At 63.9% G+C, this 57175-nt stretch carries 50 protein-coding genes, 3 tRNA genes, 3 rRNA genes and 2 pseudogenes (1 of these 58 cut by a window edge); 19 read left to right on the top strand and 39 right to left on the bottom strand.

Annotated features, from left to right (window positions below):
- From FOZ76_RS18905 to FOZ76_RS18890, 4 genes are all read right to left on the bottom strand, one after another.
- Positions 1-172, bottom strand: partial view of a maleylacetate reductase gene (locus FOZ76_RS18905; RefSeq protein WP_143949888.1) — the beginning only. 911 nt of this gene lie to the left of the window's left edge; 172 of the gene's 1083 nt are visible here — the first part of the coding sequence; it begins with the start codon at positions 170-172; its stop codon lies off the left edge, out of view.
- 16 nt (positions 173-188) lie between these two features.
- Complete coding sequence (locus tag FOZ76_RS18900) at positions 189-560, bottom strand: Dabb family protein (protein WP_143949842.1); 372 nt, start codon at positions 558-560, stop codon at positions 189-191.
- A 4-nt stretch (positions 561-564) separates the two neighbouring features.
- Entirely contained in the window at positions 565-867 is a 303-nt protein-coding gene (locus tag FOZ76_RS18895; protein ID WP_143949841.1) for a YciI family protein, read from the bottom strand.
- A gap of 123 nt (positions 868-990) precedes the next feature.
- Positions 991-1857 (bottom strand): intradiol ring-cleavage dioxygenase, encoded by an 867-nt coding sequence (locus FOZ76_RS18890; RefSeq protein ID WP_143949840.1) that lies wholly within the window; start codon positions 1855-1857, stop codon positions 991-993.
- Between the two features lie 293 nt (positions 1858-2150).
- Between FOZ76_RS18890 and FOZ76_RS18885 the strand changes: the two genes are divergently transcribed.
- Complete coding sequence (locus FOZ76_RS18885; protein WP_143949839.1) at positions 2151-3173, top strand: LysR family transcriptional regulator; 1023 nt, start codon at positions 2151-2153, stop codon at positions 3171-3173.
- Positions 3174-3453: 280 nt separating this feature from the next.
- On the opposite strand, the pseudogene FOZ76_RS28005 reads toward FOZ76_RS18885, so the two are convergent.
- Positions 3454-3576: pseudogene (locus FOZ76_RS28005) on the bottom strand (VapC toxin family PIN domain ribonuclease); the annotation flags it as partial.
- Between the two features lie 2 nt (positions 3577-3578).
- Entirely contained in the window at positions 3579-4655 is a 1077-nt protein-coding gene (locus FOZ76_RS18875; protein ID WP_143949887.1) for a DUF72 domain-containing protein, read from the bottom strand.
- Between the two features lie 65 nt (positions 4656-4720).
- Here FOZ76_RS18875 and FOZ76_RS18870 point away from each other — a divergent pair, with 65 nt between their 5' ends.
- Positions 4721-5626, top strand: a complete 906-nt coding sequence (locus FOZ76_RS18870; protein WP_170235537.1) for a DUF2242 domain-containing protein — start codon at positions 4721-4723, stop codon at positions 5624-5626.
- 386 nt (positions 5627-6012) lie between these two features.
- On the opposite strand, the gene FOZ76_RS18865 is transcribed toward FOZ76_RS18870, so the two are convergent.
- From FOZ76_RS18865 to FOZ76_RS18825, 9 genes are all read right to left on the bottom strand, one after another.
- Positions 6013-7446 (bottom strand): FAD/NAD(P)-dependent oxidoreductase, encoded by a 1434-nt coding sequence (locus FOZ76_RS18865; protein WP_143949837.1) that lies wholly within the window; start codon positions 7444-7446, stop codon positions 6013-6015.
- Positions 7443-7751: a (2Fe-2S)-binding protein gene (locus FOZ76_RS18860; protein WP_143949836.1), complete on the bottom strand. Its 309-nt coding sequence runs from the start codon at positions 7749-7751 to the stop codon at positions 7443-7445. Before FOZ76_RS18860 ends, FOZ76_RS18865 begins: the two co-directional genes overlap by 4 nt.
- The gene (locus tag FOZ76_RS18855) at positions 7735-8904 is read right to left on the bottom strand and encodes an NAD(P)/FAD-dependent oxidoreductase (protein ID WP_143949835.1); all 1170 of its coding nucleotides are present in this window, start codon (positions 8902-8904) and stop codon (positions 7735-7737) included. Before FOZ76_RS18855 ends, FOZ76_RS18860 begins: the two co-directional genes overlap by 17 nt.
- A gap of 30 nt (positions 8905-8934) precedes the next feature.
- Positions 8935-9984, bottom strand: a complete 1050-nt coding sequence (locus FOZ76_RS18850) for a dipeptidase (RefSeq protein WP_143949834.1) — start codon at positions 9982-9984, stop codon at positions 8935-8937.
- A gap of 62 nt (positions 9985-10046) precedes the next feature.
- Positions 10047-11162: an ABC transporter ATP-binding protein gene (locus FOZ76_RS18845; RefSeq protein ID WP_143949833.1), complete on the bottom strand. Its 1116-nt coding sequence runs from the start codon at positions 11160-11162 to the stop codon at positions 10047-10049.
- Positions 11159-11932: an ABC transporter permease gene (locus FOZ76_RS18840; protein ID WP_143949832.1), complete on the bottom strand. Its 774-nt coding sequence runs from the start codon at positions 11930-11932 to the stop codon at positions 11159-11161. The genes FOZ76_RS18845 and FOZ76_RS18840 overlap by 4 nt, the downstream gene beginning before the upstream one ends.
- Positions 11929-12795, bottom strand: a complete 867-nt coding sequence (locus FOZ76_RS18835; protein WP_143949831.1) for an ABC transporter permease — start codon at positions 12793-12795, stop codon at positions 11929-11931. The genes FOZ76_RS18840 and FOZ76_RS18835 overlap by 4 nt, the downstream gene beginning before the upstream one ends.
- Positions 12796-12920: 125 nt before the next feature.
- Positions 12921-13955 carry an ABC transporter substrate-binding protein gene (locus FOZ76_RS18830; RefSeq protein ID WP_246129634.1) on the bottom strand — a complete coding sequence of 345 codons (1035 nt, stop codon included), beginning with the start codon at positions 13953-13955 and terminating at the stop codon, positions 12921-12923.
- A gap of 271 nt (positions 13956-14226) precedes the next feature.
- Entirely contained in the window at positions 14227-15147 is a 921-nt protein-coding gene (locus FOZ76_RS18825) for a LysR substrate-binding domain-containing protein (protein ID WP_143949829.1), read from the bottom strand.
- A 205-nt stretch (positions 15148-15352) separates the two neighbouring features.
- On the opposite strand from FOZ76_RS18825, the pseudogene FOZ76_RS28395 reads away from it, so the two are divergent.
- A pseudogene (locus FOZ76_RS28395) lies at positions 15353-15871 on the top strand (aldolase/citrate lyase family protein); the annotation flags it as partial.
- Positions 15872-16087: 216 nt separating this feature from the next.
- Here FOZ76_RS28395 and FOZ76_RS18815 read toward each other — a convergent pair.
- From FOZ76_RS18815 to FOZ76_RS18805, 3 genes are all read right to left on the bottom strand, one after another.
- Positions 16088-16846 carry an SDR family NAD(P)-dependent oxidoreductase gene (locus FOZ76_RS18815; RefSeq protein ID WP_143949828.1) on the bottom strand — a complete coding sequence of 253 codons (759 nt, stop codon included), beginning with the start codon at positions 16844-16846 and terminating at the stop codon, positions 16088-16090.
- Entirely contained in the window at positions 16813-17865 is a 1053-nt protein-coding gene (locus tag FOZ76_RS18810) for a ketopantoate reductase family protein (protein ID WP_211366321.1), read from the bottom strand. The genes FOZ76_RS18815 and FOZ76_RS18810 overlap by 34 nt, the downstream gene beginning before the upstream one ends.
- A 78-nt stretch (positions 17866-17943) precedes the next feature.
- Positions 17944-18849: a TauD/TfdA dioxygenase family protein gene (locus FOZ76_RS18805; protein ID WP_143949827.1), complete on the bottom strand. Its 906-nt coding sequence runs from the start codon at positions 18847-18849 to the stop codon at positions 17944-17946.
- A gap of 221 nt (positions 18850-19070) precedes the next feature.
- Between FOZ76_RS18805 and FOZ76_RS18800 the strand changes: the two genes are divergently transcribed.
- Positions 19071-19955, top strand: a complete 885-nt coding sequence (locus FOZ76_RS18800) for a LysR family transcriptional regulator (protein ID WP_143949826.1) — start codon at positions 19071-19073, stop codon at positions 19953-19955.
- A gap of 81 nt (positions 19956-20036) precedes the next feature.
- On the opposite strand, the gene FOZ76_RS18795 is transcribed toward FOZ76_RS18800, so the two are convergent.
- The 4 genes from FOZ76_RS18795 to FOZ76_RS18780 are packed head-to-tail and all read right to left on the bottom strand — an operon-like array spanning position 20037 to position 23773.
- Positions 20037-20960 (bottom strand): allantoinase PuuE, encoded by a 924-nt coding sequence (locus tag FOZ76_RS18795; RefSeq protein WP_143949825.1) that lies wholly within the window; start codon positions 20958-20960, stop codon positions 20037-20039.
- Positions 20961-21006: 46 nt separating this feature from the next.
- The gene (locus FOZ76_RS18790; protein ID WP_143949824.1) at positions 21007-21873 is read right to left on the bottom strand and encodes an HpcH/HpaI aldolase/citrate lyase family protein; all 867 of its coding nucleotides are present in this window, start codon (positions 21871-21873) and stop codon (positions 21007-21009) included.
- On the bottom strand, positions 21870-22562 hold the full coding sequence (locus FOZ76_RS18785; RefSeq protein WP_143949823.1) for a cysteine hydrolase family protein: 693 nt from the start codon (positions 22560-22562) through the stop codon (positions 21870-21872). The genes FOZ76_RS18790 and FOZ76_RS18785 overlap by 4 nt, the downstream gene beginning before the upstream one ends.
- Positions 22563-22597: 35 nt before the next feature.
- Positions 22598-23773, bottom strand: a complete 1176-nt coding sequence (locus FOZ76_RS18780; protein WP_246129631.1) for a CaiB/BaiF CoA transferase family protein — start codon at positions 23771-23773, stop codon at positions 22598-22600.
- 449 nt (positions 23774-24222) lie between these two features.
- Here FOZ76_RS18780 and FOZ76_RS18775 point away from each other — a divergent pair, with 449 nt between their 5' ends.
- The 9 genes from FOZ76_RS18775 (at position 24223) to FOZ76_RS18740 (ending at position 33044) form a co-directional block, all read left to right on the top strand.
- Entirely contained in the window at positions 24223-25152 is a 930-nt protein-coding gene (locus FOZ76_RS18775; RefSeq protein ID WP_143949821.1) for a LysR family transcriptional regulator, read from the top strand.
- A 145-nt stretch (positions 25153-25297) separates the two neighbouring features.
- A complete protein-coding gene (locus tag FOZ76_RS18770) occupies positions 25298-26296 on the top strand; it encodes an isopenicillin N synthase family dioxygenase (protein ID WP_170235536.1) in 999 nt (332 codons plus the stop codon).
- Positions 26297-26440: 144 nt separating this feature from the next.
- Entirely contained in the window at positions 26441-27451 is a 1011-nt protein-coding gene (locus FOZ76_RS18765) for a Bug family tripartite tricarboxylate transporter substrate binding protein (protein ID WP_143949819.1), read from the top strand.
- Positions 27452-27463: 12 nt separating this feature from the next.
- Positions 27464-28369, top strand: a complete 906-nt coding sequence (locus FOZ76_RS27570) for a polysaccharide deacetylase family protein (protein ID WP_170235535.1) — start codon at positions 27464-27466, stop codon at positions 28367-28369.
- Positions 28366-29736 carry an MmgE/PrpD family protein gene (locus FOZ76_RS18760; protein WP_170235534.1) on the top strand — a complete coding sequence of 457 codons (1371 nt, stop codon included), beginning with the start codon at positions 28366-28368 and terminating at the stop codon, positions 29734-29736. The genes FOZ76_RS27570 and FOZ76_RS18760 overlap by 4 nt, the downstream gene beginning before the upstream one ends.
- 10 nt (positions 29737-29746) lie before the next feature.
- Entirely contained in the window at positions 29747-30637 is an 891-nt protein-coding gene (locus tag FOZ76_RS18755; RefSeq protein WP_143949817.1) for a polysaccharide deacetylase family protein, read from the top strand.
- Positions 30638-30661: 24 nt separating this feature from the next.
- A complete protein-coding gene (locus tag FOZ76_RS18750; protein WP_170235533.1) occupies positions 30662-31345 on the top strand; it encodes a cysteine hydrolase family protein in 684 nt (227 codons plus the stop codon).
- 5 nt (positions 31346-31350) lie between these two features.
- Positions 31351-31653: a DUF4387 domain-containing protein gene (locus FOZ76_RS18745; RefSeq protein ID WP_143949815.1), complete on the top strand. Its 303-nt coding sequence runs from the start codon at positions 31351-31353 to the stop codon at positions 31651-31653.
- Positions 31650-33044 carry an acyclic terpene utilization AtuA family protein gene (locus tag FOZ76_RS18740; RefSeq protein WP_143949814.1) on the top strand — a complete coding sequence of 465 codons (1395 nt, stop codon included), beginning with the start codon at positions 31650-31652 and terminating at the stop codon, positions 33042-33044. Before FOZ76_RS18745 ends, FOZ76_RS18740 begins: the two co-directional genes overlap by 4 nt.
- A 41-nt stretch (positions 33045-33085) precedes the next feature.
- Here FOZ76_RS18740 and FOZ76_RS18735 read toward each other — a convergent pair whose 3' ends face one another.
- From FOZ76_RS18735 to FOZ76_RS18715, 5 genes are all read right to left on the bottom strand, one after another.
- A complete protein-coding gene (locus FOZ76_RS18735; protein WP_143949813.1) occupies positions 33086-34249 on the bottom strand; it encodes a CaiB/BaiF CoA transferase family protein in 1164 nt (387 codons plus the stop codon).
- A gap of 57 nt (positions 34250-34306) precedes the next feature.
- Positions 34307-35872 carry an AMP-binding protein gene (locus FOZ76_RS18730; protein WP_246129629.1) on the bottom strand — a complete coding sequence of 522 codons (1566 nt, stop codon included), beginning with the start codon at positions 35870-35872 and terminating at the stop codon, positions 34307-34309.
- 96 nt (positions 35873-35968) lie between these two features.
- Entirely contained in the window at positions 35969-36940 is a 972-nt protein-coding gene (locus FOZ76_RS18725) for a Bug family tripartite tricarboxylate transporter substrate binding protein (RefSeq protein WP_143949811.1), read from the bottom strand.
- A gap of 353 nt (positions 36941-37293) precedes the next feature.
- The gene (locus tag FOZ76_RS18720) at positions 37294-38394 is read right to left on the bottom strand and encodes an extracellular catalytic domain type 1 short-chain-length polyhydroxyalkanoate depolymerase (RefSeq protein ID WP_143949810.1); all 1101 of its coding nucleotides are present in this window, start codon (positions 38392-38394) and stop codon (positions 37294-37296) included.
- Positions 38395-38421: 27 nt separating this feature from the next.
- Positions 38422-38844, bottom strand: coding sequence for a CopG family transcriptional regulator (locus FOZ76_RS18715; RefSeq protein ID WP_143949809.1), 423 nt, complete (start codon positions 38842-38844; stop codon positions 38422-38424).
- A gap of 373 nt (positions 38845-39217) precedes the next feature.
- On the opposite strand from FOZ76_RS18715, the gene FOZ76_RS18710 reads away from it, so the two are divergent.
- A complete protein-coding gene (locus tag FOZ76_RS18710) occupies positions 39218-39526 on the top strand; it encodes a helix-turn-helix domain-containing protein (RefSeq protein WP_281283019.1) in 309 nt (102 codons plus the stop codon).
- Between the two features lie 200 nt (positions 39527-39726).
- Positions 39727-40746: a PD-(D/E)XK nuclease domain-containing protein gene (locus FOZ76_RS18705; protein WP_143949807.1), complete on the top strand. Its 1020-nt coding sequence runs from the start codon at positions 39727-39729 to the stop codon at positions 40744-40746.
- A gap of 625 nt (positions 40747-41371) precedes the next feature.
- On the opposite strand, the gene FOZ76_RS18695 is transcribed toward FOZ76_RS18705, so the two are convergent.
- Positions 41372-41442: transfer RNA gene (locus FOZ76_RS18695), tRNA-Gly, on the bottom strand.
- A gap of 277 nt (positions 41443-41719) precedes the next feature.
- On the opposite strand from FOZ76_RS18695, the gene FOZ76_RS18690 reads away from it, so the two are divergent.
- The 3 genes from FOZ76_RS18690 to trmB all read left to right on the top strand — a co-directional run bounded on the left by FOZ76_RS18690 (position 41720) and on the right by trmB (position 44255).
- Positions 41720-43171 (top strand): catalase, encoded by a 1452-nt coding sequence (locus FOZ76_RS18690; RefSeq protein ID WP_143949806.1) that lies wholly within the window; start codon positions 41720-41722, stop codon positions 43169-43171.
- A gap of 128 nt (positions 43172-43299) precedes the next feature.
- Positions 43300-43500, top strand: coding sequence for a sulfur carrier protein ThiS (thiS, locus tag FOZ76_RS18685; RefSeq protein WP_143949805.1), 201 nt, complete (start codon positions 43300-43302; stop codon positions 43498-43500).
- 2 nt (positions 43501-43502) lie between these two features.
- Positions 43503-44255 (top strand): tRNA (guanosine(46)-N7)-methyltransferase TrmB, encoded by a 753-nt coding sequence (trmB, locus tag FOZ76_RS18680; protein WP_425473314.1) that lies wholly within the window; start codon positions 43503-43505, stop codon positions 44253-44255.
- 82 nt (positions 44256-44337) lie between these two features.
- Here the strand turns inward: trmB and pyrC are convergent, their stop codons facing one another.
- Positions 44338-45399, bottom strand: a complete 1062-nt coding sequence (gene pyrC / locus FOZ76_RS18675) for a dihydroorotase (protein ID WP_143949803.1) — start codon at positions 45397-45399, stop codon at positions 44338-44340.
- 75 nt (positions 45400-45474) lie between these two features.
- Entirely contained in the window at positions 45475-46674 is a 1200-nt protein-coding gene (locus FOZ76_RS18670) for a M20 aminoacylase family protein (RefSeq protein WP_143949802.1), read from the bottom strand.
- A 259-nt stretch (positions 46675-46933) separates the two neighbouring features.
- Here FOZ76_RS18670 and FOZ76_RS18665 point away from each other — a divergent pair, with 259 nt between their 5' ends.
- Positions 46934-47206 (top strand): SWIB/MDM2 domain-containing protein, encoded by a 273-nt coding sequence (locus FOZ76_RS18665; protein WP_143949801.1) that lies wholly within the window; start codon positions 46934-46936, stop codon positions 47204-47206.
- Positions 47207-47353: 147 nt separating this feature from the next.
- Here FOZ76_RS18665 and FOZ76_RS28210 read toward each other — a convergent pair whose 3' ends face one another.
- The 9 genes from FOZ76_RS28210 to FOZ76_RS18625 form a co-directional block, all read right to left on the bottom strand.
- Positions 47354-47482, bottom strand: coding sequence for a hypothetical protein (locus FOZ76_RS28210; RefSeq protein WP_281283018.1), 129 nt, complete (start codon positions 47480-47482; stop codon positions 47354-47356).
- 638 nt (positions 47483-48120) lie between these two features.
- Positions 48121-48507 carry a DUF4870 family protein gene (locus FOZ76_RS18660; protein ID WP_170235532.1) on the bottom strand — a complete coding sequence of 129 codons (387 nt, stop codon included), beginning with the start codon at positions 48505-48507 and terminating at the stop codon, positions 48121-48123.
- 124 nt (positions 48508-48631) lie between these two features.
- Entirely contained in the window at positions 48632-49681 is a 1050-nt protein-coding gene (locus FOZ76_RS18655) for a serine hydrolase (protein WP_143949800.1), read from the bottom strand.
- Entirely contained in the window at positions 49681-50664 is a 984-nt protein-coding gene (locus tag FOZ76_RS18650) for a serine hydrolase (RefSeq protein ID WP_170235531.1), read from the bottom strand. The genes FOZ76_RS18655 and FOZ76_RS18650 overlap by 1 nt, the downstream gene beginning before the upstream one ends.
- 297 nt (positions 50665-50961) lie before the next feature.
- A 5S ribosomal RNA gene (rrf, locus tag FOZ76_RS18645) occupies positions 50962-51074 on the bottom strand.
- Between the two features lie 148 nt (positions 51075-51222).
- Positions 51223-54103: ribosomal RNA gene (locus FOZ76_RS18640) — 23S ribosomal RNA — on the bottom strand.
- Positions 54104-54414: 311 nt separating this feature from the next.
- A tRNA-Ala gene (locus FOZ76_RS18635) sits at positions 54415-54490 on the bottom strand.
- 40 nt (positions 54491-54530) lie between these two features.
- Positions 54531-54607: transfer RNA gene (locus tag FOZ76_RS18630), tRNA-Ile, on the bottom strand.
- A 135-nt stretch (positions 54608-54742) separates the two neighbouring features.
- A 16S ribosomal RNA gene (locus tag FOZ76_RS18625) occupies positions 54743-56273 on the bottom strand.
- The 16S, 23S and 5S rRNA genes sit together here with 2 tRNA genes alongside, the layout of an rRNA operon.
- Positions 56274-57175: the final 902 nt, after the last annotated feature.

Below are 57175 nucleotides of genomic sequence, written 5' to 3'. Positions count from 1 at the left end.
TGGCCGGGCCGAGTAGATCCGAAGCGGCCTGTGCCACGTCCGCCTGCTGGGGCGTGCACAGCACCAGCGCGCGCCGCGCTCCGATGGCCTCGACCTCCCGCGCGAGCCGGCGCAGGCTGCCTACGGCGAAAACCACCCGCGCCGGCTGGCCGACGAAGACGAACTCGCGCATCGCAGAGCGCGGGCACTCAGGCAGATCGATGGTGTCGGACATGTGCGTTCGGGCCTTGTGATGCTGTTGCGTGAAGCGGCGCGGCGTCCGCGACGTAGTCCACCTGATGGCGGCTGATGCGAAGGTTCCCGAGTTCGTCGCGCACCTGCAGGTGCGCGGGATGCGTGGCATACGAGGCCAGCGACTCCTCGCTGTCGAAGACGCTGTAGAGCACCACGTCGCAGGCGTAGGCCGCGCCGCTCGAATCCACGCCCACCTCCAGGTGCAACAGGCCCGGAATCCGGCCGCGCAGGCTCTCGAACCGGCTGCGCAGCAACTCGATGGCGCTCGCCTTCTCCCGCGCTGACTCGCCGCGCAGGTTCCACATGACGATGTGCTTGATCGCCATGGCCTCAGGCCGCAGGAAAGCCGGCCTTCTGCGGCCACAGGTTGGTGAAGGGCAATATCGACACTGTCTGGTACAAGCCTGCCTTGGTGAAGGGCTCCTCGGCGATCCACTGCATGGCCGCGGCGCGGTCTTCGAAATCGATGACCAGCAGACTGCCGAGCATGGTCTGCCCATCGTCCGCGGTCAGCGGCCCGGCAAAGGCGATGCGCTCGGCCACGAGCGCGAGGTAGGCCTTGTGCTCGGGGCGCACGCACAGGCGCAGGTCGCCGGCATCGGGACGGTCGATCAGGTGGAATGCAAATATCACGGGTTCTCCTGGATCAGGTCGAGGTTCGAGGGCGTCGTCCCGGATTGGGCGACAGCCGGATTCCGGCGGCGGGCCTACGAATGGACCCGGGCCGCGGCACTGCGGACGGGGCCTGCGCCACGCTCAGGCCCCGTCCGGGTTCAGCACGAAGCGGAACGCGAGCGTGTAGAACGGCACCTCGCTGTGCGTACCGTCGGGCGCGGCGCCGCGGGGGTGCTCGACCCAGTCGGCGATCAGCGAGGAGCGCACGCCGAAGACCGCGTCCGAATCGAGGTAGCGGTCGCCGTTGCGGAACACATGCGTGATCAGCCGCTCGTAGCCCGGCGCCGTGATCATGAAATGCAGGTGGGCCGGACGCCACGGATGGCGGCCGAGCGCCTCCAGCATCCTGCCAACCGGCCCGTCGTGAGGGATCGGGTAGGCCTCGGCGCGGATGGTCTTGAAGTGGAAATTCCCTTCGGCGTCGGCGTTCAGGGTGGCGCGCGCGCGATGCGGAACATCCTCGCCATACTGCACGTCGTAGTAGCCCGCCTCGTCGGCCTGCCACACTTGCAGTTCGGCATGCGGCACAGGACGACCGTCCAGGCCCGCGACAGTCCCGCACACGAAACAGGGCTCGCCCTGGGCGCCATTGGCGACATCGCCGCCCAGCTCGACGCGCGGCGAGTCCTCGACGTGGAACGGGCCGAACACAGTGGATTCGGTGCAGCCCTCGGGTTTCTTGTGGTTGAGCGCCGTCACCAGCATCGACAGGCCCAGCGTGTCCGACAACAGGATGAATTCCTGCCGCGTACCGGTGGTAATGTGCCCGACTTCGGTGAGAAAGCGGATGCCCTGGAACCACTCTTCCTCGGTCAACGCCGTCTCGCGGGCAAACGCGTGCAGATGCTGGACCAGGCTGGTCATGAGTTCGCGCAGCCGGACGTTCCCGGCCTGCGCATGCATGCCGATGACGGCGCGCGTGATGTTGTCTTCGTCGAGGTTTCGCATCGCTGTCTCAATCTCTGCCGATCGAGCTACTTTATACGTTTGATAAAATTAAGACAGCCATACGGACGGAAACCCGATTTCCAGACACCGGAAAAGCCAGGGTTTTCCCGAGGCGCGCAGCCAGACGCGCCACGAGCACGGGCCAAAGCGCAAGCGTCGTTCACCGCAGCCTGCATGCCGCCGGCCGTGGAACCGTGCGCAGGGGCGGTTCCACGGCCGGCGCCCGACCACGAGGACGAGGCTGCCGACAGCCGCTCGAAGCCAGTGCTGCAGAGCAGGAGACAGGAGACAGAATGGATCGCTGGACGCAGATGGAACTGCTGGTGCAGACCGCTGAACTGGGAAGCATGTCGCGCGCCGCCGACGCGCTGGGCGTGTCGAACGCGGCGGCGAGCCGTCACCTGGCCTCGCTGGAAAAGCGGATCGGCGCCCGACTGATCCAGCGCAGCACGCGCGGCCTGACCCTGACCGAGGTCGGGCAGAGCTTCTATCAAAGCTGCAAGAGCGCGCTGGCCGACGTGAGGGACGCCGAAGCCGCGGCCAGCGCGACGACGCTCAACCCGACCGGCACCTTGCGCCTGACCGCCTCGCTCTCGTTCTCGGTGCATCACATCGCACCCTTGCTGCAGGAGTACACGAACCGATACCCCAACGTGAAGATACACATCGAGGTCGCCAACCGGTACTACGACCTGATCGACAACAACATCGACGTGGCCATCCGCACACGCGAATTCGAGAACGACTCCAGCATCACCGTGCGCCGCCTCGCGGCCACGCGCCGCATCCTGGCGGCGTCGCCGGGCTACCTCGCTGCCTTCGGCGCACCCCGCAGCGTCGAGGAACTGGCGAGCCGGCCGCTCCTGCTCTACACCTACAGCAACAAACCCCACGAATTCACGTTCCGCCGCGGCGACGACGTGCGCAGCGTCCACGTCAACGGCCCGCTGGAGTCCAACGACGGCCAAGTGCTGCGCGCAGCCGCGCTCGACGGCATGGGCATCCTCGTACAGCCCAAGTACATCGTCTACGACGACCTGGTGGCCGGGCGGCTCGTCTCGGTGCTCGACGACTGGGACCTGCCGCGGCTGACGATCAACATCGCGTTCCAGAGCCGGCGCCACATATCCGCCAAGGTACGGACGTTCGTCGACTTCCTGGTCGAGCATTTCGAGCGGATGGACCACGACCGGAAGTGGACCAGCTTCGACCATGCCTCCAGGCATGCCCCGATCGCCGCAGCGCTACGGACGGGCCGGCCGGCCTGCGCCGCCCCTGCGCTCGACCAGAAAGTCCACCTCGCGCGGACCCCGTAGCTGGCCGCGGAATCGGTTCGCCATTCATTTCCCAGGCCAGCAGCGCATCCTGCATGGCTTCCTTGAGCACCGACCGCTCGAGCATCACCGTCTTGGGGCCCAGGCCGTCGGGCAGCGTTTCCCCGCCCGTGCCCGCGCAGCCCCGGGCGCGCAACCCGCTGGCAGCGCAGGCAGAACGCCAGGGCCTCGCAGCCACCGTCAGGTGAGCGCGCTTCATGCCGGATCAAGGAATATGGCGATATCCGATGCAACGACCGCGATGCAGAACAATGAACGGCAGTCACCAGACAGTCTGTACGTGCGGATAACCGCGAATCTTCAAGTCAGCCGTCACCAGTGGCGCGCCATAGTGCCGCGCAGCGGCGACGATAAGACGGTCGGCAGGGTCTTTGTGGAACGCTCCTGCTACGCCGCGATGGCCTCGGCGAGCTTCTGGATGGAGAGCGGCGCGCAGCCCTCGGCATCGTTGCTGACGGTCACGTAGGCCGGCTGGCCTGCGCCCGTGATGCCCCGGATGGTGCGCGCAAGCACGGCGCGTGTGTGGAGGTCTTCGCTGAGGATGGCGTTGAACGGATCGTGCTTCTTCTGCGCATCGGCGTAGCCATACGCGCCGAAGATGCGATTCAGGTTCCATCGACAGACCAGCGGGCCCGGCCACAGCGCGCGCAGCATGGGCAATTGCTCCTCGATCGGCGGCATCTTGGCATGCAGGCCCAGGCAGAAGGTGGCGCCATGCGCCTTGAGCGTGTCGGCCAGCGCCTGGCCCAGCAGCTCGGGATCCCGGACTTCCACGGCGACGATGACGGGGGCGTGTGCGGGCAGGGCTTGCCGGACGGCAGCCAGCATGCGGCCCAACCGGTCCAGCAGCAGTGTGGGACGGCCGAGCCAACCCAAGGGCAAGGGACTCAACTGGAAGACGAGAACGCCGAGCTTGGCCCCCAGGCCTTCGAGCGTGGGTTGCACGAAGTGCTCGATGGCCAGGCGCGGATCGAGAAAGTCCGGATTGGGCTCGCGCGCCTTGCCTTCGGCACCGCGCACCTGAGCATCGGTGACGTTGGCGGGACATTTGACGACGAAGCGAAAGCCATCATCGACCTGGGCTGCATAAGCGGCATACTGGCTTGCCGTCAACGGGCGCCAGAAGGTGCGGTCCACGCAGACCGTGCGCAGCAGCGGATGCCGATGGTAGGCTTCGAGGCCGTTCTTCGACAGGGCGCTCGGATCGTAGGCACCGTCCCATACCAGGCCGTCCCAACCCGGGTAGGACCAGGTAGACACGCCGAACCGCAATTGCGCCGGAAGCCGCTGCGCCAGCTCGCGCCAGGCCTCCACCGCAGGGGCGGGACGCACCTCGGCCGCGTCTTCGCCGCGCTTGCTGCCTTTCCTGGCAGAGGCCGACACGGAATTCGCATGGGATGCTGTAGCTGTCTGGGGTTGGAGTGAAGGCGGGGGAACAGCGTTTCCAAAGAGATCGTCTTGCATGCTTGTCATGCTGGCATTGTGATGAGCCAAAGCGTACCGCAATGCCGACTTGGCTTGCAGCGCGCATGGTCGCGGCCGATCCCATCGGCCACGCGCGAAGCGTCCGGCGCAGAAAATACGTCGTCAGCTCGGTAACAAACATAGCGACCTGTATACGCTTGGATTCAGACCCGCGCCCGCCGATCGGAAATAATGGATCCTTACTTCTGCCAGGGGTGTGCCCCATGCGTTTTGCGCCTATCCGATTCACGCCCGCCCGGTATTCGCTGCTCGCAACACGCGTCGGCCTGTTGGCCTCGATAACGCTGCTGACTGCCTGCACGGCCACGCCGACCATAGATGAACGCGATTCCTTTACACAGGAGAGCACGTATTCCCGCAGTTTCGCGGGCTCCAGCCAGGCGGCTTGCGAAGCCGGGCGGCGCGTGCTTCTAGGCCAGGGATACATCATCGACAAGGCCGAGCCCAACCGGGTCAGCGGACACAAGAACTATCAGGACAAGGAAAACGACAACCAGCATGCGCAGATCGTGTTCAACGTGGACTGCGCAGCCAGCGGCGACGGCAACGCCCTTGTCTATGCCAGCGCGCTGCGCGAGCTGTACACGATGAAGAAGTCCAGCAATTCGGCCAGCGTGGGCCTTAGTGTGCTGGGCACGGTGTCCATGCCGGTGGGGTCCAGCGACGATTCGCTGGTCAAGACATCCAGCGAAACGATATCGCGCGGCGCATTCTACGAAGGCTTCTTTGAACAAGTGACGCAGAACCTGGCATCGGCAAAGGCCGCGATCGACTCGGGCACGGCGCCGGCGCAGAATCCGCAGGCGGCCGATCCGGCCGCGGCAGAACAGGAACCGGGCGGATCGAGCACGCAACCCGCGCAGCCGTCATCCCCGGACTCGTCGGCCGCGCCGGCCGAGGGCAGCGACAGCGCAACGCCAACCCCCGCCGACACAGGTACGCCGCCCTGATTGCTGCCTGGATCGGAACGTGCGGTCAGGACATGAACGGCTGCGTCGCTGACCGACATGAGAGTCTCCGATGATGCTTGACGCGCGACCGGGTGGCCCTGGCGCTACTATGCCCGGCCTGGGCGGAGGGCGACCCGATCCTACAAGCCGCCCAGGCGGTGGAAAGCCAACTCAAGGCGCGGGTCGGCTTCGCGATCCATGACACAGGCAGCGGCCAGGCCTGGCACTACCGGGCCGACGAGCGCTTTCCGATGGCCGGCGGGGAACCCGACCCGCGCTTGAGGTGGCGGCGCAGGTGCGCCCGCTGGCATTGATGCGCACGCCGAACCCATGCGAGCGCCGGGGCCACATGGGCAAGACCGCTGGCCTGCCCGTTCTTGCCCACGCTACTTCTTCAAGCGCACCACCGCCTGGCGCGACGCGTCGGTCTGCGGCAGCAAGGCCAGTTCGCCCAGCGTCAGCGGCTTGGTGGGAAAGCGCAGGCGGTAATAGCCGACTTCGTCCTGCGGCACGCCGCGCTCTTCGGCGATCAGTTCGCTGACAGTCAGGCCGCACAAGCGGCCCTGGCAGGGGCCCATGCCACAGCGCAGGAACGCCTTCATCTGGTTCGGCCCGGAACAGCCCAACTTGACCGTCTCGCGCACCTGGCGGGCAGTGACTTCTTCGCAGCGGCACACGATGGTGTCGTCGGTCGGTCGGCGATAGGCGTCGGACGGCTGGTACAGCACGTCGAAGAAAGCGCGGCCGCGCACCGCCCGCGCCAGGGCCCGGCTTGGCGCGCGGGCATCACGATCACGCCGGGCGGCATCGACGCGGCCCAGCGCGACGGCGGCCTGCAATGCCGCCAGGCGGCCCCGATGCTCGGCGGCCACGGCCCCCCCGATGCCCGCTCCGTCGCCGGCAATGCTGATGCCAGCCATCGACGTGGCCCCCCATTCGTCGACATGCGGCTGCCAGCAAGCCATGGCCTCGTTCCACACATGGTCCACACCCAGCGCGCGCGACAGGTTGACGTTGGGAACAACGCCCTGGTGCAGCATCAGATGCGTAGCCGGTATCTCATGCGCCCGCCCGCCGGCGCGGTAGCCGACGGATTCCAGCCGGTCGCGCCCGCGCGCCTGCAGGGCCTGTACACCCCGCACGATGGGCACGCCGGCCCGCACGGCCCGCATCAGTTTCAGCCCCTTGCCCAGATACGGCGAGCGCAGGAAATCCAGGGCATGCGGCAGGGCCCGCACCAGCCGGCCCGGCGGCGTCGTCTCGAGCAGGCGCTCGAGCTGCACGCCGGCATTCAGGTACTGCCACGCCACCAGGTACAGCAGCGGCCCGCTGCCGGCCAGCACGGCGCGTTCGCCCGGCACGACTCCGGCCGTTTTCAACAGGATCTGCGCCGCGCCGGCGGTGACCACACCGGGAAGTGTCCAGCCCGGGATGGGAAACGGCCGTTCCAGTGCGCCGGTGGCCAGCAGGATGTGGCGCGCATGCAGGATGTCGGCCTTTCCGCCGGTGGAAAAAGCGACCTCGAAGCCACCACCGGGCTCGGCTTGGCCTGCGTGTGATACGGCCCAGACCGTGGCGCTGGGCAGGTAGGCCGCGCCGCTGGCGCGAAACGGCTCGAGCAGGCTGGCGCCGTGCCAGTAGTCGGACCCGAGGATGCCCGGATCGGTCGGCGTCGTCGTGATGGCGCGATAGATCTGCCCGCCCGGCGTCGCCTGTTCGTCCAGCAGCAGAGTATCCACGCCCAGGCTGGCGGCCTGCGTCGCCGCCGCGATGCCGGCGGGGCCGGCCCCAACGATCAGCAACTCGCAGCGTCGCGTCATGACGAGATCTCCCGCGCACGCTGCTGGCGCTCCACCCGCATTCCGTCGCGCACCGGCGTCATGCATGCCTGGCGATTGGCCTGTCCATCGATGGTGACCAGGCAGTCGTAGCAGACACCCATCATGCAGTATGGCCCGCGCGGCACCCCGCCGACCACCGTTGTCCGGCATACCTCATGACCGCTGGCCAGCAGGGCGACGGCAACGCTGTCACCGGCCCGGCACGGGACCGTCACGCCGGTGAAGTCGATATGGACGACCGGCCGTGCCGGCTGTCCGGGCATCGCCTCAAGCCTCTTGAACATGCAACCTCCGCGGGGAAAAGGGCGCCATGTCGTCGGCCAAGGCGCCGTCGGCGATCATGGGGGCCAGCACCAGCGCATGGGCGCCGGCCAGCGTGACGCCGCTGTGGCACGTGGCCACGAAGGCGCCCGGACACGTGTCGGACTGCGCGTAGATGGGATAGCCGTCCGGAGACATCACACGCAACGCGGACCATGAGCGCACCACGTTGACGTCGCGCAAGGCCGGTAGCGTGCGTACCGCGCGGTCTGCCAGCGTGCCCAGTATCGGCAGGCTGACTTCATAGTCCGCATAACCGGCTTCTTCCTGCGAATCGCCGATCAGCCAGCTACCCTCGTCCATCTGCCGCAGGGTGCTGATCGGCGTGTGCAGCACCCGGCGCGTGCGTTCCAGCACGATGATCTGGCCGCGTTGTGGCCGCACCGGAACGTCCAGCCCGACCTGCTCGCCCATGGCCTTGTTGCCAAGCCCGCACGCCAGCACCAGCCGCTGTGCGTGCAGCGGACCGCGCGGGGTATCGACCACGAATATGCCGTCGGATTGGCGCTTGACCGCAAGCGCCGGGCAGCGCGGCAGGTAATCCACGCCATTGCGCTCGAACGTGGCGTGCAAGGCGCGCAGCAGCTTCAGCGGATTGGCCACGCCGTCGACCGGCGTCCAGCTTGCGCCCCGCACCTCCGGCCCGATGCCCGGCACCAGCTCGGCCACTTCGTGGCGATCGAGCAGTTTCCACTCGTACTCGCTCATCCCCGGCTGCGCCAGCAAGGCCGTCATGAACTCGATGCGCGCCTGGACCTCTTCGTCCGACAGCAGCACGTGCAGCCCGCCGTTCTGCTCCAGGTGTACGTCGATGCCCGATTCCTCGAGCAACTGCGCCGCCAGATCCGGCCACACCCGCTGCGAGGTCATGGTCCATGCGCCATAGCGCGGCATGCCCATGCCCTTGCTCTGCACCCAGACCAGGCCGAAATTGCCGCGCGAGGCCCGGTAGGCGATATCGCCCTCGTCCAGCACCGCCACGCGCCCCAGGCAGCGGCGCAGGCCATAGGCCAGCGCAGAGCCCACCAGGCCTCCACCCACCACGATGGCATCGTAGGACGAGGACCTTGGCGCCGCGCCCCGTGCCGGCGACAAATCCGCAGCTTCCGTTGTCATTGCTGTCTCCACCTTCCAGCGTGCGTAGCATCAATCCCGGAAGACGGCCTTGACCACGCGGTTGGCGTTCTCGCCCAGCACCATGCGAATCTCGTCGTCCTTGAAGTCGCGCTTGACCAGGTAGGCAATGATGTAGTGCAGCGTGCCGGGGCCGACATCCTTGGGGTGCATGAGGTCGGTGCGCAGCTCCGGGCCGATGATCGCCACCTCGGGGTGGCGGGCGTGGAACTCGGCCATTCTGTCGTGGCTGTACTTGCGCAGGTCGCCCACGTCGGTGCCGATGCCCACGTGCTCGATGCCGACCAGGTCGGCGATGTAGACGACGTGGTCGATCATGTCGTTGATGGTGCTGCCGGTGGCCAGTCCGTCCTTCTTCAGAAAACCGGACTTCCCCGCGATTCCGATCACACCGCCCTTGGCGGCGATGGCCTTGATCTCGTCGTCGGTCTTGTTGCGCGGCGTATCGACGATGGCCCGTGCCGCCGTATGCGTCGCCATGATGGGGTTGCCAGACATGTTGGCGCAGTCGATGGTGGTGCCGATGCCGACGTGGGAGGTATCGATGACGATGCCCAGCTCGTCGAGCTTCTTGATGAACTTGATGCCCAGATTGCTGAGGCCCGACTGGAACCGTTCGCCGCAGCCATCGCCGAACAGGTTGCGATTCTGGTAGGTGGGCTGCACGAAGCGGATGCCCAGGTTGTAGAAGACCTCCATCCTGCCGATGTCGCCCTCCAGCGCGGTAACGTCCTGGAAGCCCATGAAGATAGCGGTTCTGCGCTCTTTCCGGGCGCGGGCGATGTCGGCGTACGACTTGGCGATGAACCCCGCTTCCGGATGGGTATCGTACAGCCTGGTCCAATGCGCGATGTTCTTCACGCCTTCGGCAAAATCCACCGTGTAGCACACCGTGTGATTGATGGCCGTGACGTTCGACGCCTTGACCTGCTCGATGTAGGTTACGTCGCCGCACTCGCGCGTAGTGGAATCACAAAGATTCCAGTAGACGGATTCGTTGCGGAGGCGGGCCACTCGTTCCTGCTCGGCCTCGGTAAGTTCCAATCCAAATGCGTTGCTCATCTTGCTTGCCCTGTGGTTGGTGAAATGACTTCACGCACGGCGGCGTGATCGCTGCAGGCTCATCACGACAGCACCAGGCTCTCGTCCTCGGGCCAATAGAGGTAGATCGTGGCGCCCGCGGCCAGGTCCGGCGCCACGCTGGCCGACGAACGCAGCACCGTCATGGTCTGGTTGCCGGCCTGGCATTCGATCTTGGTAACGTGCCCCAGGAAGTGAATGTCCACGACGCGGCATTCCATCGTGGATGTGCCCGCCTGGCCCCGAAGCGCAAGAAACTCCTCGCGAGACAAGGTGTAGTCGACTCTGTCGTGCTTGACGGACAAATAGACCGGCTGCTCCGCCGCGAAGCTCAGCGCCGAGCGCCCCTTCAGCACCTGCCCGGTTTCCACCGCGCTGACTTCGCAACCCGTGCTGTCCGGCGTCTGACGCAGCCACTTGGCCGAGATGAAATTCGTGTTCCCCAGAAACGCCGCTGCGAACGCACTGGCGGGGCTGTTGTAGATCTCGCGGGGCGACGAGAACTGGGCGATCTCCCCGTCTTTCATCAGTACGATCCGGTCGGACAGGAACATTGCCTCTTCCTGATCGTGCGTCACGAAGACGGACGTGATGGACAGGTCACGCAATATCCGCTTCAGGTCACCGCGGATTTCCTGCCGCAGCTTTGCATCCAGGTTCGACAAAGGCTCGTCCAGCAGCAGCACGCGCGGCTCCATCACCATGGTGCGGGCAATGGCCACCCGCTGCTGCTGGCCGCCTGAAAGCTCCTTGGGCTTGCGGTGCGCGAACTTGTCCATCCCGACCAGCGTCAGAGCGCGCGCCACCCGTTCGCGAATCTGATCCTTGGGCAGCGACTTGATGCGCAGCCCGTACGAAACGTTGTTGAAGACCGTCATGTGGGGAAACAGCGCATACCCCTGGAACACCATGCCGACATTACGCCGGTTGATGGGCACGTCGGTCTGGTCCACGCCGTCGATGATGACCGAGCCCTGCCGGGGCGCGATCAGTCCCGCGATGGCATGCAGCGTAGTCGTCTTGCCGCAGCCGCTGGGCCCCAGCAGCGACAGGATCTCGCCGCGGCGAACGTTCAGGTTCAGCCCCGAGATGATGTCGCGCTCGCCGTAACCCAGTGTCAGATTCTTGAGTTCGATGGAATAGTCTTCGCTTGCCGTCATTTCTTCAGTCCCCCGTTGTCCAGGCCGGATACTCTGCTGACCACCGATACCACCACGCAGGACAACAGGATCAGGATGGTCGACAGCGCGGCGATCGCCGGATCCAGGTTGAATTCGACATAGTTGTAGATGGTGATGGGCAACGTCATGGTCGAGGCGTCGACCAGGAACAGGGAAATAACGGTGTTGTCGAAGCTCGTCAGGAAAGCGAACAGCGCCGCCGCCACGATCGAGTTCTTCATCAGCGGCAGGGTCACCCGCACGATCGTGCCGCCCCGGCTGGCCCCCAGCAGCAGCGAGGCGTTTTCCAGGCTCTCGCTGATGGCGTTGACGCCGTTGAACAGCAGCCGCACCGTATAAGGCAGGCAGATCACGGTGTGCGCCAGAACCAGGGTGGTCAAGTCGGTGGCGATATCCATCAATATCAGCATCTGCAGCAGCGCCAGGCCGATCACCAGTTCCGGAATGACCAGCGGGGACAGCAGCAGGCCCAGGATGGTCTCGCGATAACGGCTGCTGCCCCGGGCCAGCGCATACGCCGCCAGCAAGCCCAGCAGCACCGACAGCACCATGGCCAGCAGCCCGACCACCAGGCTGTTGGCGGCCGCGTCCAGGAACGCCGGAGTCTGCAGGACCCGCTCGAACCAGGTCAGCGAGATGCCATGCGGAGGAAATCTCAGGATTTCCTGCGGCTCGAACGCCGCGCCGATCACGATCAGCAGGGGGCTGCACATGAAGAGGATGTACAGAACGCTCAGCGTCTTCTTCATCGTGCCCGCCCTTCTTCCAGAGGACTGGCATCGAAATTCAGACGATTCCGGATGGCGCCTATCAGCCCGAAGACCAGCATGGTGAAGGTGAACAGCACGACCGCCAGCGCCGCCCCCGCCGGCACATTGCCCGCGATCATCACCTGCTGGTAGATCATCGTCGCGATCATCTTGATGTTGATCGAACCGAGCATCGCGGGCAGCACGAACGTCGCCAGCACATGCAGGAACACCAGCAGCGAACCGACGACGAACCCGGGCGTACAGAGCGGAATGATCACATGCAGGAACACATCCCGGCGCCGCGACCCGAGCACCATGGCGGCATCGATGATGCGCTTGTCTATGTCACGCAGGCTGGCGAGCACCGGCAGGATCATGAATGGCAGCAGCAGGTGCGTCAGGGCGATGACCACAGCCGCCTCGGTGTACAGCACCTGTATGGGCTCGTCGATCAGGCCGGACCATAGCAGCAGCGAATTGAGCGGCCCTTCCCTGCCGAACACGATGATCCAGCCGAAGCCGCGAACCACCACGCTGACGAACAGCGGCAGCACGGTGACGACCGTCAGCACGGTGGCCAGCGCCTTGCCCGACACGGAAATGATGTAGGCAACCGGAAAGCCGATAACCAGCGTCGCCACAGTCACGGTAATGCCGATGCGAAAGGTGTTGACGATGCTTTCCCGGTAGACCGGGTTGCTGAACGCCTCGACGTAGTTGTCGAAACTCGGCAGCGCGGGCCCGCCGTACAGGTAGTCCTGATCCATGAAGCTCAGGTACAACAGATACACGAACGGCACGAACAACAGCAGGGTAATGAACAGCAGTGCCGGCGACAGGAACAACACGCGTTGCTTCATGGATCAAACACCCCGCGGTCGGCGCGCGCGCCAGGCGCGCGGCAGACGAATACGTAGTTCGCGATGAAAACGGACGGCGGCCCTGGCCGGCGCGCAGCCGCGGCACCCGACCCGGAGGGCCGATATCAGGTGGCGATGCGCTTGTTCCAGGCGTCCAGCAGGGCACTCATGTTCTTGACCAACAGTTCGGTGTCGACCAGTTGGACGGAATCGATATCGGGCAGGCGATCCTTCAGCTTGTCGCTGTACTGCACCTTGCGGTTCACCGCGCCGTACAGCATGGCTTCGCAGAAGGCCTTCTGCGCCTCTTCGCCCAGGGCATAGTTCATGAAGGCCTTGGCCAGATCTTCTTTGCCGCCCTTCACCACGGCCATCACCGGGCCGCTGGAAACCGCGCCCTCGGCCGGGTTCACCCACTTGACCAGGCCGTTGGTGGAGTCCTCGGCAATGAAGGTACGGCCATCCCAGCCGGGGCCGATGGCGCCTTCACCGCTGGTCAGCAGCACGACCGGATCGTTGAACGCCGTGAAGAACTTGAAGATATGCGGCTTCATTTTCTCGAGCGTCGAGATGGACGCCTCGATGTCGTCGAACCCGCTGCCATAGATCCTTCCGAACATGGACAGCACTTCGGCACCGCGCACGTTCGAGCTCAGGTTGTTGAAGAACACCTGCTTGCCGAAGTCGCCCGCGGCGGTTCGCTCGATGAATTCCTTCCAGGACGTGATGCCGCCCTGGATCTTGTCCGGCCGGTATGCGATGCCGACGCTGCTGTAGTCGTACATCGAACCACAGCCTTGCCAGTCGGCCTTGAACTTTTCGGGCACATCGGCCAGGCTCGGAACGCTTTTCTCATCGACCTGGGCGAGTTTGTCGGCCCGGATCAGGCGAAGGATGTCCATGCCGCCGAAGGCCGCCACGTCGTAGGGAGGCGTACCCCGGCTGGACAGTATCTTCATCGCGTGGGCCGGGTTGGTGCCGGGAACGAGGGTCACTTTCACGCCCGACTGCTTCTCGAACGGCTCGGCCATGTATTTGCGCACGTTCTCCATGAACGATCCGCCCGAACTGGTGACGTAGATGTGATCCTCCGCTGCGTGCCCAATGCGCAGGTAGCTGCCGCCGACGGCTACCAGACCGATGCCGGCCGATCGTTTCAAGAAAGTGCGCCGAGTCGCCATATCCATGATGTTTGTCCTGTCCAGTGTGCGGCCCGCGCCATGCAGGTAAGTGGCCTGGATGACTGCCGGGAACTTCCTGTAAGTCGGCTACCACGTCTATTTCCGGCGCCTGTTGATCGCGGGCGCCGGGCCATCTGCTCTGCGTTGTATGTTGTTGCACGCCCCGGGGGCCGTCAAATCAAAAAAAACGCAGTTCCCATGCATTTTTTATATGCAGGCGACGAGCCGCACGCCAGGCGTGCGGCCCCCGTCAATCGCAGATGGCAAGCTGGGATTCGGCGAAGCGGGACCTCAGCACCGTGACCAGACAATCGATGAACGCCGTCACGAGCAGGCTGCGGGGCCGGTGGCTGGAGCGCAGCAGCGTGATCGGGAAATGAATGGCCGGACGGAACTCCTTGACGACCAGCCCGTGGCACAGGAAATCATCGGTGATGACCGCGCTCAGCACGCTGACCCCCAGCCCCTGCGCCACCAGGTGGCAGATCGTGGACGCGTTCTCGACCTCGACCTCGATTTTGCGCGTTACCTTGGCCTTCTCGAACAGGCTGTCCACATGTTCGCGGCTGCCATTCTGACGAGCGATCGAGATGAACGGCTCGCCTTCCAGGTCGCGCGCGTGGATCACGTCGCGCGAGGCCAGCCGGTGGTCACGATGCAATATGCACCTCCCCCGGATGCTGGCGATGCGTTCGGACTCCAGGCCGGGCTCAGTGACGTGCCCGACGAACGTGGCCAGCCCCAGGTCGCAACGCTGCGAGTTCACGAGCTGTTCCACCATGTTCGAATTACAGGTGCGTATGGACAAGGTGACGCGCGGGTGGTGCTTGGTGAACTCGGCAACGACGCTGGTCAGGAACCCGTGGCTCAGCGCCGGGGCGACGGCAATGTGCAACCTGCCGCCACCCAGTTGCTTGATGGTCCGGGCGGCATCCTTGAGCGCCCGCAGCCCGGCGTAGTGCTGCTCGACCTCCTTGAAGAAGGCCGCGCCTTCGTCGGTGACGTGCAGCTTGTTGCCTTCCCGGGCGAACAGCTTCAGGTCCAGTTCAGCTTCCAGGGTGGACACCAGGCGGCTGACATTGGGTTGGGTCGTATGGATGATGCGCGCAGCGCTGGTCATCGAGCCCGTGCGCATGACTGCGCGAAAGGCCTCGAGTGCCCGAACATTCATTGGCCCCTTCTCAGCGCCCACGAACCATTCCCCTGATCTTTTCCATGACGCTGGCCCGACGACCGGATATTCGCGCTATGCCTGGCTTGCCCGGAGGCTGGCCCGCGTAGGCGCGACCGTGCCTCGGAAGTCGAATCGCGCTTAGCTTACTGAGGCCACGGGAGCCGGTCAAAGACGACCTCGGTCGCTCGGACGGCCTTCTGAGATGCTCAGGTGGAACGTACGGGGCGGTCACACCGCCCACTCGATCGCAGGCAGCGTCGCGAAGCATGCTTTCGTAATGCAAAAAGCGTGCCAAAACAGGGTCGTAACGCTTGAATCGGATGCAGACACGCCAACTGTCGAACCGTTTCTGGCGAAAAGCGGAGGGCGGCATGCTGCACGCCGGGCGGCCGCGCGAATGAACGGTGCGTCACGCACCGTTGCCGTTGCAGGGACTGATGGAAACGGGTTTAAGCCGAGGGAGCGAGGGAGCGAGGGAGGAGGCGGTGATGGGGACACAACCTGGCCGAGTGGGGAATGGACGCCGCCGAACATTGAAGCAATCGCTGAGGTTCACGGCCTGACCGGGATCTACTTGGGCACCATGGACTTGGCGATGTCCCTTGGCCGACCGACGGCAAAGCTGTTTGACGACGAGATTCTGGATGCCGCCGTATCGGCCATCGTGAGCCAGGCGAAGCATCGCGGCTTGATTGTCGGCCTGCTGGCATCGGGCGCCGAATCCATCAGGAAGAGCATCGATTTCGGATTCAACTTCATCACAGCATCTACCGATATCGGTGCCATGCGTTCGGAGGCAGAACGTTCAGTCAAGGATTACAAAAAAGGCGTTGGAAAAGTAAGCGCTAGGCCATCCGATCTTGACGATAGTGCTGGCCAGCCGGCCGGTGTCCACTGGACGTCCCCCACTGTCTACCGTACCGGGAGAAATCCATCATCAGGAACGCCCCCCGTCGGCGGACAAGATCTGGCCGGTGATCCAGCGGCTGTCTTCGGCAGCGAAGAACATCGTCGCGTGGGCAATGTCCTCGGCCTCGCCGAGTTGCCGGGTGTGCAGGGATTCGAGTACGCGCTTCTGGCCTTCGGCACCGTAGCTGTCCCACTGGTAACGCGCCCAGGGGCCGGACAATACGATGCCCGGCGCGACCGCGTTGACCGTGATACCGAAAGGCCCCAGCTCGAACGACATCTGCTTGGTCATGCCTACGATCGCATGCTTGGCCGCGCAGTAGGCCTGGTTGCCGTTCAGTGCCGGGCGCAGGCCGGCGCCCGACGCGATGTTGACGATGCGCCCGTATGCGGCCTCCTTCATACGCGGTGCGACCGCCTGGCACAGCCAGAAAGCGCCGTTCGCGTTGGCGTCGAAGATCGCATGCCAGTCGGCCTCGGTGACGTTCTCGATCGGGCCGCGGCCCTTGCCGAGCGATCCTCCCGCCGCGTTGACGAGGATGTCGAGGCGGTCCTCCGCCTGGATTATTCCGCGCACCGTCTCATGGCAGGCTTCCCGGTCGCCGATGTCGAGGTGGTGCGCAAGCGCGCCTACCTCTGCGGCCGCGTCCAAGCCTTCGAAGTTGATGTCGGCGACGTGCACGCGAGCACCGCCCTTCATGAGACCGAGCGCGATGGCGCGCCCTATGCCCTGGGCCGCGCCGGTGACCAGCGCTATGCGGCCGTGGAAGTCGTAGGTGGTGGACATGTGGATGCCAGGGCCTGAAAAGTTTCCGACGATTGGGTGCGGCGATCTTCTTCGATGTCGTGGATCAGTTGCGTCAGCGCGTGCAGCATCGGCGTGGCTACGCCGGCCTCGGATCCCATGCGGGCCATGAGCCCGATCTGCGAATCCACTTCGGTGCGGCGCTTGCGCACCGAGAGGTCGCGCCAGATGCCCGAATGCGTCTTGGCGCTCTTGTGCCGGTAGTCGCAAAGCGCGGCCATCGATTCGCGGGCGTCGGCATCGGAGGCGCCGGGCATGAATGCCGAGGGCTCGAAGCCCGCGAAGCCGACCGGCGTGACACCGTGCGCCCGTGCCACAGCCACCGCCTCCCGGCCCAGCGCCACGAAGGTCGCGCGACGGTCCGGATTCTCGAAATTGGCGAGCATCGAGTCGTTGTTGAGCGCGGTCGCATAGACCATCGACAGGTAGCCGAGCTTTCCCCAGAGGTTGCCCCAGATGTTGGTGGAAAGCTCCGCGTTCGGCTCGAACACCTTCAGCAGCTCGTGCATGCGCCGGGTGCGGCCGTGCACGGCGCCATCGAGCTCGCCGAGCACGAGCGTGCCGCGGCTTCCAAATAGAATGCGCCCAGGCGCAAGCCAATCGGCCGCGAAGTTGACGAAGCATCCGAGCGTGCGTGCTTCGCCGATGCGCCTGGCGATCGCAACTTCGTTGAGTCCGTTCTGTGCGGACAGGACCACGCCGTCGGCCGCGAGGTGGGGCTCGATCGCCTCGACGGCGGCGTCGGTCGCCAGCGCCTTCACCGCGAGCACCACCTGCGAATAGGTGCGCGGCGACATCGCGGCGAACTCCTCGGGCGTGACCGAGGGAATCACCTGCGTGAACGCGTCCACCGGTCCCTCGATCTGCAAGCCTGTCGAGCGGCACGCCGCCACATGTCGCGCCTCGATGTCGACCATCAGAACGGGAATTCCCGCGCGCGCCCACCACGCGGCCATCGTGCCGCCGATTGCGCCTGCGCCCCAGACCAGAACCGGCTCCACGTCAGGCCTCTTTCGTCCAGGAAGCGCAGGCCCGGCACCGGGCCGAGGCCATGACAGCAGGCATAGTCGAGAGCGGTCTCATTTTTGCCTGTGGAAGTCGTTGGTATTGTGGAAAGCGCCTGGGTACTCGTCCTTCACCACATACGCGCCGCTCGGCTCGCCCACGAGTGAAGTGCGCATCAGCTCGCGCTCACCCAAATCCGTGTAGTCGCCCAACGCGAGGTGGATGGTGCAGCGGTTGTCCCAGATCAGCAGATCGTCGGGCCGCCAGTGCTGGCGGAACTGGAACTGCGGCTGCGTCGAATGGAGGAACAGCATCTCGAGGATGGGCTGGCTTTCCTCCCGAGTCATGCCGACGAATTGCGGGCAGGCCCACTCGCTCACGAACAGGGCCTTGCGGCCGGTCTCGGGATTGACGCGCACCGCGGGCTGCTTCACCGCGGGATTGCGCGCGCGGCTCTCGGCCAGCAGATCGAAGGGGCGGTCCCGGTGCGTCTTACCGAAGTTGATGTCATGCACGACCTCCAGCCCGTCGAGGAAGCGCTGCATCGGCCTGGAGAGCGTTTCGTAGGCCAAATACATGTTGGCCCAGCAGGTGTCGCCGCCGACCGGCGGCATCTTTCGCGCATAGAGCACCGAAGCCAGCGCCGGACGCGTGGTGAAGGACATGTCGCTGTGCCACTGCTCGCCGAAGCGCGTCTCGCGCCCGGCGACCCGGCGCGACTTCACGAGCAGGATCTCGGGATGCTCCGGATGGCGCAGTTCGGCTTCGTAGTTTTCGTGCGTGTGCGGCGTCGCGAAGCGCTTGCTGAACGCAATCAGATCCTCGGGCCCGAGATGCTGCTCGCGGAACAGCAACACCAAATGCTGCAGCCAGGCCTGGCGCAGCCGCGCCTGCGTGTCCTCGTCGACCGGCTGCGACATGTCGAGTCCGACCACTTCGGCCCCGAGGGCACTCGCCAATGGCTTGACTTGGAAATCCATGATACTTACCTTCGACGTAGATTGCTCTACTGCAGTATCTGGCCTGCATTGACATGCATCGTAGGCGTCGCACCGCGCTTTGTCGCCTCACATTTCGTCGGGAAGGACCAACGCTGTGTTATGGCGTGCCGCGCGCGGCCGAACCTGGTCGGCGCGGCTCGGAGTTCCGATAGGTCCGGTCGTGGGCTCTTCGCACAGGCATTGTTTTTTATGGTTGAGTCATGAAAATCGAAACGCTGCGCAGCTTCCAGGCCGTGCTGTCCTCGGGCACGTTCGCGGCGGCGTCCCAGGCGCTGAACCTCACGCCGAGTGCCGTCAGCCTGCAGATGAAGCAGCTCGAAGAGTTCTTCGGCCGCGTGCTCTTCGATCGCTCCTCGCGCATGGCAATGCCCACGCCGTTCGCGCTCGAGGCCGCGCCGGTGCTGGCCCAGGCGATCGCGCTGCTCGAAGGGCTGCGCAGTCCGCGGCCACTCTCCGCCACTGGGCTGCTGCGCCTGGGCGTGATTGCCAATATCGAGAAGAGCGCGCTGCCGACAACGCTGCGTATCCTGCAGGCCGAGCACCCGGGACTCACGATCCGGTTGAGCCAGGACGTATCGGCCGCGCTGATCAACGCGGTGAAGTCGGGGCGCATAGACGCGGCGCTCGCGGTGCGACCGCAGGCAGGCGGTTCGAGGCGGCTGCACTGGGTCAATCTGGTGCGCGAGGATTTCGTTCTGTTGGCGCCCGCAAACCTGCCTCGCGCCAAACCAGCGGCGATGCTGCAGCAACTGCCCTGGATTCGGTATTCCACTTCGCTCACCGGAGGCCGTATCGCCGCTACTTACGTGCGGCAGGTCTGCCCGAGCGCACGCGCAGGCATGGAGATCGTTTCAACCGATGCAGTCGTCGCCATGGTGGCCGAGGGGCTGGGTGTTTCCGTGGTGCCGCGCCCCAGGCAAGCCCTGATCCGATCCTATCCGGTGCAGGTCATCGAACTCGGACCGCAGGCGCCATGGCGCCAGATCGCGCTTCTGTCACGCCGCCCGCAGGCCGAGGATCGGCGCCTGCTGGCCCTCGAAGACACGCTTCGGCGCGCCTACGCTGCGCTCGCGCCGGGCCGCTAGTTCCGGGCTGCCCCGCCTGACCTGGAAGCAAGCCCTCGACGTGCTCCCGCTGCGCATCACCCGGGCCATATCCTGCATCCATCACCTGCGCACGGGAGGGTGACGGGCGTGCCAATGCCGTGCAACGTCCACGCGCCGGCACAGCCATACCTTGTCGTGCCTGCGTACGTGGTCGAGAAAGGCGGCAAGCGCATGGGCACGCGCCGGCCGGCCTCCGATGCGCGGATGCAGACCGATGGACATCAGCGTGGGCGTGCGTTCGCCCTCGACATATAGGCGGTCGAAAGTGGCGCTCAGATAGTTCTCGAAATCGAAAGGCGTGGAAAACCCGCCAGGCGCGGCGAACTTGCCGTCGTTCGCATCCATGGTGTAAGGCACGACCAGGTGCGGCTTGCCCTCGACCTCGACCCAGTACGGCAGCTCGTCGTTGTACGCATCGGAATCGTAGAGAAAGCCGCCCTCCTGCGCCAGGAGGCGGCGCGTATTCTCGCTGGCCCCGTAGCGGCAATACCAGCCCAGCGGCCGTGTGCCGGTGGTGCGGACCAGCGATTCGATCGCCAGCCCGATGCGTTCGCGTTCCTGTTCGGCCGAAAGACGGAAAGACTCCTCCCACCGGTAACCGTGGCAGCATACGTCCCAGCCGGCCTCGACGATGGCTTCGGCCGCCTGCGGATTGCGTTCCAGCGCCACCGCGCAGCCGAATACGGTCGCCGGCACGTCGCGCTCGCGCAGGATGCGCAGCAAGCGCCAGAAGCCGATACGGCTACCATATTCGTACATGCTTTCGAAGGCCATGTCGCGCTGGCCGGCCGGTACGCGTCCGCCCGGCGCCTCGGCCAGGCCGAGTTCGGTCCGTCCGTCGCCGTCGACACGGTTGTATTCGGAACCTTCCTCGTAGTTGATGGCGATCTGCACCGCCACCCGCGCGTCGCCCGGCCAACCTGGATTCGGCGGCCGTGCGCCATAGCCGATGAAATCGCGAGTCGGGGTCCAGAGCGGGGGCATCAGGTCACCTGTGGAGGTTCAAGGTTCAACGGTGTTGTACCGCCTATCATTGGATCATGCCGAGGCGGCGTGCCAACCCGACCAGACGCTGCGCCTGCGTGATGAACGGGCCGTCCACCAATCGGCCGTCGACCGTAAAGGCCCCGACGCCGCGCGCCAGGTGTTCCGTTGCGGCCGTCACCACGCGCAACGCGTGCGCGACCTCCACGTCGCCGGGCCGGAAGATGTCGTTGGCGGTCGCGATCTGCGAGGGATGGATACAACTGCGGCCCGCGAAACCGAGCTTCTGGGCCGCCTGCGAATCGCGCCGGAAGCCTTCGCGGTCGCTGAAGTCGACATAGGCGCCGTCGTAGGCATCGATGCCCGCTTCGCCGGCCGCCATCCGCACCGCCATGCGCACGGCCTGGATGGCCGACGGTTCGCCGGACCGGATCCCCAGAGGGGCGAACAAATCCCCGTAGCCGATCTGCAGCCCCGTCACGCGCGGATGCGCCGTCGCGATCTTCGCGGCCAGCCGCAGTCCGCGCGGCGACTCGATATTGGCCAGGATGCCGATCGCGCGCGGTATGCCGCGCGCGCGCTCCAGCGATTCGAGCGCTGCCGCGGCCTGCCGCACCGTGTCGGGCGCATCGACCATCGGCAGGTTGATCATGTGCAGGGCGGGGCAGACGATCGCGTCCAGGTCGGCCGCGAAGTGCGGCGTGTCGATCGCGTTCACACGCACGATCAGCGTCTTGCCGCTATCGGGGGGCGGACCGGCCCGCAGCCATTGCAGCAGTTCGGCGCGAGCCTGCGGCTTGCGGTTCTCGGCAACCGCGTCCTCGAGGTCGAAAGAGATCGCGTCGGCCTCGCCGGCCCACGCCTTGGCGAAAAGCTCGGGGCGGGACGCCGGAACGAACAGCTTGCTTCTCATGATGTCTGCGGCAGCGTCCGGAAGTGTTCGAGCACCTGCTCGACGCCCACCACGTCCGCGAACTGCCGGTCCATGTCGAACAGCGAGATCGCATGCGAGATCGGGATGCGGTCGAACACCGCCTCCTGGACGACGATCGCCCGGAAGTTGTACGAGGCCGCGTCGAAGACGGTCGCGCGGATGCAATTGCTGGTGGCGCCGCCCACGATCACCACGGTGTCGATCTGCCGCTCGACCAGGTAGCCCAGCAGCGGCGTGCCGTGGAAACCACTCGGTTTCTTCTTGACGAAAACCACGTCGCGCACGGCAGGCTGGAGCTGCGGTACCAGCTCGGCGCCGATGGAGCCGGCTAGGCACCAGTGCTCGTTCTCCAGCAGGTCGCGCTTGCGCCGGTAGACGCCCATGTCGTTGCCGCTCGGATCGATCTCGAAACGCGTGAAAAAGCAGGGTACGCCGGCGGTCTGCGCAGCGCCGACCACGCGCGCGATCTCGCCCACCGCGTGCCGGCCGATGTCGCCGCAGCTCGAAGGCCATGCCGCATCGTTGCCCGATTCGCCTACCATGTATTTCTGTGCGTCGATCACCAGCACCGCCGTACGCTGGCCAAAGCCCATGCGGCGGCTGAAGCGCCCGCGTGCAACGACGGCGCGGTCCTGGTCGGTGAGGAAGACGTCCCAAGGTGTCGTCATCTGCTGTGCTCCTGGTTCTTTCGATGCCGTCGCCATCAGCATACGGCGCCGGCCGCGCGCAAGGTGGCGATTTCGTCGGCGCCGTAGCCGGCTGCGGCGAGCACCTCGTCCGAATGCTGCCCAAACGTAGGCGCCGGCCGAGGCAAAGACGGCGCGGCATCGCCGAACTTGAAGGCGCTCGAAAGCCCGCGGTAGTGTCCAGCGGTCGGATGTTCGAAGGTGTGGACCATGCTTTCGGTCAGCACCTGCGAGTGGTCGAACATATCCTCGATCTCGAGCACCCGTGCGCACGGGACGCGGTCGCCGAAAAGCGTTTCCCATTCGAGCGCGGAGCGCGCTGCCAGCGCCTCGCGCAGTTGCGGCACCAGCTCGTCCGCATGCTCGGCGCGCAGGCGCACGGTCTCGTAGCGCGGATCGGTCTTGAGGCGGGGCAGCCCCACCAGCTCGCATAGTGCGGCCCAGAAATGCGGCGTGTTGGCCGAAATGTACAGAATGCCCTGACGCGTCGGATACAAGCCCGTGATGCCGCCGGATCGCATGTCGCGATACATCTGGCGCGGCTCATTGTCGGCCCATACGAAGCGCGCCGACTGCATGGCCAGCGCACTGCGCAGCAGGGAGATGCCAACGTATTGCCCCCGCCCGGTACGCTCGCGCTGGAACAATGCCGAACTCACCGTGCCGGCCAGCAGCGCGGCGGCGTAGTAGTCGACCACCGAGCCGTAGACGATCTTGGGATCCTGCGCGGTACCTTGCATCGCGCAGACGCCGGTCATTGCCTGCAGCACCTGGTCATAGCCGGCCTTGTCCTTGAGCGGGCCCGTTTCTCCGTAGCCGGAGACAGTGCAGTAGATCAGGCGCGGATTGTGTTGCTTCAGCGCTTCATGGTCGATGCCCAGCCGTTCAGGAACGCCCGGCCGGAAGTTATGGACCAGCACGTCCGCAGCGCGCACCAGCCGCAGCAGGACTTCGAGCCCCTGCGGCTGCTTGAGATTGAGCACCATCCCGATTTTGCCGCGATTGATACCGAGAAAGGCGCGCCCCTCGGCCTGCAGAGTCGAGGGATATTTGCGCAGATTGTCGCCTTGCGGCGGTTCGATCTTGATCACTTCCGCGCCCTGATCGGCGAGCAGGGTGCAGCCGTAAGGCGCAGCGATGTAGCTGCTGAGATCGAGGACGCGGATGCCTGAAAGGGGACCTGGGCTCGTCACTTTGCTGTTCCGGGGAGTTGCATGGATAGGCTAAAGGGCCGGTGGGGCCGCGCGCACGAAACCCAGAGAGTACGTCCGGACTTCACAGTTGCCTCCTTATCGATGTTGTCAAGAAAATACGGAGCGTTGTCCATGCGGTTCGCGATTGCAGCGCAGGCCGCGTGCTTGCGCCTGCTGCCGCGGAATCCGTGCGCGCCCCGGCTGCGTATCGGCCTCTATGTGCCCCCCTTTGTGCCGGACTCGCCTGCCCACAGGAACGGATGCCGTCATCCTCCGAATTATGGGTCGCCGGACTCATGAGTAAAACAATGATTTTTTAGTTGAGAGTAAAAATTACTCATGATCCAACCGTGAAAGAACCCTGAAAATCGACACACTTGCAGCTTTCATATCGAGCGGGACCTACCCGCTCGGCCCGGCTGCCGTTCCATCCCTCGGTTGGCGAAGACATGTCCCTGAATCTGCGACAGATCGAAATCTTCCATGCCGTCATGGTCACCGGCTCGATCAGTGGCGCGGCACAACTGTTGTATATCTCTCAGCCCGCCGTGAGCCGGCTGCTTTCGCAGACCGAGTACCGCATCGGTTTCGCGTTGTTCGAGCGCATCAAGGGCCGGCTCCATGCAACGCCGGAGGCGAAAAAACTCTTTCGCGAAGTGCAGAGCGTCTACAACGGTATCCAGCGCGTGAATGCGATTGCGCAGGAGCTCGCCGACAACCGGCAGGGTTCGCTCAACATTGTCAGCAGTACGAATGGGGGGCAAATGTTCATCCCGAACGCGATCGCGGCCTTCCGCCAATCGCACCCGGGCGTAAAGATCAATTTCATGATCTTGAGCTATGCCCATCTGCTGGAGCGGCTGCTCGATCATCAGGCCGACCTTGGCCTGATCACCTCTCCGATGGAGCATCCCAATCTCACGGTCGAGCGGCTCGGCACGAACCGGCTCGTTGCGCTGTTTCCGCGCGGGCATCCGCTCGAGGCGCTGGAAGACGTGCGGCTGCAGGACCTTCAACCTCATGCGTTGATCACCTATGACCGCAGCACGCCCTTTGGTGCGCTGACCGAGCAGTTCTACGAAGCCCAGGGACTGGCGCTGGATCCATTCACTGAGGTCGGTTCGCCATACAGCGCAAGTGCTCTCGTGCAGCTTGGAGCGGGCGTTGCGCTGGTCGACGAGTTTTCGGTAAAGAGCGTCACCGACGGGCTGGCGATGCGGCCGCTGGCCGACTCACCCGTGGCGCAGATCAACCTCGTCTACTACGGGCTCGAGCCGGTGTCGCAGACGGCGCGCGCATTCATCGAGGTGCTGCGCGAACGCGTGCGCAAGGTCGGGAGCGACGCGCTTGCGCCCTGTCGGATCGCGGCCGCGGCATGAACGATCCGGGAGCGGGAAGCGCGGGTTCGGCCGAACGAAGCACGCCATAACGCAGCGTTGTTCCCTTCCGACGAAATTTGAAGCGACAAAGTGGGATGCGGCTTCTAGGATGAGCGGCTGCATACACCTGCAAGGAGAACGTGTGATGAACGAAGTGGTGAAGACGACCGACGAGGCGCTGGATGTGGACATTCCCAACCTGGATGTGGGGCCTTATCTGCGGGCCGAGGCCGGCGCGCTGGAGCGCCTGGCGGCACAATGGCGGCAGGTTTGCGAGGAGGTCGGATTCTTCTCGATCCAGAACCATGGCATCGACCCGGATCTGATCGAGCGCGCGTTCGCGGCGAGCCGGCGCTTTCACTCGCTGCCGCTCGAGCGCAAAATGGAAATCCCGCTCGACAGCAACAACGTCGGCTACATGCCGGTCAATGCGAGCATGCAGCGGCACTCGCAGGTGGAGAAGGCGCGCAAGCCGAACTACAACGCCTCCTTCTTCTGCAAACTCGATCGCGGGCCGGACGATCCCGCCGTCAAGGCCGGCCTGCCTTTCATGGGCATGAACCAGTGGCCGCGCGACCTGCCGGGCTTTCGCGAGGACGTGATGGCCTACCAGAACGCCGTGCGCGCACTCGGCCAGAAAATGCTGCCCGTGGTGGCCCGCTCGCTCGATCTGCCGCAGGACTTCTTCGCACCCTACTTCGACCCGCCGCAGATCGCGCACCGGCTGCTGCACTATCCCATCCGCAACGAGGCCGAGCCCGAACAATTCGGCACCGGCGCGCACACCGACTCGGGCTTTCTCACCTTCCTGATGCAACACGGCGTGAGCGGGCTGCAGATCCGCCGCCGCGACGGCACCTGGTTCGACGTGCCGGTGCTGCCCGGCAGGTTCGTGATCAACACCGGCGACATGCTCAGGCGCTGGAGCAACGACCGCTTTCTTTCCACGCCCCACCGCGTGCTCAACGTCTCGGCCGTGGAGCGCTATTCCATCGCGCTCTTCTTCGACCCCAACCTCGATCAGCTCATCGAGTGCCTGCCGAGCTGCCAAGGCCCGGACAACCCGCCCAAGTATCCGCCCATCACCTACCGCGAATACTTTACCAATTTCGTGAATGCCAACTACTTCCACAGGCAAAAATGAGAGCAACCGGACACCGTGAATTCCGGCTCTTGGGCGCGCCAGGCGCTACCCGAGGGGCAGCGACGGTGTCGAGGTGACGGAGTGAAGAGGTGACGAGGCGACGGCGGTCGGATTTTTCTTTACTCCACTTCTGAAAGGTAGATCATGATGAAACCTCTGGGCCAATCGCTTTCTCGTCGCGACGTACTCGCACTCGGCCTCGGCAGCGCACTGGGGGGCGCTGGCATCCTCGCACGGGCCGCCGAATCCGCCGATGCCTACCCGAGCAAGCCCATCAAGCTCGTGATGCCCTTCGCGGCCGGCGGCGGTACCGACCTGATCGGGCGCGTGGTGGCGCACGCGATCGACGCCATCCTCGGTCAGCCGATCATCGTCGACAATCGCCCGGGCGCCGGCGGCAGCATCGGTACCTCGGTGGTGGCCAAGTCGGCGCCCGACGGGTACACGCTCGCGGTCGGGACCACCGCCACCCATGCGATGAACGAATTTCTCTATGGCAAGCTACCCTACGATCCGGCCAACGACTTCACGCCGGTCACCCGGCTGGTCAAGATCACCAACGTTCTGGCCGTGCCGGTCGACTCACCGATCAAGTCCTTCCAGGACCTTCTGAGCGCAGCCAAGTCCAACCCCGGCAAGTTGAGCTACGGCATCGTGGCCATCGGCAGCTCCGCACACCTGGCCAGCGAACAGTTCAGGATCGGCGCAGACATCGACGCCGTAGGCATTCCCTACAACAACCAGGTCACCGCCATAACCGACCTGATCACGACGCGGCTCGATTTCATGTTCGACTCCATCGGCAATGTGCGTCCGAACCTGCTCGCGGGCAAGCTGCGGGCGCTGGCCGTCACCTCGCTCGAACGCTCCCCCTTCCTGCCCGATGTGCCGACCGTCGCCGAATTGGGGCTGCCCGGTTTCACGGCGCTCGGCTGGGTCGGTCTGTTCGCTCCGGCGGGCACGGATCCGGCCATTGTCAACAAGTTGGCCAGCGTGGTCTCGCAGGCCTACGAGAGCAACAAGGACATCAAGGAGTTCAGCACGAACACCAGCTTCGACTTCGAGACGATGCCACCCGCGCAGTTTGCGGAGTTCGTAGTGGCTGAGCGGATCAAGTGGGGCGGCGTCATCAAGCAGGCCGGCATCAAACTCTGAGCCCAGACAGCTATGCAGATTCCAGCCGGCATGGATCACGGCCACTACACCTATTCCGCGCTGCCCGCGCGGACCGGCAGGCGCTGGTCGCACGGCGGGTGGGTCTCGGCTTACGTGGTGCTGTTCCTCGAACATTGGGAGTTCCTGCCGCCCGACGGCGCGCTGCGCGATCCGCGCCTGGTGGGAGAGTTCGGCAGTTTCCATCCCGACTTTCGCAACTGGACGCAACGCGAATACGGCCTGCGCATCGGCATCTTCCGCGTCATCGAGGCGCTGCGCGAGGCCGGCATCCGCCCCTGTATCGCGGCCAATGCGATGGCCGTCGAACGCCTGCCACAGATGGTGCGTCTGTTCGAGGACTGGGGCTGTGAGTGGCTCGGACACGGCATCGCGGCCACCCGCATGATGCATTCGAAGATGTCGCGCGACGAACAGGCCGCTCACATCGCGCAGTCGCTGGACGTGATCGCGCGCGCGACCGGGCGCTGGCCGCAGGGCTGGGTCGGACAGGACTGGGGCACCACGCCGGACACCTTCGATCTGCTCGCGCAGGCCGGGGTGCGCTACTGCCTCGACTTGCCGAACGACGAGCAGCCGTATGCGCTCAGAACATCGCCGGTGCTGGTATCGATTCCGTTCTTCCCGGAATGGGATGACGTGCAATGCCAATGGCTGCGTTTCGTCGAGCCGCGCATGCATGCACAGATCACGTGCGATGCGCTCACGCGGATGGCGCAGGACTGCGAACGCCATGCGCGTCACTCGGTTTTCAGCGTGTCGATCCACCCTTGGGTGAGCGGCATGTCGAGCCGCGTGCGCGCATTGCGCGAGATGCTGGGCCGGTTGCGGGAAGTACCCGGCGTCGGATGGACGTCGCCGGGCGCTCTCGCTCAGGAATGGAAGGAGCAGCACCTATGAGTACACTCGAAGCGCTCAGCGCGCTGGCCTGCAACCTGCGCTGGCAGGACTGCGATGCCCAGGTGCAGCAGCGTGTGCGCTGGATCGTCGCCGACACGGTCGCTGCCATGGTCGGAGGCTCCGCGGAGCCCGAAATGCGTGCGCTTTCGGCCGCTCGTGCGGTCACCGGGCGCTGCATGATGCTGGGCATCGGGACGGGCGCGGACGCCGAATCGGCAGCGATGGTCAACGGCAGCGCCGGCACCTTCCTCGAGCTGGACGAGGGGAATCGTTTCGCGCGCGGCCATGCGGGGGTGCATGTGATTCCGGCCGCGCTGGCGGCCTGCGAGACCTCCGGCGCCGATGCGGACACCTTTCTCGTGGCGGTGCTCGCCGGCTACGAGGTGTGTTCGCGTATCGCGGCACACAGCCGGTTGCGTGACGGCGTTCATCCGCATGGCACCTGGGGCACCCTCGGTGCGGCCGTGGCCGCGGGCAGGATTGCGGGCATCGGGCCGCAGCCCATGGCCAGGCTGATCGGTATCGCCTCCTCGCTCATGACCGCGACCTCCAAGAGGACCATGCTGGAGGGCGGGTTGGTGCGCAACGTCTACGCAGGGCTCGCCAACCGCAACGGCCTGTTGGCCCTGCAACTGCTGCAGGCCGGCTTCGACAGCGAGCTCGACGGTCTGCGCTCGCTGTTCGGCGCGGTGCTTTCGGAGCGCTTCGACGAGGCCGCACTGCTGGCCAGCCTGCCGCAAGGCGATCCCCATGGTCCCGGCACGCAGTGGCATGTCATGCACAACTACTTCAAGCTGCATGCCTGCTGCCGCTACAACCACGGCGTGCTCGATGCGCTCGATCTCCTGGCGGCACAACAGCTCCTGCCGGCCGCCGACGAGGTCGAGCGCATCGAGGTGACGACCTACGACCTCGCGGCCGAGCTGTCCGACCCAGCGCCGCGCAACACGCTCGCGGCCAAGTTCTCGGTGCCCTTTGCCGTGGCCACGCGGCTAGTCCACGGCAACAGCGGCGTGCGCAGCTTCGGCTGGGAGGCGGTCCGCGACCCGCGCGTACGGTCCCTCGCGACGCGCGTGCAACTGCACGAGGACGCGGCCATGACGCGCAGCTTGCCGCAGGAGCGTCCGGCCAGAGTCGTCCTGCACCTGCGCAATGGCGCGACACGCACGGCGGAGACCTCCTTCAACCGCGGCGACGAAGCGTCGCCCTACACCGACAGCGAGCTGACTTTCAAGTTCACCGACCTGTGCATGCGCGCCTGGCCGCGCACGCACGCGGAACGCGTGCTCGTCGCGACGCTCGCGCTGGGCCGGGAAGTGGCCATGGCCGACTGGCTCCGACTGCTGCGGCATCCGCCGACGGATTGAGGATCGAGCCATGCAGAACGCCTTCATCACCGATCGCTTCGACCACTCGGCCGAACCCGACCGCCCGCCCATGCGCTGGCCCAACGGCGCGCGGGTTGCCCTGTGGGTTGCGCCGAACATCGAGCACTACGAGTATCTGCCCCGCCACGTGCGCGTGCGCGACCCCTGGCCCCGCACGCCGCACCCGGACATGCTCGGCTACGGCATCCGGGACTGGGGGAATCGCGTCGGTATCTGGCGCTTCATGGAGCTGTTCGATCGTTTGCGGCTGCGCTGCACCGTCTCGTTATCGATGTCGGTGCTCGACATGTATCCCGAGATCGCCGAAGCCATGCTCGGTCGCCGATGGGAGTTGTTGTCGCACGGTCTTTACAACACGCGTTACCACTGGAGCCTGCCCGAGGACGAAGAGCGCGCCGCCATCGCCGAGTGCCTGGAGATCCATCGGCGAGTGGCCGGCAGCGAGCTGCAGGGGTGGTTTTCGCCGGCAGCCTCGAACACGCTCGCCACGCCGGACCTCGTCGCCGAGGCCGGGCTGCGCTATCTGTGCGACCTGTATCACGACGACGAGCCCACGCGCCTGAAGGTGCGAGGCGGCGGGACGCTGTGGTCGCTGCCGTACTCGATGGAGATCAACGACACCAATGCCTGGCGGCGCGGCCAGGAGGCGACCGCGTTCGCACAGAAGATCCGCGACGAATTCGACACGCTCTACGCCGAAGGCGAGCGGCGCTGCAAAGTGATGAACATCGCCCTGCATCCCTTCATCATGGGCCAGCCTCACCGCATCGGCGCTCTGGAGAGCGCCTTCGAATACATCCTCTCGCACGACGGCGTCTGGTGCGCAACCGGCTCCGAGATCATCGATGCCTTTGAGCGCATGACCTGCCCGTCGACCTGACACCTTGCCCACACCGCCATGACCATGAATGCTCCCCCCGCCGATTACATCACCGACTTCATGCTGGTGCGCGACACAGACCTGTCGCGCAGCGCGCTGCTCCTCGTCGACCTGCAGTACGCCACCGGCTCGCGCGACGGCGCCCTGGGCCGCCGCCTGAAGGCGGCGGGCTCGACGCTCGCCGACTACCGCTTCCATCGCATCGAAACGCTGGTCCTGCCCCACGCGCAGCGCCTGCGCGGGGGATTCCGCGCGGCAGGCCGGCCCGTGATCTACGTGACCATAGGCGCGGCCACGCCGCAGGCGCTCGACGCGCCGCTACACATGCGCAAGCTCTTCACCGAATGTGCCAACTACGTCGGCAGCCGCGAGCACGAAGTGCTCGACGAAATCAAACCGGCCGCCGACGACTACGTGGTGCGCAAGACCACCAACGGCGCCTTCGCCTCCACCGGCATCGACAGCCTGCTGCGCGCGCTCGGCTGCGAACAGCTCTACATGGCCGGCGTTTCCACCAACATGTGCGTGGAAACCACGGCGCGCGAAGCGGCCGATCGCGGCTATGCCGTCACCCTCGTGGAGGACGCCTGCGGCACCACCCACGCCGATCTACATGAGACCACCATGCGCAACTTCAGCCGCCTGTTCGGGCGCGTGCGCTCGACGGCCGAATGCATCGACGAGCTTCGTCTCGCCATCGCCGCCTGAGCGCCATGAAGCTTGCCGATCTGGCGCAGGTGGTGCGCAGCAAGAACGCCGGGCCGACGCAACTGACGCTCGACATATTCTTCCGCGACGCCGCGGCGTGGCAACGGGCGTGCGCGAGCGAGCGTCTCTCACCGGCGGGTGTGGCCGCGCTTTACGGCCTGACGGCCGGGCAGGTCGAGCGCTACCTGCTGCCCGAGATCCTTGCCATCAAGCTCTCGCTCGCACGGACGGTCTGCGCAGGCAGCCCGGGCGACGGCGACGTCTACGGGGCCCAGCAGCATGCCCCGCTGCTGGGGATCGAGCTGTGAGCGCAGTCCGGAACCTGCTGCGCAACTGGCGGCGCGGCGAGCCGCTGCGCGTGCTCTCGGCCTCGGGCCAGCTCGGCTACGGGATTCCCGCCGACTCGCTGGCACGCGGCCTCGAGCGCCGGCCGCACCTCATCGGCTGCGACATGGGCTCGATCGACCCGGGGCCGTACTACCTGGGCTCGGGCCGGATGGGGGCGCCGCGGCAGACGGCGCGACGCGACCTGGCGCTCGTGCTCAAGGCCGCCCGCTCGCTCGACGTGCCGCTCCTGATCGGCAGCGCAGGTACCGCCGGGGCGGCTCCGCATCTGGCCGCGACGATGGAACTTCTGCGCGAGATCGCGCAAGAGGAACGTCTTTCATTCAAAGTCGCGACCATTGCGAGCGATCTCGATCCGGCCTTCGTCGCCGCCGCCCTCGAAGAGGGCCGGCTCGCGCCGATCGGCCCCATGCCGGAGCCGACGGCGGCGGCCGTGCGGGGATGCAGCCACATCGTCGGGCAATGCGGGGTGGAGACTTTCTGGCGCGCGCTCGACACGCAGCCCGACGTGGTGATCGCGGGGCGCGCCTGCGATACCGCGATCTTCGCGGCGCTGCCGATGAAGCTCGGCTTCGATGCGGGCCTGGCCCTGCACATGGCCAAGATCATCGAATGTACCTCGCTGTGCTGCAGCCCGGCCGGCCGCGATGCGATGCTCGCCACGCTCGATACCGACGGCTTCGTGCTCGAAAGCATGAACCCTGCATGCCATGCCACGCCGGCCTCAGTGGCCGCGCATGCCCTGTATGAGCAGGCCGACCCGTTCCGGGTGGAAGAACCCGAAGGCATCCTGGACCTGCATGCCGCCCGCTACGAAGCGCTCGATGCCCATCGCACGCGCGTGCACGGCGCGCGCTTCACGCGACGCGAGCGCCCCACGCTCAAGGTCGAAGGTGCCGCCTGGCTCGGCCACCGCATGGTGCTGCTCGCTGGCACCGTGGACCCCGTGCTGATCGGTGGACTCGATGCGGTGCTTGCGGCCGTGGAGCAGAAGGTGCGCATGCTGGTGGAGGGCGACTGGTCGCTGCATCCGCATGCATACGGCCTCGGCGCAATCCGCGCACTGCCGGCCGCGAGCGCACCGCCGGCGGAAGTCGGGCTCGTGATCGAATTCATCGGCACCGATGCCGAGCAGGTGCGCGCCGCTGCGGGCGTGTTCAAGCAGAACCTGCTGCACCACGGATTCCCGGGCCGGCTCTCGACGGCAGGCAATGTGGCCTTCGCGTTCACGCCAAGCGAATTGGCGGCGGAGCCGGCCTATGGGTTCGTGCTTTATCACGTGCTGCAGGATGCGCCGGTGGAATCGCTGTTTCCCATCAGCATGGAGCAAGTGACGGCCGAAGACTTGCGCTAGCTGCAGGGCAAGGGCAAGACACTTGGTGCGTACGTCCCCATTCACCCAGCAGCCCCTACCTCGCCGCAATCCTGAACCACTCCTTCGCGCGCGAGCCGCTCGACCTCGTCCGCCTCGAATCCCCAGGCGAGCAGGCCGGAGACGTTGTCCGCGCCAATGGCGACAGGCGGGTTGCGCACCGCGCCCGGCGTCACCGAGAAACGCGGCGCCGGGCCGGGCTGCACCACGCCGTCGATTTCCACGAAGGTCGATCGCGCGACGTTGTGCGGATGGTGCGGCGCTTCGGCGAGCGACAGCACCGGCGTCACGCAGCAGTCGCTGCCTTCCATGATCGCGAGCCATTCGGCCCGCGTCTTGCGGCGGATCGTATCGGCAAAGCGCTTCTTCAGTTCGGGCCACTTGGTACGGTCGCGCTGCGGATGGAAGTCCGGGCCTTCGAGCCCCAGGTTGCGCAGCAGGTTGGCGTAGAACTGCGGCTCGGAGGCGCCCAGCGCAATCCACTCGCCGTCCTGGCACTGGTAGACGTTGTAGTAGTGCGAGCCGCCGTCGATCGAATTGACCTGCCGCTGATCCTTCCAGTATCCGGAGGTGAAGTAGCCGTAGATCATGCCCATCAACGAACTCGCGCCGTCCACCATCGCGCAATCCACCACCTGCCCCTTGCCGGTCGACCGGGCATGGTGCAGTGCAGCCATGATGCCGAAGGCCAGGTACAGCGAGCCGCCGCCGAAATCGCCCAGCAGGTTGATCGGGATCACCGGCTCATCCTTCGTTCCGATGGCGTGCAGGGCGCCCGAAAGCGCGATGTAGTTGATGTCGTGGCCGGCCTTGTGCGCGTTCGGCCCCTCCTGTCCCCATCCGGTCATCCGGCCGTAGATCAGCGCCGGCTTGCGGGCGAGAGCGACGTCGGGCCCCAGGCCCAGCCGCTCCATCACGCCGGGACGAAACCCCTCGATCAGGACGTCGGCCTGCTCGATCAGGCGCAGGCAGAGCTCGGCCGCGCCGGGCTGTTTGAGGTCCACCGCCACCGACCGCCGCCCGCGCGAGGTCACGGAGGTGTTCAGGTAGGGACGCGCACCCTTGCGGTCGATGCGGATCACGTCGGCGCCGAGATCGGAGAGCAGCATGCCGCAGAACGGCGCCGGCCCGAGCCCTGCGAATTCGACGACTTTCAGGCCCTGGAGCGGGCCGCCAAGAGATGACATCGTTGTTCCATCCTCGTTCGGCAGCAAGGCCGATTGTGCCAGTATTCGTATGGGCGATTACAGGCGGTCGCGTTTCACGACGACGCCCGCCTTTTCCCGGTCCCAGGTGTCGGGCGTCACGCCTTCCGCGCGCAACTGGTGCTTGACGATCTTCTGCGTCGCGGTCCGGGGCAGCGCCGGCATGACACGGATGTACCGGGGGATCATGAAGTAAGGCAGGCGGGTGCGCAGGAACTCGATCAGCGCCTCGGGCTCAACCGAGGCGCCCTCCACCAGCGACACGACGGCGAGCACTTCGTCCTCCGACAGTTCGCTCTTGGCCGCGACCACGGCCACCTCGCGCACCTGGGGATGGCGTGCGATCTCGCTCTCGACCTCGAACGACGAGATGTTCTCGCCACGCCGCCGGACCGCATCCTTGAGCCGGTCGGCGAAGATGAAATCGCCCTGCGCCGTCCTGCGAAATGCATCGCCGGTGTGGAACCAGCCATTGCGCCAGACGTCGGCGGTCGCCTGCGGCTCGCGCAGATAGCCGCTCATCATCGTCCACGGCTCGGCCGAGCGGACGACCAGCTCGCCGACCTGTCCGTCCTCGAGCGGAAGGTCGTTCTCGTCGACGACCCTGGCCTCGACCCCTGGACGCGGCCTCCCGCATAGGCCTCGTACTTCAGGATTCGGCTCGCCGTGGAACGGCGCGGAGATCTCCGTCATGTTGTAGACGCCGAACACGTCGACGCCGAAGCGCTTGGAGAACGCCGCGGCGCTCGCGTCGACCGGCGCGATCTGGATGGTCTTCAGCGGATGCGAGCGATCCTCCGGGCTCTCCGGCTGCTGCAGCAGATAGGGCAGCGTGACGCCGAGCAGCGAGGTCGTCGTGATGCCGAAGCGCCGCACGTCGCTCCAGAAGCGGTCGGTCTTGAACGATTCGACCAGGGCGATCGAGCCGCCACGGGCCAGCATTCCGTAGACGTTCCCGATGCCGCCCGTGTGCGACAGCGGCGCATGGATCAGCCGGCGGTCCGTCGCGCCAATGTGTCGCGCCGAGAAGGCATGCGCGTACCGCTGCATGTAGGAGGTCAGCACGCCCTTGGACGGCCCGGTCGTGCCGGATGTATAGAGGACGAACTGGGTGTCCCAGGGCTGGATCGGCTGAGCGAGCGGCGGCAACGGGACGGGCACGCCGGTGTCCAGTGCCTGCTCGACGATCTCGTAGCCATCCGGTGCCGGCGTCGGATCGCCGCCCGTCCCGGCGACGACCAGCGTGCGCAGGAAACGCGCCTGGACCTCGGCCAGCCGCCCCATCAGGCGCGGGTCGACGACCATCAGCCGCGCCTGGCTGTTGTTCAGGATGTGCTCGAGGAAGCCGCCGCGCGAGGCCAGCCCCAGGGGGGCGCAGACGGCACCCAGGTAGTTGACGGCCAGCATCATGCGCAGCGCATCGGGGCCGTTGGGCATCCAGACCGCGACGATGTCGTCCTGCGCCACCCCTTGGCCAGCCAGGAAGGCGGCGGCAGCGACCACCTGGGCCTTCAGCTCGGAGAAGGTCCAGTGCATGCCGTCCTCGAACAGCGCGAAGACTTCGTCGGCGCGCTCCCGGGCATGGCGATCGATGAGGTTGCGCACGACAGTGTCTTCGGCTGTCGGTCGTTTCGGTGGGGTCGTTGTGGGGTCGGACATATTCTGGGCGATTCGTATAGCGCGAGACGGCCTCATCCCGGCTCAGGGTGCGAGGACGATATGGGCCTTCTCGGTCACTTCCTTGACACGGGCGTGATCCGCTTGCAACCGCTGACCTAGCTGCTGCGGGGTCAGGTAGTACGGGGACTGCAATTGGGTTTCGATGGACTTGATCACATCAGGCATCGCGAGCACTTTCTGCATCGCTTCCGTGAGCTTGGCGATCGCGGGTTCCGGCGTGTCCGCCGGAGCGAGCAGGACCAGGTACGGTTCGAGGGACTCGAGTTCGGGAAGCCCGTACTGCGAAAAGGTAGGGACCTGTGATCCGCCCGGAGGCGCGGTGTAGGCCAGGGCGCGCAGCGTGCCGGAATCCACGTGCGGCTGGAGCGTCGGCACGTTGGTGATCATCATCTGCACGCGGCCGGCCAGAAAGTCCTGCACCGCGGGGGCACCGCCCTTGTACGGCACGTGCACGATCTTCGTGCCGGCACGCAGGTTGAACAGCTCGCTTGAGAGGTGGTTCAGATTGCCCACGCCGGAGCTGGCGTAGTTCAGCTCACCGGGATGGGCTTTCGCGTACTCGATGAATTCAGGCAGCGTCTTGGCCGGCACCGAGTTGTGCACGGCCAGGAGATAGCTGGAGCGCGAGACGCCCGCGATCGGCTCGAACTCCTTCAGAAAGTCGCCGGCCTGCGGCATTTGCAGCGGGAGGATCACATGCGTGCTGCCCGCCGTGAACAGCAGCGTGTAGCCGTCCGGCGCGGCTTTGGCGACCGCGGCCGCGCCGATGGCGGAGTTGGCGCCCACGCGGTTGTCGATCACGAAGGGCTGCCCTAGCAGCTCGCTCAGCTTGGGCCCGACAATACGCATGATCGGGTCCACCGAACCTCCGGGTGGAAACGGGACGATCACGCGGATCGGATGGTCGGGATAACTGCTCTGCGCGAACGCGAGTGGTACCGCCAGAGCGGTTGCCGCGAACGCTGCCAGCAGCTTGGGGAACAGGCGTTTCATGGGACTCCTTTGGGGAAACAGGCGTTTTATGTGACTTCTTTGGATTGCCCGGGCTCCGTTGGACCACAGAGCAGCGCGATGATAGCGCTACCAAAAATGGCGGTCAAGAAAATTGTTGGGAGTTGCCTAGGCCCATGAACTGTCCGGTTCTGTAGCCCGCACATCGATGCGGCGGATGACGTTACCGTCAGAGCGCGGCGACGAGCCCAGCCCTCTTCTTGTCGAGATAAATGTCGACGAAGGAAGGCATGGGCATCGCCGGCAACCAACCTGCCACCGGGAAATTTGAACCCGGAACCGGCACCGCACCGGAAGGCCTGATTCCGATCCGGGCCTCCTTGACGGACCCGTGCTTACGGCTTGCTGCCCAACGCACGCTCGAAAAAGAATCGCACCATCTCGGCAGTGGCATCCGGCCCGGCTCGGTCAGTGTATGAACCGCTCTCTGTGCCGCCGGCCCAGGCATGGCCGGCGCCATGGACCTCCCAGCGTTCGGCGATGATGTCGCCCGCGGGATTCCGATACATGTGCCTGGTGCTGTGGCGCTTGTTGTTCATGCCCGGCACGCGGCGGCTCTCGACATGGGCGGATGAACCCGCGCTGGCCGCGGCCACCCCGTGGGCGTTGCTCGGATGCACGATGGCATCGCGGTCCCCGTGGAAGACAATCGTGGGCATCCCGCTGCCGGCCTGCATGGGCGTCCGACCGCCGGCGCCCTTCATTGCGGAGAGCGCCGACGGAAGATCCGACGCCACGCCCGGCGCCAGCCCTGAATGCACGCCCGCCGCCGCATACAGGCCGGGATAGGCGTTGGCCAGGATCGCGGCCATCGCGCCGCCGGCCGACAAGCCAGCCACATAGACACGCTGGGTATCGATGGCGTGCGTTTCGATCACCGAGCGTGTCATGCCCGCCAGAATTGCGGGTTCGCCTCGGCCCTGCTGTTGGTGATTGTGCTTGAACCAGTTCCAGCACTTCTGAGGATTCGTCTCACGCGACTGCACCGGATACAGCACGTAGAAGCCCTGCGCCCTCGCCGCGTTGTTCATGGCGGTGCCGGCGGCGAAATCGTCGGCGTCCTGGGTACAACCATGAAGCATGACTATCAGCGGCAAGGGCCGGTCGCCCGCGTTGGGCGGCACATATAGCTTGTAGCTGCGTTGACCCGCTGAATTGCGGAACGATCCCGCGATGAACATATCGCCGGAAACGGCCGGCCCGCGCATGGGCGCGACGGCTTCTTCAACGATCGTCGGGGCCGTCTCGGACATCGCCGAGGACTCCGGGATCTCCCAGGCTTCGACGTCGATCACGTTGGATTCGTCCCGCCGGATGCCGGCGAGGGGTGCGCCGCCTCGTAATGCGGCTTGAATGGCAGCAGTAGCCGCGGCCAGATTGCCGGACTGCGTGAGTTGCGTAGCCTGCTGCATGAGTTGCTGGAATTCGGGGTGCATGGCATTACCTTAACGGCTAGGAGGTGGTCAGCGGATGCGCTGACGCAGGGCGGCTTTGACGGCGGAACTGGCATGCAGCGCGCCCAGGACCGTCAAGGATTCGATCGTGGCAAGAGCCAGTTCGGGCGTGACATCGGACGCTATCGTCGCCAGCCCCAACACCCGGATTTGAAGCATTTCCCCCGCAGCCTGGACCGCAAGCAAATCCTGGGTGGAGTAATGCTGTATGCCCAGGACAAGCGTCTTTCGGCTGACCGCCTGGCGTACGGCGTCGCCATGCGTGGCCAACTGATTGCGGATCGCGGTCCGTATCAGGTCTGTGCGGTTCGCATAAAAGCCCTCCTGGACCAGAAGATCGATCTGGCCCAGGTCGACGTAACCCAGGTTGATGGTGATCTTCTCGTCAGGGGGCTTGGGAACGGAGGCAAGGGATGGGGTGCGAGGAGGCATGAAGACATGCTAGTACCATCTACTTGGATGGTCCACGGATGTTTCAACTTGATAGATCCAGGCCGACGTTGGCATGTCGGCCACTGCGGTCAGCAGAGTGCGGAATAGTCGAGCGTATTGGGCGAGCGTCGGCTCTTGCGATGAAGAGCCCTTGGCGGGAGCGGGTGATGGGAACGGTATTTGGCACCGACCTCATTGATCGTTAAGGGATCACTCCCCTTTGAAAGGGGAATGTACCCGACCATGTACCTGTTTCAAGGCTGTCGGCCACCCTGGGAGTTGCCCCTGCCCGTGAGCCACAACGATTCCCTTGAGAACACCAACCTATAATTGAAGCTCTCAAGGGAACCTCAATCATGGCCTCCCCATTCCTTTGCCAGGAGAGCGTGCGATCCGGAAGCTGGGCAACGACATTTCCTGGGCTCGCGGGCGGCGCCACATCTCCCAAGCGTCCCTGGCCGAGCGCATGGGTGCGTCCCTATCCACCGTGCGCCGTATGGAGAAAGGTGACGTCAAGGTGCCCATCCACTTCCTTGCCCGCGCGCTACATGGCTTCGGCGTGATCCGGGCCCTAGAGCACCTGCTGGATACGCCGAACGACGAGATCGGCCTGACGCTGATGGACAAGCACTTGCCCAAGCGCGTGCGCAGCAAGTCTGGTGGCTCTTCGGGAGCGCTGTGATGGCGACCGCCGCACCGGCCCGCCAGCAAGTCCAAGTAGGCATCGGCAAGGCTGGCCTACTTTGGCATCTTTGATTGCGCGGCCGGGGGGGAGCAGACTTTGACCTCAACGCAAGTTGCGGCAGTCGCGAATTAGCGGATAGGGTGCTGGGAAGTGTACTGCCATGGCAATCGTCCGGTTAACCAGTAAGACATCATCAAATGCGAAAGCAAGTGTTGGCAGAACTGATCCTGAAGAACCGCCGCTATCGAAAGTCATCGCTTTTCCTCCTGTTCACGAACATTGTTTTGTTGGCGGTTTTTTATTTCAACCTTATCTCGCCAGCCCTGATGCCGGACAACTACGCGAATCCGGCATTTTTGAAATTCATGGAGTCGCCCGAGTTCGATGAAATCATTGTGCCGCGATTCGAGGAACTAAAAGCCTACAATGATGCTCCTACACGGCATTCTCAGCCGAGCTCAAACCTGATAGCGGTGGATCCGAGCCAATTGGGTGTCATTGTCGAAGTCCAATATTCTCTAACGCCGCAGCAAGAGGCAGCCGCCGATGGAGAGCCGCGCTACCGTTACGACACACACATCAGAGTTCGACCTGCGATTAGCACTTTGGCGGGTTTTGTAGGTCTCGAAATTGTGTTGACCTCACTACTTATCTGGGGTTTAAGGGGGAAGTTAGACCCCGTACATGCCGAGTTCGAGTCCGAAGTACTTAGAGGCTACTTTTTCCCGGAGGCGTCCGATACATCGGACAGCCCAGCTATCGAAGACGCTCTGCTGCGCCTTTTGTCCCGATTTCACGTTTATGCCACGGAGCTTCAGGCCCAGCCACGTTCAGGCCACAGTGCCTGGAAAATCACCGATGAGTACGATGTACAACATGCCTTGTGTGCACTCCTGCGCACGCACTTCGACAACGTCAAGCCCGAGGAGATAACGCCAAGCCTCGCAGGCTCTTCGTCCCGTGTGGATTTCTTGCTCGTGAACGAGCAGACAGGCATCGAGGCGAAGATGATGCGTCACTCATTGACCGAACGAGAACTGGGCAAGCAACTCTTGCTTGACTTGGCACAATTTCCCAGTCATTCGCAATGCCAGTCACTCATATTTCTGGTATATGACCCGACCCACATGATTCGTAACCCTGTGGACCTGCGCAAAGGGGTCATTGATGCCGCCCGCGGTTTCCCTGTTGAGATCATATATTCACCTCCACGCTGACCTCAATGTCATCAAAAATCGGGCAAGAGTGGCTGCATAGATTTTTCTTTCGGTTCTCTCCAGCTTTCGAAGGAGCGAACGCTTTTCAATAGGCGCCCTTGGAGTTGGACATTGCTTTAATGGCAAAGTCCTGCATCATCCCCCTTCTCTACTCCGCATACTGCGCATGGTTATAGACCGCACTGATCCGATTCGGATCCGCGCGCGACAACTGAGCGTCCGCCCACACCCCGGATAGCCGATCTCGTTCAACGCCGCAACTCCCCCTTGCGCACGCCAGTCAATAACATCAGTCGAGCAGCCAATTGCGTCGCACCGGTGGTAGTGGGACCGCCACAACGTACAAGTCCCGTACCGGGTCGTTCTCCATATCGGGCACCACCACCATGGCGCATTCGAACAATTGCCGGAGCCACGTACGCAGTCTCCGCAGCATCAGGCTGCTGACAGCAAGAATGCGGCACGCCAGCTCACCGTATTGATAGGCCAAAAATGTACCGGATTGGGGGGCGCTAGAGAGGCATTTTCCCGATCCCAACAGCATTAGGGATGGGAAAATTTCATTGAAATTCAATCACTTGGAATCACTTCCCAAAGTGACGAACCGGGTATGGAGCGTGATTTGAGCGGGTGAAGGGAATCGAACCCTCGTATGCAGCTTGGGAAGCTGCCGTTCTACCATTGAACTACACCCGCATCGAGCTGCCGGCGTTGCACCGGCAAGGCGGGGAACGATACAGCGGGCGCCGATCCTGTGTCAAGCAGGCAACGACCCTTCACGCCTCTCGATCGCTCCGAACCTCCCCACCCCGTCTCCAACGACCCACGCCACCCAGCCCCGCTGCCACAGCCCCTCGCCAGCTCATCAATTCTCCCTACCACGCAGATCGAATAAACCAAATTTACAGGCGCCGCCCCCGTTCCTAGACTATGCGCTCTGCCAAACCTGCAAGCTCATTCAAGGGAACCCACGATGTCCGACGACAAGAACCCCAAGCCTCTGACCACGGATGCCGGTGCGCCGGTGCCCGACAACCAGAACAGCCTGACCGCCGGCCCGCGCGGGCCGTTGCTGGTGCAGGATCACCAGCTTTTCGAGAAGCATGCGCACTTCAACCGGGAGCGCATTCCCGAGCGCGTGGTGCACGCAAAGGGTTCGGCGGCTTTTGGCACGTTCACGGTGACGCACGACATCACGCGCTACACGAAGGCGTCGATCTTCGCGGAGGTGGGCAAGCGGACGGATCTGATCCTGCGCTTTTCCACGGTGGCCGGCGAGCGCGGGGCGGCGGACGCGGAGCGGGATGTGCGCGGGTTCGCGATCAAGTTCTACACGGACCAGGGCAACTGGGATCTGGTGGGCAACAACACGCCGGTGTTCTTCGTGCGCGACCCGTACAAGTTCCCGGACTTCATCCACACGCAGAAGCGCGATCCACGCACCAATATGCGCAGCGCGACGGCGATGTGGGATTTCTGGTCGCTCTCGCCCGAGTCGCTGCACCAGGTGACGATCCTGATGAGCGATCGGGGCTTGCCCGCGAGCTATCGCCACATGCATGGTTTCGGCAGCCACACCTACAGTTTCCTCAATGCGGCCAACGAGCGCTATTGGGTGAAGTTCCACTTCAAGACGCAGCAGGGCATCCGCAACTGGACGAACGCACAGGCGGCGAAGATGGTGGGCGAGGACCGCGAGTCACACCAGCGCGATCTCTTCGAGAGTATCGAGCAGGGCGATTTTCCGAAATGGACGCTGTATGTGCAGGTGATGCCTGAGGCCGAAGCCGACAGGCAGAGATACAACCCGTTCGATCTGACGAAGGTCTGGCCGCACAAGGACTTCCCGCTGATCGAGGTGGGCGTGCTCGAGCTGAACCGCAATCCGGACAACTACTTTGCGCAGGTGGAGCAATCCAGTTTCTCGCCGGCGAACGTGGTGCCGGGCATCGGCCACAGCCCGGACAAAATGCTGCAGTTCCGCATCTTCTCCTACGCGGACGCGGCCCGCTACCGTCTGGGCGTGAACCACGACTACCTGCCGGTGAACGCGGCGCGCTGTCCGGTGCACAACTACTACCGAGACGGCACGATGCGTTTCGATGCGAACGGCAAGGGCTCGGTCAATTACGAGCCGAACTCCTACGGCGGCCCGGTGCAGCAGCCGCAGGCGAAGGAGCCGCCGCTGGCGATCGACGGGGCGGCCGACCGCTACGACCATCGCGAAGGCAACGACGACTACACCCAGCCCGGCGATCTGTTCCGCCTGATGCCGGACGAGCAGAAGCAGCAGCTCTTCGACAACATCGCGGCGGCCATGCAGGGCGTGCCCGAGGAAATCGTCGAGCGGCAGCTCGGGCACTTCGCGAAGGCGGATCCGGCCTACGCCGAAGGCGTCAGGCGGGCGCTCGCGGCGGCGCGCTGACCTCCTGCGCACAGCAGCCGATGAGGCTGGACACGCCATCCAGGCGGCGTTCCGGGTAAGCAGATATTGCTTCCGGGCAGTTCCCACAAAACTCCGACGCGCTCGCCAAGCCGGCTACAATCCGCGCTATGGAAATCCAGCTCAATGGCACGGGCCGTACAGTGCCCGAGGGCAGCACTGTGGCCGCCCTCATCGAATCGCTCGGCTACACCGGCAAACGGGTAGCGGTGGAGCGCAATGGGGAGATCGTGCCCCGCAGCGCCCACGCCGACACCCGGATCGCGCCGGGCGACACCATCGAAATCGTCGTCGCAGTCGGAGGCGGCTGATCGTGCGCATCGCCGACCTTCTCAAGAAAGCCGCCGGGACATCCGCCGACCCGGCGGCGCAGGACGAGGCCAAGCCCGGCATCGCCTCGCACATCCGCAGCTTCGTGCGCCGCCGCGGCCACATCACCGAGGCGCAGCGCGCCGCGTTGGATGAGCTGGTGCCGCGCTACGCGCTGGAATACCGTCCGCAAGTCGCCAATTTCGCCAAGGATTTCGGGCGCGAAGCCCCCCTCATCCTGGAAATCGGCTTCGGCATGGGCGAGACGACGGCGAAGATCGCCGGCGATCGTCCGCACGACAACTTCCTGGGCGTCGAAGTGTTCCAGGCGGGTGTGGGCGCCCTCGCCAAGCGCCTGGACGCCGCCGGTCTGCAGAACGTGCGCATCATCCAGCACGATGCGGTGGAGGTCGTGCGCGACATGATCGCGCCCGCTTCGCTTGCCGGTGTGCACGTGTACTTTCCGGACCCCTGGCCCAAGAAGCGCCACCACAAACGCCGTCTGATCCAGCCGCCGTTCGTCACCCTGCTCACCTCGCGCATTGCGCCCGGCGGCTATCTGCACTGCGCGACCGACTGGGAGCACTATGCGGACCAGATGCTGGAGGTGCTGAGCGCCGAATCCAGTCTGGAGAACACCGCGGGCAGCGGCTTCGCCGAACGCCCGGGCTGGCGTCCGCAGACGAAGTTCGAGACCCGTGGCCTGCGCCTGGGGCACGGCGTGTGGGACGTGCTGTTCCGCAAGAAGCCCGCTTGAGGCGGGCCGGGGCGTCATCGCCCTGGCTGTCTAGCCGGAAGTGCCCCCCGCTCCCTGCCTGGGAGCGGCCCGCCGTGCGCCTTCAGGCTTGTACCCGCCAGTCCAGTGTCTCGCCGGCGGCAAGCGGCACCAGCGTCGTATCGCCGAAAGGCAGCTCCGTCGGGATCTCGGTGGCGCAACGCTCCAGCACCAGGGTGCCGGTATTGCGCGGCAAGCCGTAGAACTGCGGGCCGAAGCGGCTGGCGAAGTCGTCCAGGCGATCGAGTTTGCCGGCACGCTCGAAAGCGGTGGCGTAGAGCTCCATCGCGTGCAGGGCCGTGTAGCAGCCGGCACAGCCACAGGCATGCTCTTTGAGACCACGGGCGTGGGGCGCGCTGTCGGTGCCCAGGAAGAAGCGCGGGCTGCCGCTGGTGGCGGCTTCGACCAGCGCCTGGCGATGCTCTTCGCGCTTGAGCACGGGCAGGCAGTACCAGTGCGGGCGAATACCGCCCACGAACAGGGCGTTGCGGTTGTACAGCAGATGCTGCGGCGTGATCGTCGCCGCTACCGGGCCGTCGGCGTCGCGCACGTAGTGCGCGCCATCCTTGGTGGTGATGTGCTCGAACACCACTTTCAGCTCGGGAAACGCCTTGCGCAGCGGCAGCATCACGCGATCGATGAAGCGCGCCTCGCGGTCGAATACGTCGACGTCAGCGTCCGTGACCTCGCCATGTACCAACAAGGGCATGCCTTCGCGCTGCAGGGCTTCGAGCGCGCCCTTGCAGCGCCCGAGCAGGTCGGTCACGCCGGCGTCCGAATTGGTGGTTGCACCAGCCGGATAGAGCTTGACCGCATGCACCGCACCAGACGCCCGCGCCTTGCGAATCTCGTCGCCCGACGTATTGTCTGTGAGATACAGCGTCATCAGCGGTTCGAATGTGCCCTCGGGCACGCCGGCATGGGCGAGCGCCTCGAGAATGCGCCCGCGATACGCGAGCGCGTCCTGCGTCGCGGTGACGGGCGGCTTCAGGTTGGGCATGACGATGGCGCGCGCGAACTGTCGCGCCGAATCCGCGACGACGGCCTGCAGCGCCGCGCCGTCGCGCAGGTGCAGGTGCCAGTCGTCCGGGCGGGTGAGGACGAGGCGGGAGGTATCGGAGGTCATGCGCGCTATTGTACGAGAGGCGGCCGCCGGACCTCACGCCAGCCGCGCGGCAGATGCAGGCTCGCGCGCCGGCGACTAGCCCCGCAGCGGCATGCCTCGCTCGATCAGGGCACTGAACAGCGCGGCGCCGACCGGAATGATGTCGTCGTTGAAGTCGTAGTGCGCATTGTGCAGGAAGCGGCCATTCTCCGCGCCGCCCTGTCCGAGCCGGAAATACGCGCCCGGCCGGTGCTGCAGCATGAAGGAGAAGTCTTCGGAACCCATCGAAGGCTGCAGGTCGCGCACCACTTTCTCCGGGCCGAGCACTGCCGTGGCCACGTCAGCGACGAAGGCGGCTTCACGCGGCGTATTCAGCGTGGCGGGATAGATGCGGTCGTAGCGCACGTCGGCGCTGCCGCCGAACCCTTGCGCTACCGCGCTCGCCAGCTCGCGCATGCGCTGCTCCACCATATCCTGGACCGAGCGCCGGAAGCTGCGCACCGTGCCGACCAACTGCGCCTGTTCCGGGATGACGCTCATCGCGCCGGGATTGCCGGCCTGGATCGAGCCCACCGATACGACGGCGGCATCGAGCGGGTTGACGTTGCGCGACACGATGCTCTGCAGCGCGGTCACGACATGGGCGGCGATCACCACCGGATCGCAAGTCTGGTAGGGGTGCGCACCGTGCCCGCCACGCCCGTTGACGGTGATCTCGAAGCGATCGGCCGCGGCCATCATCGGGCCGCTGTTGATGCCGAGGGTGCCCGGGGGCAGTGCCGGCCAGTTGTGCAGCGCATAGATGGCGTCGCACGGATAGGTATCGAAGAGCCCGTCGTCGATCATCGCCTGCGCCCCGCCGCGGCCCTCCTCGGCAGGCTGGAAGATGAACACTGCAGTGCCGTCGAACTCGCGGGTGGCCGCGAGGTAGCGCGCAGCCCCCAGCAGCATGGCGGTGTGGCCATCGTGCCCGCAGCCGTGCATCAGTCCCGCCTTGCGGGAACAGTGGCCGAAATCGTTGGCTTCGACCATGGGCAGCGCGTCCATGTCGGCACGCAGGCCCAGCATGCGCCCACTGTCGAAGCCGCGCCCGCGCAGCACGCCGACCACCCCGGTCTTGCCGATTCCCTGGTGCACTTCCATGCCCAGGGCCTGCAGCTCGCGCGCGACGATGCCCGCGGTGCGTACTTCCTCGAAGCCGAGTTCGGGATGGGCGTGCAGATCGCGGCGCAGTGCCGTGAGTTCGTCGTGATAGCGGCGGATGTGCTCGAAAGGCGAGCGTACGGCGGCGTCCATGCGGACCTTCAAGACAGTACAAATTGGATATGGTATTGTCGCGCCCCCGCGCCCGCCTGTCATCATAGGCCGCGGCAGCAATGTCGCCGAGCCGCCACGCCCGTCGATCCCGGCCGTCCAGGCCGGTCGGACGGGCCCATTCGGCCCCACGTGGGTCCGATGGATGCGGGACGAATTTGAAACATCTTCCCGGATTGTGGCGACCCGAGGAAGGCAGTATGCTGCGCGGGGTGTAGTTACTTTACTAGGAGAAAAACGGATGGCCACCGCCAGCAAGACCGCACGCAAACCGAACGCAGCGTTCATGAAGCCACTCAAGCCCAGCGCCGACTTGGCTGCGGTCATCGGGTCGGAGCCTCTGCCCCGCACGGAAGTCACCAAGAAGATCTGGGAGTACATCAAGAAGCACGATCTTCAGGACGCCGCCAACCGCCGCAACATCAATGCCGACGACAAGCTGAAGAAGCTGTTCGGCAAAGACCAGGTCTCGATGTTCGAGCTGACCAAGATCGTCAACGGTCACCTGAGCTGATAGCAGGCCTGTCCCTTGCACGCGGTGCCGCAAGCACCTGTGCAGGGATTGCAGGAAGAAGGCCCGAACGAACGACACCCCAAGCGCTGGACAAATGTCCAACCCTTGGGGTGTTTTACATGGCAAGGACCGCGGACGTGCGCGTGGTCAGCCTGGCAGTTTCGGGCCTTCCAGTTCGGGCGCGGTGCCCGCCGGCCCCCCCAGCTCGAAGGTGTTGCGCGTGAAGGATGCGACGCAGTAGTAGCCGAGCAGCGCCGGCATGTCGAGGCAAGGCATCGCGTCCCTTGCGTTGTTCGCTACCTGCGGCCCGTGTGAGGCCGCTCGGACGCGGTCGGGTACAGCCCGATCACAGCACGGCGATCACCGCTCACCTCGGACGACAGCAGCCGCGATCGCGGCCATCTGCGCCCGTCGGATCGAAGCGCGCCATGTGCTGACGTGACAGGCCGGCATGAATCTTCATGAAAAGCGCTGTATCCGGCGCGCCGAACTGCATCTTGTCTTCGGTGCCGGCACGGCGGCCTTACCCAATAAGGTCGGGTGCGCGAAGGTACGGCGCACATCGTGCACGTGCGCGCCATCGTGAAGGTCGTGAATATCGCCTCCTTGTCTCCTTGTTGTCCAGACAAGAGAGTTTGTCGGCATCAACGGCGATGACCACGTCGTACCGGCCGGCGGGCAGGCTGATGAGCGTCTGGTTGAACGCCTTGCTTGCACTCGCGCACGCGTTCTAGTCGGACCTGCCGAGCGCCTGAAGCGCAGTACCTGCGCATGGACGGCGCGGTTGGGTGGCGCGATCGGGCCGCTCGTTCAGGCGGCTTGGCCGCTCGGGCAAGCTACCGCGCCCATCGAAGAACAGCTCAGCGCGGCGCACCCGGAAGCTGAAGAAGAGCCTCCGGGCGCAGCGCCAACCGCTACACCATGGCGCCGATGGAACGGCCCTCGGCCAGCGTGAGCCACCCCTTGATGACCCGATAGAGCACCCAGACCAGGGTGACGAAAACGCCGACCCATCCGATCAAGATCAAGGCGAGCAAGGCGCTGACGGCGAACCAGAGCACGGACCACCAGAACGTGCGCAGCACCCATTCGAAGTGCGACGAATACACGGTGCCCGCTGCGTCGCCCTTCTTCACATAGCACAGCACGACCGCGGCGAGCCAACCCATGCCGCCGGTAATGAAACCGATGGCATACAAGCCGTAGACGATGTGCAGGACGAGCCGCAGATTGAGCCCCGGCGGCGGGGCCGGAGGCGGGGGCGGCGATACGGGCTGAATGGGCGGGGATGCGTCGCTCATGAATACTCCATCATACGGTTCCAGATACGTTTCGATCTTACAACGAGTCGGTTGTGCACAATGCGCCCGGCCGTCGTCACACGGCCAAACCCTGCCCGATACCGGGCAGTGCCTGCCCATACCGTCAGCCGCCGTCGTCCTCGCGCAACACTGTGTCGGCAACCGCCCGTCCGATACGCCGCAGAACGGCCCCGGCCTCCTTGGCCTCGTCGAGCCCGCTCGCACAGGCGGCAACGACGACGGCGCGCTTGCGCCCGCTTTCCGGGTAAGCCACGCCGACGTGGCAGGCTTGCTCGAACTGCGTGCCGGTCTTGTGGATGAACGGGATCCCTTGCGGCAGGCCGCCCTCCAGGCGGTAGTCGCCGTCCTCGTCGAGCTTCATGTAGGCGAACAGGCGCGCCCGGCTCTCGTCCGACAGCAGGTCGCCCGCCACCAGGCGTTCGAGCATGGCGCCGTAGGCGTCGAGCGGCGCCATGTTGCGCTGCGTGGCGTAGTAGCGCGCATAGGCTTCGGGCATCGTGGCCACGGCCAGCGCGTCCTCACCCACGTCCAGGGCATCGCGCACCGCGCGCACGCGGGCCGGCCCGATGGACGCTCCCGCGATCCGCACCAATGCCTCGTTGGGCAGGTTGCGCGCATCCTCGTGCAGCTCGCCGTAGATATCGCGCCGGATCGTGGAGAAGTCGGTCAAGGTCACGTTGGCCGACTTGCCCATGTAGGCGGCAACCCTGCGATTGAGCTGGTCCGCGCCAAGCTTGCGAATCAGCAGGTTCGCTGCAGTGTTGTCGCTGCGCATGAGCATGGCCTCGAGCAGCTCATCCACTGTATAGGTGGACCCCGTGTCCTGCCAGACCAGATCGCCGGCGCCATCGATGCGGTCGGTGTCTTCCAGCGTCATGGTGTCTTCGAGGCCCAAATCGCCGTCGTCGGCGGCCTCGAGGACGGCCAGGGCGATGGGTACCTTGACGGTCGAGGCGAGATACCACGGCCCTTCGACGGCATAGCGCATCTCCTGCCCGTCGGAAAGCCGCTTCACATAGACGCCGAGCCTGCCCGGACTATCGGCATCGATCTCTTCGATCTCGCGCACCAGCGCTTCGTGCCAGGATTGCGCCTGTGCGGCCATCGCCGGCGCGGCCATGGCCAGCGCACACGCCATCAACATCGATCTCATCAACGACCTCGCTCGGAGAAATAACCGGAATCCGCGACCGCGCTGCCTACGTCGCGCAGCACGCGCTCCGAACGCTGCAAAGAGCCGTCGCCGGCGACGCACGCCACGATGACCAGGGCCCGGCTCGCGTCCTTGACGTGCCGCGCGATGCCCCCGTCACAAAATCGTGCGCGCTGCGTACCCGTCTTGTGCGCGAACACCACGTCGGCCGGCAGGCCGGCCTTTATGCGGCGATCGCCCGTGCGCACTTGCGCCATGATTTCCAGCAGCCAGCGTCGTTGCGCCGGGGGCAGGAACGCTGGATCTTCTAGCACGGCGAACATGCGGCCGAAGGCGTCCAGGCGACCGGCATTCAACCCTGTTGCGTAGTAGTTCGCATAGGCCTGGTTCAATGTCGGCATGTTTGCGACCGGCAGCAGCTCGAGGATGCGAAACATCTCGCCGAGCCGCGCGTCATCCGTGGGTTGCGCGCGGATGCGCAAGAAGTCGCGCCCGGCCAGTTGCCGCGCCTCGGGCGTGATCTCGCTGTAGATGGCCCGGCGCACGTCGGCCAGCGTCGTGATGCGCCCGACGCCCGCCGGCCAAAGCTCGTGGACCAGAGCATTGACACGGTCGATGCCAACCAGACGGATGAGCATGTCGGAAGCCGTGTTGTCGCTGTGGATCAGCATCTGTTCCATCAGGAACTGCACGCTCAGCGCCTGGCCAGGCGCATACCGGTTCGTTCGACCCGCGCCGTCGACATAGTCCTCCGGCCTGAGAGTCAGCTCGCTGGCCAGCGAGAAATCTCCGCGCGCCACGCCCTGCAATACCGCCGCGGCCACGGGCACTTTGACCATCGAAGCCAGATACCAGCGCTCATCCGCCTGGCGCGATACCGCCACACCGTCCTGCAGGTCGAGGACATACACGCCGACCTGCGCCGCGCCATGTGCATCGATGGCGTCCAGCGCCTTCGCGAGACGATGCGGCCAATCCGGCAACGCAGCAGCCGCGGGCGTCAGACACAGGCAGAACCCGATGAGGGCGGCAAAGACAGCCTGCCGCATAGCGTGAAAAGAAGACAACCAAAGAAGCACGGCGCACCGGAAATCAGCATGAACGAACTGCCGTGCTTCGCAAACGCCATACCAGGCGTTCGTCTGGGGATGCTGAGTGCGAGGAGACGCGGGGAATGGGGGAGATGAGGGAGCCTGCTCGGCGCTGAGCGCTGGAGTTTTAGGGGGCGGTAAAAGACAAAGCCCCGTATCCTTTTGGATACGGGGCTTTGTGGTGTAAGAGCCTGACGATGACCTACTTTCACAGACGTACGTCCACTATCATCGGCGCAAAGGCGTTTCACGGTCCTGTTCGGGATGGGAAGGAGTGGGGCCACCTTGCTATGGTCGTCAAGCGTAACGGGTTGCGCTGCGGTCGGTTGGACAGCAGCGCCAATTCGGAAGAAGCGTTGGCCGTCGCGTTGGCGACGACACCAGTATTCGTGTGTTCTGCGTTGCGGGTGTTGTGGATTGCACGGCACGCGCTACAACCATCAGGGTTATAGGATCAAGCCGCACGGGCAATTAGTACTGGTTAGCTCAACGCATTACTGCGCTTACACACCCAGCCTATCAACGTCCTGGTCTCGAACGACCCTTCAGGGGGCTCAAGGCCCCGGGATACCTTATCTTTAGACGAGTTTCCCGCTTAGATGCCTTCAGCGGTTATCTCTTCCGTACATAGCTACCCGGCAATGCCATTGGCATGACAACCGGTACACCAGAGGTACGTCCACTCCGGTCCTCTCGTACTAGGAGCAGGCTCCATCAAGTATCCAACGCCCACGGCAGATAGGGACCAAACTGTCTCACGACGTTTTAAACCCAGCTCACGTACCACTTTAAATGGCGAACAGCCATACCCTTGGGACCGGCTACAGCCCCAGGATGTGATGAGCCGACATCGAGGTGCCAAACACCGCCGTCGATATGAACTCTTGGGCGGTATCAGCCTGTTATCCCCAGAGTACCTTTTATCCGTTGAGCGATGGCCCTTCCATTCAGAACCACCGGATCACTATGTCCTGCTTTCGCACCTGTTCGACTTGTCAGTCTCACAGTTAAGCACGCTTATGCCATTGCACTATCAGCACGATTTCCGACCGTACCTAGCGTACCTTCGAACTCCTCCGTTACACTTTGGGAGGAGACCGCCCCAGTCAAACTGCCCACCATACACTGTCCCCGATCCGGATAACGGACCTAGGTTAGAACCGCAAACAAGCCAGGGTGGTATTTCAAGGTTGGCTCCACGCGATCTGGCGACCACGCTTCAACGCCTCCCACCTATCCTACACAAGCCGATTCACAATCCAATGTAAAGCTACAGTAAAGGTTCATGGGGTCTTTCCGTCTAGCCGCGGGTAGATTGCATCATCACAAACATTTCAACTTCGCTGAGTCTCGGGAGGAGACAGTGTGGCCATCGTTACGCCATTCGTGCAGGTCGGAACTTACCCGACAAGGAATTTCGCTACCTTAGGACCGTTATAGTTACGGCCGCCGTTTACCGGGGCTTCGATCAAGAGCTTGCACCCCATCACTTAACCTTCCGGCACCGGGCAGGCGTCACACCCTATACGTCCACTTTCGTGTTTGCAGAGTGCTGTGTTTTTATTAAACAGTCGCAGCCACCGATTCTCTGAGACCCCTTCACGCTAAGCACGCAGGTGCTTCACGCTACAAGGGCATACCTTATCCCGAAGTTACGGTATCAATTTGCCGAGTTCCTTCTCCCGAGTTCTCTCAAGCGCCTTAGAATACTCATCCCGTCCACCTGTGTCGGTTTGCGGTACGGTCTCGTACAGCTGAAGCTTAGAGGCTTTTCTTGGAACCACTTCCAGTCACTTCGCGAGACATGCTCGCTCGATCCATACCCTTGAATTACGCGCCCGGATTTGCCTGAAGCGCCATCTTCGATACAGAAACAGGGACATCCAACACCCTGATGACATTCCGCGATCCGTCCCCCCATCGCACTGTACGACGGTGCTGGAATATTAACCAGCTTCCCATCAGCTACGCATCTCTGCCTCGCCTTAGGGGCCGACTCACCCTGCGCCGATGAACGTTGCGCAGGAAACCTTGGACTTACGGCGAGAGGGCTTTTCACCCTCTTTATCGCTACTCATGTCAGCATTCGCACTTCTGATACCTCCAGCAGCCTTTACAAGCCACCTTCGCAGGCTTACAGAACGCTCCCCTACCGCGTGCACAAAGTGCACACCCGCAGCTTCGGTATATTGCTTAGCCCCGTTACATCTTCCGCGCAGGACGACTCGATCAGTGAGCTATTACGCTTTCTTTAAAAGATGGCTGCTTCTAAGCCAACTTCCTGACTGTCTGTGCCTTCCCACTTCGTTTCCCACTTAGCAATATTTGGGGACCTTAGCTGGCGGTCTGGGTTGTTTCCCTCTTGAGTCCGGACGTTAGCACCCGGTGCTCTGTCTCCCAAGCTGGACTTGCAGGTATTCGGAGTTTGCCATGGTTTGGTAAGTCGCCATGACCCCCTAGCCATAACAGTGCTCTACCCCCTGCAGTCATACTTGAGGCACTACCTAAATAGTTTTCGGGGAGAACCAGCTATTTCCAGGCTTGTTTAGCCTTTCACCCCTATCCACAGCTCATCCCCTAACTTTTCAACGTTAGTGGGTTCGGTCCTCCAGCACGTGTTACCGTGCCTTCAACCTGGCCATGGATAGATCGCCTGGTTTCGGGTCTACACCCAGCGACTGAACGCCCTATTCGGACTCGCTTTCGCTACGCCTTCCCTATCCGGTTAAGCTTGCCACTGAATGTAAGTCGCTGACCCATTATACAAAAGGTACGCAGTCACCCCACAAGGAGGCTCCTACTGTTTGTATGCATACGGTTTCAGGATCTATTTCACTCCCCTTCCGGGGTTCTTTTCGCCTTTCCCTCACGGTACTGGTTCACTATCGGTCGATCACGAGTATTTAGCCTTGGAGGATGGTCCCCCCATCTTCAGACAGGATTTCACGTGTCCCGCCCTACTTGTCGCATGCCTAGTTCCACCTCGATGATTTCGTCTACAGGGCTATCACCTGCTATGGCCGGAGTTTCCAATCCGTTCGACTATCAAAGAAGCTAAATCATGCAGGCTGTTCCGATTTCGCTCGCCACTACTTTCGGAATCTCGGTTGATTTCTTTTCCTCGGGGTACTTAGATGTTTCAGTTCTCCCGGTTCGCCTCCGCTGGCCTATGTATTCAGCCAGGGATACACCCGAAGGTGTGGGTTTCCCCATTCGGACATCTGCGGATCAAAGCTTGTTTGCCAGCTCCCCGCAGCTTTTCGCAGGCTACAACGTCCTTCATCGCCTGTGATCGCCAAGGCATCCACCGTATGCACTTAGTCGCTTGATCCTATAACCATGATGGCTATAGTGACCTGAGTATTCGCGCTTGTGCCGTTCGTCGGTCTGAGTAAACATGCCTTTCGACATGCCTTGAGACTTCTCGAACTATGTATGCAATCACAACCCGTCATATTCAACGCTGCGCAAGATCGAACTTGCCGCGTGAACACACGTTACTTGTTGTTGCTTCTTCCAAATTGTTAAAGAACAGCCGTCGGGCACTAACCCAACCGTCAATGCACCAGGTCTTACCCCATGCACTCACGCTTGGACTCTGCCGTCGCGTTGTCATATTCAGGTTGCAGAATCACCAGTCAATGGTGGAGGTGAACGGGATCGAACCGATGACCCCCTGCTTGCAAAGCAGGTGCTCTCCCAGCTGAGCTACACCCCCAGATCACGCCATCATCGCCATGAACCGCTTGGGTACTTCGTGGTGGGTCTGGTTGGATTCGAACCAACGACCCCCGCCTTATCAAGACGGTGCTCTAACCGACTGAGCTACAGACCCGTCGTACCGCCAGGATCTGCGCCATCCAGGCCACCGGAGTAAGGATAAACTCCATGCACCCGATGCCTCGATCCTACAACCTGATAACTAACAACCGATAAGAGTGGACGCTTGCGCGATTTGGCGCTTGCTCTGAAAGGAGGTGATCCAGCCGCACCTTCCGATACGGCTACCTTGTTACGACTTCACCCCAGTCATGAATCTCACCGTGGTAAGCGCCCTCCTTGCGGTTAGGCTACCTACTTCTGGTGAAACCCACTCCCATGGTGTGACGGGCGGTGTGTACAAGACCCGGGAACGTATTCACCGCGACATGCTGATCCGCGATTACTAGCGATTCCGACTTCATGCAGTCGAGTTGCAGACTGCAATCCGGACTACGATCGGGTTTCTGGGATTGGCTCCCCCTCGCGGGTTGGCGACCCTCTGTCCCGACCATTGTATGACGTGTGAAGCCCTACGCATAAGGGCCATGAGGACTTGACGTCATCCCCACCTTCCTCCGGTTTGTCACCGGCAGTCTCATTAGAGTGCCCTTTCGTAGCAACTAATGACAAGGGTTGCGCTCGTTGCGGGACTTAACCCAACATCTCACGACACGAGCTGACGACAGCCATGCAGCACCTGTGTTCCGGTTCTCTTTCGAGCACTCCCAGATCTCTCTAGGATTCCAGACATGTCAAGCGTAGGTAAGGTTTTTCGCGTTGCATCGAATTAATCCACATCATCCACCGCTTGTGCGGGTCCCCGTCAATTCCTTTGAGTTTTAATCTTGCGACCGTACTCCCCAGGCGGTCAACTTCACGCGTTAGCTGCGCTACTAAGTCCCGAAGAACCCAACAGCTAGTTGACATCGTTTAGGGCGTGGACTACCAGGGTATCTAATCCTGTTTGCTCCCCACGCTTTCGTGCCTGAGCGTCAGTGTTATCCCAGGAGGCTGCCTTCGCCATCGGTGTTCCTCCGCATATCTACGCATTTCACTGCTACACGCGGAATTCCACCTCCCTCTGACACACTCTAGCCCGGTAGTTAAAAATGCAGTTCCAAAGTTGAGCTCTGGGATTTCACATCTTTCTTTCCGAACCGCCTGCGCACGCTTTACGCCCAGTAATTCCGATTAACGCTTGCACCCTACGTATTACCGCGGCTGCTGGCACGTAGTTAGCCGGTGCTTATTCTGCAGGTACCGTCATCCGGTCAGGGTATTAATCCGACCGATTTCTTTCCTGCCAAAAGTGCTTTACAACCCGAAGGCCTTCATCGCACACGCGGAATGGCTGGATCAGGGTTTCCCCCATTGTCCAAAATTCCCCACTGCTGCCTCCCGTAGGAGTCTGGGCCGTGTCTCAGTCCCAGTGTGGCTGGTCGTCCTCTCAAACCAGCTACGGATCGTCGCCTTGGTAGGCCTTTACCCTACCAACTAGCTAATCCGACATCGGCCGCTCCAATAGTGAGAGGTCTTGCGATCCCCCCCTTTCCCCCGTAGGGCGTATGCGGTATTAGCTACGCTTTCGCGTAGTTATCCCCCGCTACTGGGCACGTTCCGATGCATTACTCACCCGTTCGCCACTCGCCACCAGACCGAAGTCCGTGCTGCCGTTCGACTTGCATGTGTAAGGCATTCCGCTAGCGTTCAATCTGAGCCAGGATCAAACTCTTCAGTTCAATCTCTGATAAATTTCCGTACTGTTTAGGTACGTCGCTCGCTCAAAGGAAGACAAGTTGGATTCGAAAATCCGTCCTGACTTCTTTCGGTATGAGCACTTGATTCGTTCGCATCACTTCCCGTCCGAAGACCAGAAGTGAATCGCGCCGCTTCACCAAGCGCCCACACTTATCGGCTGTTATATTGTTAAAGAGCGGTACCGCCAAAATTCTGTACTGCGCACTGCTTTGCTGCTATTCTCTACCCTGATTCGCTGCATCGCTGCGGCGTCGTCATCAGCAGAGAAACGAGATTATGAAGAAGTTTTTTTCGTTTGTCAAGCCAGCGTTTCGTCAGACTCAATCGCTCACTCGACAACTTCTTCACGCCTCGGTTTGCTGAACACTCTCTCGCGAGAACCCTCACCAAACCGCTCGCCGCGCCCTTCCGGGCACTTGCCTCACCCGCCGTTTCGCGTCGCATTCAGCGATCAACGTGTCAGCAGCGAAGCCCTGAACTATAACACAGCTTTTAACGCTGTGTGCAAGAAGTTTTTTACCGGAAGATTCTCATCCCACCGCGCTCGCCCCAACCCGCAGAACCAGCAAACTTCCCGCCCCGCCCCTCACTCCGGCTGTCTACCAGCGCCGCGCCGCTCTTTCGAACAACGCCTGAGAAGCGAAGCCTTGAACTATAACACAACGGTCATCGTCGTGTGCAAGCTGTTTTTCAACACCCCGCCTCAGGACACCCAGCCCGGAAAAACCCCGCCCAGCGCCTAAGCACCCGACCAAGACCCTTCCCAAACCGCCTCGCCGCCTTGAACCCGGCTGTCTACCGGGCCGCCCACCGCATCTACCGGCAAACCCGATCGATGTAACGTTGCGTGAGCAGCGAAGACAGAAACTATAGCACGGAAAAA

It is taken from the genome of Verticiella sediminum (genome assembly GCF_007558815.1).
Taxonomy (GTDB): Bacteria; Pseudomonadota; Gammaproteobacteria; order Burkholderiales; family Burkholderiaceae_B; genus Verticiella; species Verticiella sediminum.
This window is presented reverse-complemented; position numbering and strand designations above follow the sequence as displayed.

Coding starts and splice junctions, on each gene's coding strand:
- FOZ76_RS18885 (WP_143949839.1), top strand. CDS start 2,151: ATGGATCGCTGGACGCAGATGGAACTGCTGGTGCAGACCGCTGAACTG.
- FOZ76_RS18735 (WP_143949813.1), bottom strand. CDS start 34,249: ATGTCATCTCTTGGCGGCCCGCTCCAGGGCCTGAAAGTCGTCGAATTC.
- FOZ76_RS18800 (WP_143949826.1), top strand. CDS start 19,071: ATGAAAATCGAAACGCTGCGCAGCTTCCAGGCCGTGCTGTCCTCGGGC.
- FOZ76_RS18725 (WP_143949811.1), bottom strand. CDS start 36,940: ATGAAACGCCTGTTCCCCAAGCTGCTGGCAGCGTTCGCGGCAACCGCT.
- FOZ76_RS18805 (WP_143949827.1), bottom strand. CDS start 18,849: ATGGATTTCCAAGTCAAGCCATTGGCGAGTGCCCTCGGGGCCGAAGTG.
- FOZ76_RS18785 (WP_143949823.1), bottom strand. CDS start 22,562: ATGACGACACCTTGGGACGTCTTCCTCACCGACCAGGACCGCGCCGTC.
- FOZ76_RS18660 (WP_170235532.1), bottom strand. CDS start 48,507: ATGAGCGACGCATCCCCGCCCATTCAGCCCGTATCGCCGCCCCCGCCT.
- FOZ76_RS18865 (WP_143949837.1), bottom strand. CDS start 7,446: ATGACGCGACGCTGCGAGTTGCTGATCGTTGGGGCCGGCCCCGCCGGC.
- thiS (WP_143949805.1), top strand. CDS start 43,300: ATGGAAATCCAGCTCAATGGCACGGGCCGTACAGTGCCCGAGGGCAGC.
- FOZ76_RS18755 (WP_143949817.1), top strand. CDS start 29,747: ATGCAGAACGCCTTCATCACCGATCGCTTCGACCACTCGGCCGAACCC.
- FOZ76_RS18760 (WP_170235534.1), top strand. CDS start 28,366: ATGAGTACACTCGAAGCGCTCAGCGCGCTGGCCTGCAACCTGCGCTGG.
- FOZ76_RS18845 (WP_143949833.1), bottom strand. CDS start 11,162: ATGACGGCAAGCGAAGACTATTCCATCGAACTCAAGAATCTGACACTG.
- FOZ76_RS18835 (WP_143949831.1), bottom strand. CDS start 12,795: ATGAAGCAACGCGTGTTGTTCCTGTCGCCGGCACTGCTGTTCATTACC.
- FOZ76_RS18770 (WP_170235536.1), top strand. CDS start 25,298: ATGAACGAAGTGGTGAAGACGACCGACGAGGCGCTGGATGTGGACATT.
- FOZ76_RS18690 (WP_143949806.1), top strand. CDS start 41,720: ATGTCCGACGACAAGAACCCCAAGCCTCTGACCACGGATGCCGGTGCG.
- FOZ76_RS18840 (WP_143949832.1), bottom strand. CDS start 11,932: ATGAAGAAGACGCTGAGCGTTCTGTACATCCTCTTCATGTGCAGCCCC.
- FOZ76_RS18670 (WP_143949802.1), bottom strand. CDS start 46,674: ATGGACGCCGCCGTACGCTCGCCTTTCGAGCACATCCGCCGCTATCAC.
- FOZ76_RS18655 (WP_143949800.1), bottom strand. CDS start 49,681: ATGAGATCGATGTTGATGGCGTGTGCGCTGGCCATGGCCGCGCCGGCG.
- FOZ76_RS18815 (WP_143949828.1), bottom strand. CDS start 16,846: ATGTCCACCACCTACGACTTCCACGGCCGCATAGCGCTGGTCACCGGC.
- FOZ76_RS18750 (WP_170235533.1), top strand. CDS start 30,662: ATGAATGCTCCCCCCGCCGATTACATCACCGACTTCATGCTGGTGCGC.
- FOZ76_RS18855 (WP_143949835.1), bottom strand. CDS start 8,904: ATGACAACGGAAGCTGCGGATTTGTCGCCGGCACGGGGCGCGGCGCCA.
- FOZ76_RS18715 (WP_143949809.1), bottom strand. CDS start 38,844: ATGCCTCCTCGCACCCCATCCCTTGCCTCCGTTCCCAAGCCCCCTGAC.
- FOZ76_RS18765 (WP_143949819.1), top strand. CDS start 26,441: ATGATGAAACCTCTGGGCCAATCGCTTTCTCGTCGCGACGTACTCGCA.
- FOZ76_RS18875 (WP_143949887.1), bottom strand. CDS start 4,655: ATGCAAGACGATCTCTTTGGAAACGCTGTTCCCCCGCCTTCACTCCAA.
- FOZ76_RS18860 (WP_143949836.1), bottom strand. CDS start 7,751: ATGTTCAAGAGGCTTGAGGCGATGCCCGGACAGCCGGCACGGCCGGTC.
- FOZ76_RS28210 (WP_281283018.1), bottom strand. CDS start 47,482: ATGCCTTGCCTCGACATGCCGGCGCTGCTCGGCTACTACTGCGTCGCA.
- FOZ76_RS18790 (WP_143949824.1), bottom strand. CDS start 21,873: ATGAGAAGCAAGCTGTTCGTTCCGGCGTCCCGCCCCGAGCTTTTCGCC.
- FOZ76_RS18665 (WP_143949801.1), top strand. CDS start 46,934: ATGGCCACCGCCAGCAAGACCGCACGCAAACCGAACGCAGCGTTCATG.
- FOZ76_RS18705 (WP_143949807.1), top strand. CDS start 39,727: ATGCGAAAGCAAGTGTTGGCAGAACTGATCCTGAAGAACCGCCGCTAT.
- FOZ76_RS18775 (WP_143949821.1), top strand. CDS start 24,223: ATGTCCCTGAATCTGCGACAGATCGAAATCTTCCATGCCGTCATGGTC.
- FOZ76_RS18745 (WP_143949815.1), top strand. CDS start 31,351: ATGAAGCTTGCCGATCTGGCGCAGGTGGTGCGCAGCAAGAACGCCGGG.
- FOZ76_RS18825 (WP_143949829.1), bottom strand. CDS start 15,147: ATGAATGTTCGGGCACTCGAGGCCTTTCGCGCAGTCATGCGCACGGGC.
- FOZ76_RS18890 (WP_143949840.1), bottom strand. CDS start 1,857: ATGCGAAACCTCGACGAAGACAACATCACGCGCGCCGTCATCGGCATG.
- FOZ76_RS18850 (WP_143949834.1), bottom strand. CDS start 9,984: ATGAGCAACGCATTTGGATTGGAACTTACCGAGGCCGAGCAGGAACGA.
- FOZ76_RS18795 (WP_143949825.1), bottom strand. CDS start 20,960: ATGCCCCCGCTCTGGACCCCGACTCGCGATTTCATCGGCTATGGCGCA.
- pyrC (WP_143949803.1), bottom strand. CDS start 45,399: ATGACCTCCGATACCTCCCGCCTCGTCCTCACCCGCCCGGACGACTGG.
- FOZ76_RS18870 (WP_170235537.1), top strand. CDS start 4,721: ATGGTCGCGGCCGATCCCATCGGCCACGCGCGAAGCGTCCGGCGCAGA.
- FOZ76_RS18720 (WP_143949810.1), bottom strand. CDS start 38,394: ATGCACCCCGAATTCCAGCAACTCATGCAGCAGGCTACGCAACTCACG.
- FOZ76_RS18900 (WP_143949842.1), bottom strand. CDS start 560: ATGGCGATCAAGCACATCGTCATGTGGAACCTGCGCGGCGAGTCAGCG.
- FOZ76_RS27570 (WP_170235535.1), top strand. CDS start 27,464: ATGCAGATTCCAGCCGGCATGGATCACGGCCACTACACCTATTCCGCG.